We start from the raw sequence: 57,671 nt of genomic DNA, 5'->3' as shown, positions 1-57,671 counted from the left end.
GGCATCTTGATGCCGCGCACGCCGGTGGCAGTACGGCCCATCGAGCGGACCTTGTCCTCACCGAAGCGCACGGTCTTGCCGTTGGAGGCGAACAGCAGGATGTCGCGCTGGCCGTCGGTCAAGCCGACGCCGACCAGCGCATCGCCCTCGTCCAGGTTGATCGCGATCTTGCCGCGGGCCAGGCGGAAGGCGAACTCGCTCAGCGGGGTCTTCTTGACCGTACCGTTCTTCGTGGCGAAGAACACGAACTGGCCATCGGCGTACTCGCGCACCGGCAGCACAGCCTGCACGCGTTCGCCCGGCTCCAGCGGGATCCAGTTGATGATCGGACGGCCGCGGGCGTTGGAACCGGCTTCGGGCAGCTGGTAGACCGGCAGCCAGAACACCTTGCCCGAACTGGTGAAGGTCAGCAGCGTGTCGTGCGTGTTGACCAGCCACAGCTGTTCGATGAAATCCTCTTCCTTGGTCGCCGCCGCGCTGCGGCCACGGCCACCACGGCGCTGTGCGCGGTATACGCTCACCGGCTGCCGCTTCACGTAACCGGCATGCGACACGGTAACCACCACGTCTTCCGGCGCGATCAGGTCGAGGATGTCCAGGTCCTCTTCGCTGTGGCGGATTTCGGTGCGACGTTCGTCGCCGAATTCGGCCTTGACGTTGACCAGCTCCTCGCGGATCACCTGCAGCAGGCGGTCGGGATCTTCCAGGATGTGGATCAGCCCGGCGATCACTTCCAGCAGCTGCTTGTACTCGTCGGTCAGGCGGTCCTGCTCCAGCCCGGTCAGGCGGTGCAGCCGCATTTCCAGGATCTGGGTGGCCTGGATCTCGGTCAGCTGGTAGCCGCCCTCGATCAGGCCCACGCCCTTGGGCAGGTCTTCCGGACGGGAGGCCTCGGCACCGGCCGCACCCAGCATCGCACCGACCAGGCCCGGCTCCCACACGCGGGCCAGCATGCGCTCGCGGGCTTCGTTCGGGTTCGGCGAGGTCTTGATCAGTTCGATCATCTCGTCGATGTTGGCCAACGCAACGGTCAGGCCTTCCAGCACGTGGGCACGGGCGCGCGCCTTGCGCAGCTCGAACACGGTGCGGCGGGTGACCACTTCGCGACGGTGGCGGACGAACGCCTCCAGCATCTGCTTGAGGTTCATCAACTGCGGGCGGCCATCGACCAGCGCCACCATGTTGATGCCGAACACCGATTCCATCTGCGTCTGCTGGTACAGGTTGTTCAGCACAACCTCGGCAGATTCACCGCGCTTGATCTCGATGTAGATGCGCATGCCGTCCTTGTCGGACTCATCGCGCAGCTCGCTGATGCCTTCGATCTTCTTTTCCTTGACCAGCTCGGCGATCTTCTCGATCAGACGCGCCTTGTTCACCTGGTAAGGAATTTCAGTGACGATGATCGATTCGCGGCCGTTGTCGGCCACTTCGATATCGGCCTTGGCACGGATGCGCACGCGGCCACGGCCGGTGCGGTAGCCGGCGACGATGCCGGCAGTGCCGTTGATGATGCCGGCAGTCGGGAAATCCGGGCCCGGGATGTATTCCATCAGGCCGTCGACATCGATGTCCGGGTTGTCGATCAGCGCGATGCAGGCGTTGATCGATTCGCTCAGGTTGTGCGGCGGAATGTTGGTCGCCATGCCCACCGCGATGCCAGCCGAACCATTGACCAGCAGGTTCGGGAACCGGGTCGGCATGACCGTCGGCTCCAGTTCCTTCTCATCGTAGTTGGGCTGGAAATCGACGGTTTCCTTGTCGATGTCCGCCATCAGCTCATGCGCCAGGCGCGACATGCGCGCCTCGGTGTATCGCATTGCTGCAGCGGAGTCGCCGTCGATCGAACCGAAGTTACCCTGGCCGTCGACCAGCATGTAGCGCAGCGAGAACGGCTGTGCCAAGCGCACCAGCGTGTCGTACACCGACTGATCGCCATGCGGGTGGTACTTACCGATGACGTCACCGACGATACGCGCCGACTTGAAGTAGGGCTTGTTGCTGTGCGCGTTGAGTTCGTTCATCGCGTACAGCACGCGGCGATGCACCGGCTTGAGGCCGTCGCGCGCATCCGGCAGCGCGCGGCCCACGATCACGCTCATGGCGTAATCGAGGTAGCTCTTGCGCATCTCGTCTTCCAGGTTGACCTGGATGATTTCCTTGGCGGTTTCTGCCATTCGGGTTCCGTTGTCTGGTAGCGGTCCAGTCCGGCGCAGCCCTCTGCGGGAGGGGGTCGCGCCGGAACCTCGATTCAACCTGTGGATACTACCACAACAGGCCGTTTTCCGCCTCCCTTTACGGGGATTTTACCGGCACAAATCAGGAACTTAGGGCCCCATACCGCCCCTGTAGAGCCGAGCCCATGCTCGGCTGCGCGAAATCAGTAGATCCACGCCGTGCGTGGATGAGGCCTGCCTGGGGTCAGAGCCCTTTCCTGCGAAAAGGGATCCGACCCCGGGACCTTCCTGCCCGCCTCAGCCGCCGAAGGCGGTGCGCATGTTCCCGGCGGTCGGGTTCAGGATGACCCCGCGCTCGGTCACGATGGCGTCGATCAGCTCGCCCGGGGTGACGTCGAACACCGGATTCCAGGCGGCAATGCCCTCGGCGACGGTACGGGTACCCCCCACGCCGTACAGCTCGCCCGGATCACGCTGCTCGATCTCGATCTGGCTGCCGTCCACGGTCTCCATGTCCACGGTCGAGGACGGCGCGACCACCATGAACTTGACCCCGTGGTGGCGGGCGGCGATGGCCAGCTGGTAGGTGCCGATCTTGTTGGCGGTGTCACCATTGGCGCAGATGCGGTCCGCGCCCACGATCACCCACTGCACGGCGCCGGTCTTCATCAGGTGCGAGGCGGCCGAATCGGCGATCAGGGTGGCGTCGATTCCATCCTGCTGCAGCTCCCACACGGTCAGGCGCGCGCCCTGCAGCCACGGCCGGGTCTCGCCGGCGAAGACGCGGGCGATGCGGTGCTGGGCCATGCCGGCACGGATCACGCCCAGCGCGGTACCGAACCCCGCAGTGGCCAGCGAGCCGGTATTGCAGTGGGTCAGCACGCCGCTGCCAGCCTCGATCAGGCCCGCGCCCAGTGCACCCATGTGGCGGTTGGCGGCCAGGTCTTCCTCGGCGATGGCCTGCGCTTCCGATTCCAGCAACGCCTTCCAGTCGGCGCCGGCGGCGTTCAGGCAACGGCGCATGCGCGCCAGCGCCCAGGCCAGGTTGACCGCAGTCGGGCGCGACGCATTGAGGCGCTGCAGGGCCGGTTCCAGCTGCTGCAGGGCGTGCGCACCATCGGCGGCCTGCACCTCGCGTGCAGCCAGCACGACACCCCAGGCAGCGGCAATGCCGATCGCCGGCGCGCCACGCACGGTCAATGCGTGGATCGCGCTGGCAACCTCGTCGCTGTCATGGCAGACCACGTGCTCGACCACGAACGGCAGCTTGCGCTGGTCCAGCAGTTGCAGGGCATCGCCGGTCCACAGGATCGGGCGGATGTGGTCGTAACGGGCGTAGTCGATGTCAGAGGCAGTGTTCATGGGCCCATTGTAGGGCCACGCCCCGCAGGGTTGGAGCCTGCCCGGGCTCAATTCACCGAGAATTCGGCGCGGCAGCCGCCGTCCACCCAGATCCCGTTGCGGCTCCAGCCCCAGGTACTGCCTTCCTCGCAGGGCGTGCTGGACAGCTGCTCGGAGACCACGGCGCCAACCGAGATGCTGGCACCGCAGAAGCGCCGCTTCTTCGACTTCGATTCGCAGGTCAGGCGGCGCGGCATGTCGACGAAGCGGCCATCGTCATCGGCCACTTCGAAGTCACCCTGGCAGCCACGGCTGGTCCAGACTTCATTGCGCTTGTAGCCCCAGCCCTGCCCTTCGCGGCACGGCAACACCGACAACTGGCGCAGCAGGCGCACCGGCGCGCCATCGAGTCGTACCGGGCAACTCTGCGGACGGCCATTGGATTCGCAGCGCACCACACGGCGCACCAGGCGCTTGCCCGAGCTGCCAGCCGGCGGCGCCGCGCCCGCTGCGCGCCGGGCGCGGAACTCCGCACGGCAGCCCAGGGTGACCCACACACCACTGCGGTCAGTGCCCCACTCGCTGCCGCGGATGCAGCTGTTGCTGGACAGCTGGCGCACCAGGTCGACGCCGTTGGCAACCTCGATATCGCAGTGCACCCAACCCATGTCGCGTGATTCGCAGGTCACCACTTCATCGTCGTAGCCCACCTGCTGGGCCGACGCCGGCGACGGCAGCCAGGCACCCCAGAGCGCAATGGAGTACACCGGTGCAGCGACAACCGCGAACCACTTGACCAAAGCCTTCCCCAGCAGGAATGGATGAACTGGATGCCAGTGTCCGGCATTGGCCGTGATAAGAGCATCATCGTGCTTACCGACGCAAGCGCACCGAACCCGCGTTTCGTTCAGCCTGCGATGTTCAGCAACACGCGGGGATCACGCGTGGGCGAAGTCGTAGGCCAGCACATCGGCGATGCGTGGCGTGCGGTTCATCGCCATCAACAGGCGATCGACACCCACCGCCACGCCGGCACAGGCAGGCATCGACGGCAACGCCGACAACAGTGCCTCGTCCACGGCCGGCTGCACCTGTCCACGTTCGTGGCGGCGCTGCTGGTCACGCTGGAACCGGGCGCGCTGCTCGTGGGCGTCGTTCAGTTCGTGATAGCCGTTGGCCAGCTCCACTGCACCCAGGTACAGCTCGAAACGCTCGGCCAGCGGCGGCGTGCCCGGACGGATGCGGGCCAGCGCGGCCTGGCTGGCCGGCCAGTCATGCACCACGGTCATCACCGCGTCATCGAACTGCGGCTGGATGTGGTGGGTCATCAACAGGTCCAGCCAGTCATCACGGGTCAACCCGACCGGGTCGATGTGCACGTCGCCAAGCGCAACACGCAGCGCGGCTTCATCGGCCTCGAACGGATCCAGGCCCACGTGCTGCCGGAACAGCTCGCGGTAACTCAACACACGCAGCGTTGCACGGCGTCCGACCAGGGCCAGCGCCTGGCCGACCAACTCGGCGGTTTCCTCCATCAACCGGTGGTGGTCCCAGCCGACCCGATACCACTCCAGCATGGTGAATTCCGGGTTGTGGCGGCCGCCGGCCTCGCCGTTGCGGAACACCCGGCCCAGTTCGTAGCAGTCGCCCACACCGGCCGCCAGCAGGCGCTTGAGCGGATATTCCGGCGAAGTGCGCAGCCAGCGACGACGGCCACCGGCATCGACATGGCCGGTGAAATCGGTATGGAAGCTGTCGATGTTCGGCTCGGTGTTGCCTGCCACCGACAGGATCGGCGTTTCCACCTCCAGCACATCGCGCTCGGCGAAGAAGCGGCGCACCAGCGCATTGAGCGTGGCGCGCTGCTGCAGCGCGCGCAGCAGGGCCTCGCTCACAGGATGCCCTCCGGGCGCGGATGGTCGAGCGGCAGGGTCAGCAGATCGCGGGTGTCGTCGATGTAGCCGCTGGCCAGGTACAGGCGGCGGGCCAGTTCGTTGTGGTGGTTCACCTCCAGGCGCAGGCGGCTGACACCACGCCCGCGAGCGCGCTGTTCACAGATGGCCAGCGCCTGCTTGCCGCGACCACGACCGCGCGCGCGATGACTCAGGTACAGCTCGTCCAGCAGCATGAAGTGGCCGCCCTGCTCCAGGCTGAAGCCCATCGCGATCACCGCGTAGCCGACCACCTCGCCGGCCTCGTCCAGCCACAGCAGCACTTCGCCATTGCGCGGATCGGCCAGCAGCGCGTCCACGCCGCGACGCACGCGCGCGTCATCGAAGTCGATCCTGTCTTCGGCGTAGAACTCGCGCATCAACGCGATCAACAGTTCTTCGTCGGCACGGGTGGCCAGGCGGAAATCCAGCGGGGCGGTCTGCATCGGTGTTCCTTCGTCTTTCATGCCGGGCGCCGGGCACCCGGCGGGTCATCATTCGTGTTCGGCGAGGTAGGCCAGCAGGCGGTCTTCGTCCCACACCGGCACGCCCAGCGATTGCGCCTTGTCCAGCTTGGAGCCGGCCTCGGTGCCGGCGACCACGAAGCTGGTCTTCTTCGACACGCTGCCGGAAACCTTGGCACCCAGCGCTTCCAGGCGTTCCTTGGCGGCATCGCGGGTGAGCTGGGCCAGGGTGCCGGTCAGCACCACGGTCTGCCCATCCAGCGGGCCGGCCACGATCTCGGCCAGCGCCGGCGCCTTGGCCAGGATCTGCTGCATCGCCTTCTCGGCTGCCAGCAGCATCGCGCCATGGCCATCGGCATCGAGCCAGTCGGCCAGACCGCGCGCAGTGTCGTCCGGCAGGCCGGCGTTGACGAACTGGCCATGCTCGGCATCCAGCACCGCCTGGGCACCCGGCAAGGCAGCCACCAGCTTCTCCGCACGCAGGCGGGTGATGCCGGGGATTTCCGATTCGACCAGCAGTTGCGCCAGATCCAGGCCTTCGCGCAGCTTGGCACTGGGCGCGTGCACATCACTGATGCGCACCTGCCCGACCTGCAGCAGGTCGTCGATGGCCTGCTGGTTGCCCTGCTGCTCGAAGAAATGGCCGAGAGAACGCGCCACTTCGCCACCGATGTCCGGCACGCGCTTGAACAACGGCCATGGCAGGTGGCGGATCAGTTCCAGGTCACCGAACCACTGCGCCAGCGCCTTGGCCGTGCTCTCGCCGACGTGCTCGATGCCAAGCGCGAACAGCAGGCGCTCCAGCGTGGCTGCGCGACTGGCGTCGATTGCCGCGATCAGGTTGTCGGCCCATCTGGTGGCGATCTTCTTCGTGTTCCATTCGAAGCTGGCCGGCTGTGCCAGCGCCTGCGCGCGCCACGCCGGATCGTTGCCATCCAGCTTGAGCACCGCATTGAGCACCGCGCCGCTGCCTTCTGCCGGCAGGTGCAGCTTCAGCGCGGCGGCCAGTGCGGAAGGGTCCTCGGCATCCAGCACCAGCTTCAGGTGCAACAGCTGGTCGCGGTTGAGCCGGTACAGATCGGCCACGCTCCTGACGATGCCGGCGTCGACCAGGGTTTCGATGTACTTGTCGCCGAGGCCGTCGATATCCATCGCACGGCGCGAAGCGAAATGGGCAATGGCCTCCTTGCGCTGCGCAGGGCAGGACAGCTCACCCGAGCAGCGCCATGCGGCCGCGCCTTCCTCGCGCACGATTTCCGAGCCGCACACCGGGCAGCGCGTCGGCATCTGCCAGGGCGAGGTGCCCTGTGGACGGCGGTCGAGGATGACGCTGACCACTTCCGGAATCACGTCGCCAGCACGTCGCACGATCACGCTGTCACCGACACGCACATCCAGGCGCGCGATCTGGTCGGCATTGTGCAACGTGGCATTGGACACGATCACGCCGGCCACAGCCACCGGTGCCAGCCGCGCGACCGGCGTGGCGGCACCGGTGCGGCCGATCTGGATCTCGATCGCCTCCACCGTGGTGCTCTGTTCCTGTGCCGGGAACTTGTGCGCGATGGCCCAGCGTGGCGCACGCGAGACAAACCCCATGGCCTGCTGGCCGGCGCGGTCATCCAGCTTGTAGACCACACCATCGATGTCGAACGGCAGGCCATCGCGACGCTCGCCGATGTCACGGTAGTAGCCGAGCAGGCCGTCGGCGCCTTGCACCACCTTGCACAACCCGCTGACCGGGAAGCCCCAGGCGCCGAGCTGGGCCAGCGTGCCCGAATGGGTGTCCGGCAGCTCGCCGCCCTGCACTTCACCGGTGCCGTAGGCGAAGAAACTCAGCCGGCGCTGCGCACTGATCTTCGGATCGAGCTGGCGCAGTGAACCCGCTGCCGCGTTGCGCGGGTTGGCCAGCACCTTGCCGCCCTGCTGGCGCGCACGTTCGTTGTAGGCCTCGAAGTCGGCGCGGGCCATGTACACCTCGCCACGCACCTCCAGCACATCCGGCCAGTCCTTGCCGTGCAGGCGCTTGGGAACATCGCCGATTTCACGCAGGTTGGCGGTCACGTCCTCGCCGGTACTGCCATCACCGCGGGTTGCGCCGAGTACGAAATGACCGTCCTCGTAGCGCAGGCTGATCGCCAGGCCATCCATCTTCGGTTCGGCCGAGAACTGCAGGCTGCGGCGGCCCAGGCGCTCATCGATGCGGCGCACGAAGTCGGCCACTTCCTCATCGCTGAAGGCATTGGACAGCGACAGCATCGGCACCGCATGGCGCACTTCGGGGAAGCGGCCGGACGGGCGTGCACCAACCTGTTGGGTCGGGCTGTCGGCACGGGCCAGTTCCGGGTGCTCGCGCTCCAACGCTTCCAGCTCGCGCACCATCCGGTCGTAGTCGACGTCGGGGATCTCCGGCGCGTCCAGCTCGTGGTAGGCGCGGTTGGCCTGGGCGATCTGCCGGCGGAGATCTTCGGCGCGTTCGGCGGGGCTGGGGCTCATCGGGATCCGGTGGTTCTGGGATGGCCGGGGATTCTACCGCGCCCGGCCGTCAGGCCCTGTAACGCCCCGCCCTTGCAGCGTCGAGCGTGCTCGACGGGCACTCCCCGCTCCGGTAGGTGCCAACCTTGGTTGGCACGTCTGTGGTCGAGCATGGCTCGACACCACAAAAAGCACCTTGCCGCCCGCCCACGCCGGCGCTAGCGTGCGACGGCCCCCATCGGAATCCTGCCCATGACCCTGCCTGCCTCCCGTAGACGCTTCCTGCAGCTGGCCGGTGCCAGCCTTGCCGTCGCCGGCAGCGGCCTGCCCCTGCGTGGCCAGGCCCAATCCGCGGCCGCCATCGGTGCGGCCCCCGCCGAAGGCGCGGTACTACTGAACTTCAACGAATGCCCCTACGGCCCCTCCCCCGCTGCCCAGCAGGCGGCACGCGACAGCATCGCCAGCTGCGGCCGCTACCGCTTCGCCCTGGCGGCACAGGTACGCGATGCGTTCATCGAGCAGGCCCGTATCCCGGCCGACCATGTGCGCCTCTATCCGGGCTCCAGCGAACCGTTGAACCGCGCCGCCACGTTGTGGACCGGCCCGCAGGCGGGACTGGTGGTGGCCGACCCCACCTTCGAGACCCTGGGCGAGGTCGCTGCCGCACATGGTGCACACGTGCAGAAGGTGCCGCTGCGCAATGACGGCGCACACGACCTGCGTGCGATGGTCGCAGCCGCGCATGCGCGCCCGACCGGGCTGCTGTACGTGTGCAATCCGAACAACCCGACCGGTTCGATCAGCCCACCGGATGAGCTCGCCTGGCTGCTGGCCCACAAGCCTGCTTCCACCCGCGTGCTGGTCGACGAGGCCTACCTGCAATACAGCGAGCAGCCCAGCCTGATCGCGCAGGTGGCGCAGCGCGACGATCTGATCGTACTGCGTACATTCTCCAAGCTGTACGGCATGGCCGGCCTGCGCCTGGGCCTGGCGGCCGCACATCCCGAGCGTCTGCGCGAGCTGGCCAGCCCCGGCGACAACCCGCTACCGGTGCCCGCGCTGGCGGCGGCGCTGGCCAGCCTGCAGGATCCGCAGCTGATTCCGCAGCGTCGCCTGCAGAACGCCAAGGTGCGCCAGGCCACCATCGCATGGCTGGGCAAGCGTGGTTTCAGCTGCCTGCCGTCGGAAGCGAACTGCTTCGTGGTCGACGTGCAACGCGACGGCAGCACGTTCGCCAAGGCGATGGCCGACAACGGTGTGGTGATCGGGCGCAGCTGGCCGATCTGGCCGCAGCACGTGCGCGTGACCGTCGGCAGCGAGGACGAGATGGCCGCGTTCCGCCGCGCGTTTGCCAAGGTGGCCGGCGTACCGGCGTAGACCCCATCCACACAGGGCGTGGATCTACTGTTGTGGGTGCCGACCGTTGGTCGGCACGCCATGGCGCTCACCAGCGCGGGGTCTTGGTCAGCGGCGGCGCCTGGTGCTGGCGGTCGTAGGCGCGCAGCTCGTCACGGATGTGCGCGATGCGCTGGCGACCCAGGGCGTTGCGGCTGTCATCCAGCACCACGCCATCCAGCAGTTCGGCCATGCGCTGCACCGTCGGCAGCATCTTCTCCCAGGCATCCAGCGCGGTCAGCGGCGCCGGCAGGGTCAGGAAGAAGGCGATGGCCGGGGTTTCCATGGCACGGATGTTGGCCATGTCGAAGCTGCCTGGCTTCATGATGCTGGCCATCGAGAAGATCGGCCCGCGCTCGGGATGGCCTTCCACCAGACGGTGGAACACGTTCATGTGGCCGAACACCAGGCCGGTCTTCTCCGCCGCTACCACGATGTCTTCGCCGCGCAACTGCTCGCCGGCCCGGGCGGCCACGAACAGCGAAACGATCTTGTCGAAATCCTGGGTGGCGCGCTTGCCGAGATCGCTGGCGCCCGGGTCGGTATCGCCCAGGCCGAGTTCGGCCTGTTCGCCTTCCGTGCCCATGCCCGGTTCGACGCGGCCATCGGCCACGACAACGCCGTCCTCGCCCAATACCGGTTCGCGGCGCTCGCCGCTGGCCGGTTCCGCGCTTTCCACGCGGCGTCCCTGGGGCTTCTTCTTCGGACGGCCAAACAGGAAGATCGCGGCGATCAACAGCAGGCCGGCGGCCAGGATGCCGATGCGCAACAGTGCCGTGTCGGACATTCGATAGGTTCTCCGGCTAGTTCATTCAGGTAACTAGGATGGCACGTCAGGCCGCGCCCGCCAATCGCGCGGCTTCTTCCAGGTCCACGCTGACCAGGCGGCTGACGCCCGGTTCGCGCATGGTCACGCCCGAGAGCTGGTGCGCGGCCTCCATCGTCGCCTTGTTGTGGCTGACGAACAGGAACTGCACCTTCTCGCTCATTTCCTTGACCATGTTGGCCAGCCGGCCGACGTTGGCTTCGTCCAGCGGCGCGTCCACCTCGTCCAGCAGGCAGAATGGCGCGGGGTTCAGCTGGAAGATGGCGAACACCAGCGCCACTGCCGTCATCGCCTTCTCGCCGCCGGACAGCAGCGAGATGCTGGACACGCGCTTGCCCGGCGGGCGCGCCATGATGGTCACACCGGTGTCGAGCAGGTCTTCACCGGTCAGCTCCAGGTAGGCGTGGCCGCCACCGAACAGGCGCGGGTACAGCGCCTGCACGCCAGCATTGACGCGGTCGAAGGTGTCCTTGAAACGGCCGCGGGTCTCGCGGTCGATCTTGCGGATGGCATCCTCGAGGGTTTCCAGCGCCGTAGTCAGGTCGGTGTGCTGCGAATCCAGGTAATCCGAGCGCTGCGAAGCCTCGCCGTACTCGTGGATGGCCGCAAGGTTGACCGGCTCCAGCCGGCGCATGCGTGCGTCGATCTGATGCACGGCCTGCTCCCAGTCGCCCAGGCGCGCATCCTCGGGCAGTGCGTTGAGCACGTCCTGCAGCACGAAACCGGCCTTCTCCACCGCGCCCTGCAGGGTGTCCGCGCTCAGCACCAGCGCCTGCTGGTCCAGCTTGCGCTGCGAAATACGCTCGCGCTGGGCCAGCGCCTGTTCGTCACGCTGGTGACGGGTCTGCTCGTAATTGCGCAGCTCGGCGTCGATGCCGTCCAGCAACGTACGCGCTTCGGTCAGCACGCGATCGGCCCGCACGCGCTCTTCCAGCGCATTCTGGTGCTCGGCCTGCAACGATTCGACCGGCGAATCACCTTCGTCCAGCTGTGAATGCAGCTCGCCCAGCCGCGAATCCAACTGCCCACGCTGGGTGCCCATGCGCTCAAGCGCCTGGCTCAACGAGGCCAGCTGCGCACGCTGCGATTCCAGGGTCAGGGCCAGCGAATGCGAGCGCTCGCGCACTGCACGGGCAGCATCGCGGGCCAGGTCGCGCGCCTCGGTCAGCTGGCGGCGCTCGCCCTCCAGCCGCTGCCGGGTCGACTCCAGGTCACCCATGCTGCTGACCGCGTTCTCCAACCGCGAGCGCGCTTCGCGCGCCTGCGCGTTGTTGGCTTCAATCGTTTCCTGCAGTTGCTTCAGCTCGCCTTCGATGCGGTCGATGCGCGTGCGTGCAGCCTCTACCTTGCCCTGCTGCCCCTGCAGCTGGCCGGCCAGCTCGGACACCGCGCGGTGGGCCTGGTACAGCGCGCGCTGCGCGTCCTCGCGCTGCTGTTCGGCGGCCTGCAGTTGCTCACGGAAACCGGCCAGCTGTTCTTCCAGCTCGGCCTCGCGGTCCTGCAGCTGCTCGATCTGCTCGCGCAGCTCGTTGATCTCGCGTTCGCGCAGCAGAGCGCCCTGCTGGGCTGCACCGGAGCGCGACACGCGCAGCCAGCCCTGGCCCAGGCGCTCGCCGCTCTGGGTGATGATCGAATCGCCTTCCGGAAGGCTGGCCTGCAGGGCCTCCGCCTCGGACAGGTCCTTGGCACCATGCAGGTGCGCCAGCAGGCGACGGATCGCCGCCGGGCCACGCACGCGTGCGGCCAGCGACGTCGGTGCAGCCTTGACCTCGGCATCCGCGCTGGCGACCAGCGCAATGTGGCCGTCGCCGAGTTCGCCGAGGGCGTTGACCAGGCTGCCCGGGTCATCGACCAGCACGCCTTCGATCAGCTGGCCGAGCGCACTTTCCACCGCGTTTTCCCAACCGGCATCGACGTCCAGGCGTTCGCCGACACGTGCCGCCGAATCCAGCCCGCGCGCCTTCAGCCACGCGACGGCCGCGCCCTGCTCCTGGCCCAGCGCGGCCTGCTGCAGGGTTTCCAGCGAGGCCAGGCGACCGCGCAGGCCGTTGGCCTGCTTGCGCAGTTCGGCCAGTTCGTTCTGGCCATTGCGCTGCTGTTCCTGCACGGCCGCCACGCCCTGCTTGCGCAGCTCGACGTCTTCGCTCAGTTCATCCAGCGCGGCCTTCTGCGTGTCGTGCTGCAGGTGCAGCTGCTCGAAGGCCTCTTCCAGCGCGTCCACGTCCAGCCCGGCGCGCTCGGCGGCCAAGGCCTCGCGACGCCGGTCGGCGTCGAGGATCTGCTTGTCCAGGTAGTCCACGCGCGTGCGCTCGACATCACCGGCGCGCGACGCCTCCGAACTCTGCGAGGTGTGCTGCTCCCAGCGCTGCTGCCAACTGGCCAGCCGGTCTTCGGCCTCGCGCAGGCTTTCCTGCTTGATCTCGTTCTCTTCCTGCAGCGCTTCCAGCTGCGGGGTGGCGGCCTCCACTGCCTCGCGCAGCACCCTCAGTTTGGCCTCGTCGCCGCTGATGTGCTGGCCCAGTTCGGCCAGGGCCTGCTGGGTTTCATCGCGCGCCTTGTGCAGGCGCTGCGACAGCTCGCGCTGGTGCTGGATCTGCTGTTCCAGGCGCGCCAGCGTGCTGCCGACCTGGTAGACCGCGGCCTGCGCGGTGTTGAGCGCGTCGGCGGCCTCTTCGCGCCGCGCGCGCGAGGTCTCGATGCGGGCCTCGGCATCACGCTGGTCGGCGATCAGCTGCTGCAGCTTGGTCTCTTCCTGCGACAGGCCTTCGCGCAGCTTCGACAGGCGACCGTCGAGACCACGGAATTCCAGCGCCTTCCACTCGGCATCCTTGATCCGGCGCTCTTCCTGCAGGGCCTGGTACTGCTCGGCCTGCCTGGCCTGGCGCTTGAGGTGTTCGAGCTGCTTGCTGATCTCGTCGCGCAGGTCGCCCAGCCGGTCCAGGTTCTCGCGGGTGTGGCGGATGCGGGTCTCGGTCTCCTTGCGGCGCTCCTTGTACTTGGAGATGCCGGCTGCCTCTTCCAGGTACACGCGCAGGTCTTCCGGGCGCGCTTCGATGATCTGGCTGATCATGCCCTGCTCGATGATCGAGTAGCTGCGCGGGCCCAGGCCGGTGCCGAGGAACAGGTCGGTGATGTCGCGGCGGCGGCACTTGGTGCCGTTGAGGTAATAGTTGCTGGTGCCGTCGCGGCTGACCGTGCGCTTGACCGAGATTTCGTTGAACGAGGCGTACTCGCCGGAAATCGTGTGGTCGGAGTTGTCGAAGATCAGCTCGACGGTAGCCTGCGAGACCGGCTTGCGGGCATTGGACCCGGAGAAGATCACGTCGGTCAGCGAGTCGCCACGCAGGCGGCTGGCCGAACTCTCGCCCATGACCCAGCGCACGGCATCGATGATGTTCGACTTGCCGCAGCCATTGGGGCCCACCACGCCGGTCATGTTGGTCGGCAGGTGCAGGGTGGTCGGATCGACGAACGACTTGAAGCCGGACAGCTTGATCGTGGAAAGACGCATAGGGGTTCCGGACTGGGGCCGGCAAGCGGCCTGCGTTTACCCTCCAAGTCATTGATCCTGCTGGGATCGATGCCCGTGGAACGGGTGTGACGCCCTGAGTATACCGATGTGGCCGTGTTCTACGAATGGGCGTGGAACATTGTCCAGCCCCACCCCGTCGGCCGGACGTGGCCGCACGCCACGAAACGGAGCCATAAAACAAAACGGGCACCCTTGCGGGCGCCCGTTCTGCGGTGATGCCAGGCCTTGCGGCGTGGGATCAGGCTTCGGCGACGACGACGACCTTGACGGTGGTCTCGACGTCGGCGTGCAGGTGGATCAGCACGTCGTACTCGCCGATGTTGCGGAAGGCGCCTTCGCCCAGGATGACTTCGCTCTTGCTGACCGGCAGGCCGGCAGCGGTGAAGGCATCGGCGATTTCGCGGGCGCCGACCGAGCCGTACAGCTTGCCTTCGGTCGAAGCGTTGGCCGGGATGGTCACGCTCGCGCCGTCCAGCTTGGCCTTGCGGGCGTCAGCGTCGGCGTGGATGGCCTGGGCCTTGGCTTCGTATTCGGCGCGCTTGGCTTCGAACTCGGCCTTGTTGCTCTCGGTGGCCGGAACGGCCTTGCCCTGCGGCACGAGGAAGTTACGGCCGTAGCCCGGCTTCACGTCGACCAGGTCGCCCAGGTTGCCGAGGTTGGTGACTTTCTGCAGGAGGATCAGCTGCATGGTATTGCTCCAGATGAGTTATTCGTTAGCGAGGCGATGCCCCGCAACAAAGGCTGTCCGAATAGCTGGCACAGCGGGGGCGGCACCGGGCCGCCCCGCCGGGCATCAGACGTCGTGGTTGTCGGTGTACGGGATCAGGGCCAGGAAGCGGGCGCGCTTGACGGCGGTCGCCAGCTGGCGCTGGTACTTCGACTTGGTACCGGTGACGCGGCTCGGCACGATCTTGCCGTTCTCGGTCAGGTACTGGCGCAGGGTGTTGAGATCCTTGTAGTCGATCTCCTTCACACCTTCAGCCGTGAACTTGCAGAACTTGCGGCGACGGAAGAACTTGGACATGGGAAGGCTCCTTAGGCGGCGGAAGCGGCGTCGTCGCCGGCTTCGTTGTCAGCGGTGGTGGTGGACTCGCCTTCTTCGTCGTCACGACGACGGCGCTCACCGCGCTCCGGCTTGTCACCCTTCTCGTCCTTGCTCTTCATGATCAGCGACTGCTCGGTGTCAGCCTCGTCACGCTTGATGACCAGGTTGCGCAGAACGGCGTCGTTGAAGCGGAAGCTTTCGGTCAGTTCGTTCAGAACGGCCTGGTCGGCTTCGATGTTCATCAGCACGTAGTGGGCCTTCACCAGGTTCTGGATCGGGTACGCCAGCTGGCGGCGGCCCCAGTCTTCCAGACGGTGGATGGTGCCGTTGCCGTTCTCGACCAGCGACTTGTAGCGCTCGATCATGGCCGGGACCTGCTCGCTCTGGTCCGGGTGGACCATGAACACGATTTCGTAATGACGACTCATGTTTTTTCTACCTTTCGGATGTGGCCTTGCGGCCGGACAGCCCCCCGCCGTTGAGACCGCGGTGGGGCAAGGATTCCCGCCGGGAAGGCAGGAAGCCGCGCATTATGCGGCAAGCGGCGCCACCGGGCAACCGGGCGCAAACCGGGCAACCTGAACGGGAGCGCCGGCCCATGTCCGGCACGTGCTCATTCCAGATCGACGTGAAGACGATGCTGGCCGCATTCCAGGCATTGGAACAGGCAGCCGACCATCATCCCGTCCCGGCTCAGATGCTCCAGCACCCAGTCGGCGTCGCGCGGATTGACCGCCGCCACGTCCGGCCGGACCTGGTCGAGGATCGGCAGCAGATCGTCGCTGCCGGCGTAGCCGAGGAAGGCGCAGGGCCGTTCGCAATGGCTCAACCAGACCGATTGCTGCCAGGAGGAGTAGCCCGGGGTGCGCTCGCAGACCTCCAGCAGCAGCTCACGGGCGATGGTCGGCGGCGGATCAGCCGGATCCGGGGATACCCCCTCGATATCGCTCCAGCCGGTGAACTCGCCCTCGTAACTGGCCGCAGCCCTGCCATCGGCGATACACCAGGGGCACAGGTAATCCGGGCGGAGGCGGGTATAGAACGGTCCGCGATAGCGCAGTGCGCGCGCCTGGCCGCAGCAGTCGCAGATCCCCTCGACCTCTTCGAAGGAGAGGTCGTAGGCGCTGGGGTGATAGGTGAAAAGCGGTCGTTCCATCCGTGGGGTCCCTGCCGAGCCCAGCGTGCCGACCAAGGTCGGCGCCCACCAGAGCACGCCTGGTCAGCGCCGGGCCATGCCCGGTGGCCGGCCCTCAGGCCTTGTCGGCGTCGGTGGTGAAGCTCTCGCCGCAGCCACACTCGGCGGTGGCGTTCGGGTTGCTGAACGTGAAGGTCTCGCTCAGGCCATGCTTGCCGAAGTCGATCACGGTGCCGTCCACCAGCGCCAGGCTCTTGGCGTCGACGTAGATCTTCACGCCCTCCTGCTCGAACACCGTGTCGCCCTCGCGCTCTTCGCGGGCCAGGTCGGTCACGTGGCCCCAGCCGGAGCAGCCGGTCTTGGTCACGCCGAAACGCAGGCCCAGCGCGCCGGGGGTCTGGGCGACGAAGCGCTGCACGCGCTCGAAGGCAATGGGGGTCAGGCTGACGGCCATGGGGCTACTCCAGAGGTACGGGGACATTATAAGGAGCCGTTGCCACGAAAAATGCCTCGCAAGCAGAACGCTGCAACCGGTAAACTCCCGTGTTCACAGATCGAGTCGATCAGCAGAGGATTCAAGTCATGACGGTGGTCAGCGTTGAACATGCGCTTGCCGGGAAGATCCCGGAAGGCGGCGAAGTCACGGTACGCGGATGGGTGCGCACGGTGCGCGGTTCAGCGAATCTGGCCTTCGTGAATGTGAGCGACGGCTCCTGCTTCGCCCCGATCCAGGTCGTGGCCGGCGACAGCCTGGCCAACTTCGATGAGATCAAGCGCCTGACCAGCGGCTGCTCGGTCATCGCCACCGGCACGCTGGTGAAGTCGCAGGGCAAGGGCCAGTCGTTCGAGATCCAGGCCAGCACGCTGGACGTGGTCGGCTGGGTCGAAGACCCGCTCACCTACCCGATCCAGCCCAAGCCGATGTCGCCGGAGTTCCTGCGCGAAGTGGCGCACCTGCGTCCGCGCACCAACCTGTTCGGCGCGGTCACCCGCATCCGCAACTGCCTGGCCCAGGCCGTGCACCGCTTCTTCCACGAGAACGGCTTCAACTGGATCAGCACCCCGATCATCACCACCTCCGACGCCGAAGGCGCCGGGCAGATGTTCCGTGTGTCCACCCTGGACATGGTGAACCTGCCGCGTGACGAGAAGGGCGCGATCGATTTCAGCCGCGACTTCTTCGGCAAGGAAACCTTCCTGACCGTGTCCGGCCAGCTGAACGTCGAGGCTTACTGCCTGGCGCTGAGCAAGGTCTACACCTTCGGCCCGACCTTCCGCGCCGAGAACAGCCACACCACCCGCCACCTGGCGGAGTTCTGGATGATCGAGCCGGAAATCGCCTTCGCCGACCTGGCCGAAGACGCGCGCCTGGCCGAAGAGTTCCTGAAGTACCTGTTCCGCGCAGTGCTGAACGAACGCAGCGACGACCTGGCCTTCATTGCCGAGCGCGTGGACAAGAACGCGATCACCAAGCTGGAAGACTTCATCAACGCACCGTTCGAGCGCATCGACTACACCGACGCGGTCAGCCTGCTGCAGAAGTCCGGCAGGAAGTTCGACTTCCCGGTCGAATGGGGCCTGGACCTGCAGACCGAGCACGAGCGCTGGCTGACCGAGGAACACGTCGGCCGCCCGGTGGTGGTGACCAACTATCCGGAGCACATCAAGGCCTTCTACATGCGCCTGAACGACGACGGCAGGACCGTTGCCGCGATGGACGTGCTGGCCCCGGGCATCGGCGAGATCATCGGCGGCAGCCAGCGCGAGGAGCGCCTGGACGTGCTGGACGCGCGCATGGCCCAGTTCGGCCTGGATCGCGAGCACTACAGCTGGTACCGCGATTTCCGCCGCTATGGTTCGGTGCCGCACGCCGGCTTCGGCCTGGGCTTCGAACGCCTGGTGGTGTACGTCTGCGGGCTGTCCAACATCCGCGATGCGATCCCGTACCCGCGTGCGCCGGGCAGCGCGGACTTCTAAGCCCCACACGACCACGGAGGTACCGCCCCCATGACCCTGTTCTTCGCCCTCTGTTTCGTCGGCGTTGCAGTGGCCGGGTTCAGTGCCTTCGTGATCTTCTGGCCGCTGACCCTGGTGCACGTGCGCGACCGCCATCCGGCGCTCGCCGCGCGCTTCGGCAGCGGCGCCTTCCTCAAGCCCGATGCCCTGGCCTGGCTGCTGCGACGCGACTATCGGCAGCAACCGGACCGCTCGCTGTCCGGGCTGGCGACACCGGCCTGGGTATCGCTGCTGACCCTGCTGGCCGGACTGGGCATGGCCGCCCTGCTCTGGCTGGCCTCGCTCTGGTAATACGCTCATGAATGACATCACCGCCTCGCGCGACAGCTGGTGGCTGGCCAGCCTCGGCAACACCCTCATCTGGGCGCGCCTGCGCGTTCGCCCGGCAGGCACCGCCGAAGTGCTCGACAGCGATGGCAACACGCTGAGCTACGACAGCGAAGACACCGCCCGTTCGCAGTTGTTCGACGCCGAGTTCGTCGAGTACGACGGCCTGGACGAGGAGGACGCACTGGTGCGCGGCTTCAGCCTGCACGAAGTGCAGCCGCCGCAGGCCGACAGCGACGAGGGCCTGCGTGGCCGCATGATCCAGTCACTTGGCGGGCGCGCCTGACCCCTGCATGTTCACCCCGCGCGCCTTCGCCGAGACCGACCTGCACTGGCTGGACCGCCTGCTGGCGCGCGACCCGTTCGTTACCGTGCTCACCCCCGGCAGCGATGGCCTGCCGGAGCTGACCCGGATGCCGGTGCTGTACCGGCGTGACGGCGACCAGATCGAACTGCGCGGCCACTGGGCCCGCGCCAACCCGCAGTCGCGCCACAGCGGCGCGGCCAAGGTGCTGGTCGATGGACCGCACGGTTACGTCTCCGCCAGCTGGTATCCGGACAAGGAGCCCGCCGCGCGGGTACCGACCTGGAACTACGCGGCTGCCGAGCTGCGTGGCCAGCTGCAGACCTTCGACGATGCCGGCGCGCTGGCGGAGCTGGTCGGCGCGATCAGCGACCGCTTCGAAGCCAGCGTCGGCCAGGCCTGGCAGTTCGATGCCACGCGTGCCGAACATGGCCCGGAGCTGCGCGCCATCGTCGGCTTCCGTTTCCAGGTCGAACATGTGCAGATGAAGCTCAAGCTGAGCCAGAACCATCCCGACGCCAACCAGCGTGCGGTGATCGCCGAACTGGAACAGCTGGGCACCCCCTCTTCCACCGAGTTGGCGCAGTGGATGCGCTGGCACCGCGAACAGGCCGCCCGCAGCGACTGAACGCCGCAGATTCCCGCGACGACGCAGCCGGACGGCTGCGGCGCGCCCCCACCCGACGCCAGGGACCCGAACATGAAAGACATCCACAAGCTGCTGCAGAACAACCGCGACTGGGCCGACCGGATCGAGAAGGAAGACCCCGAGTTCTTCCACCAGCTGGCCAAGCAGCAGCACCCGGAATACCTGTGGATCGGCTGCTCCGATTCGCGCGTGCCGGCCAACCAGATCATCGGCATGGCCCCGGGCGAAGTGTTCGTGCACCGCAACGTCGCCAACGTGGTCGCGCACACCGACCTGAACTGCCTGAGCGTGGTGCAGTACGCGGTGGACCAGCTGAAGGTGAAGCACATCCTGATCGTTGGCCACTACGGCTGCGGCGGTGTGCATGCCTGCCTGCACAACACCCGCGTCGGCCTGGCCGACAACTGGCTGCGCCACGTCGGTGACGTGATGCAGAAGCACACTGGCATCCTCGATGCGATCGAGACCGATGAGCTCAAGCACGCGCGCCTGTGCGAACTGAACGTGATCGAGCAGGTGGCCAACCTGTGCCGCTCGACCATCGTGCAGGATGCGTGGGCCCGCGGCCAGAAGCTGATGGTGCATGGCTGGGTCTACAGCCTGAAGGACGGACGCGTGCGCGAGATGGGCATCGACGTCGGTTCGCAGGAAGAGCTGCAGCCTGCATATGAAAAGGCCCTGTCCTACATCCCGCGCAAGGGCAAGCGCGACTGATCCCTTACGGATGACCATCATGCTCGCTTCGCCGATCAACCTGCACGCCTGGATCGAAGAGAACCGCCACCTGCTGAAGCCGCCGGTGGGCAACAAGATGATCGACAACGGCGATTTCATCGTGATGGTGGTCGGCGGGCCGAATTCGCGCACCGACTATCACTACGACGAAGGCCCCGAGTGGTTCTACCAGCTCGAAGGCGAGATGGTGCTGAAGGTGCAGGAAGACGGCGCGGTGCGCGACATCCCGATCCGCGCCGGCGAGATCTTCCTGCTGCCGGCAAAGGTTCCGCACTCGCCGCGGCGCCCGCCCGGTGGCATCGGCCTGGTGGTCGAGCGCAAGCGCCTGCCGCACGAGATGGACGGCGTGATCTGGCACTGCGAGCGCTGCAACCACAAGCTGCACGAAGAGTTCTTCCCGCTGCAGAACATCGAGACCGACCTGCCCAAGGTGTTTGCGCGCTATCACGCCAGCCTGGAGCTGCGCACCTGCAGCCAGTGCGGGCACGTGGATCCGCTGCCGGCGCCGGCGGTGGGCTGAGCCCCTCGAACGGTAGTCGCCCACCTTGGTGGGCGCTTGCTCGCTCCCGCCCTGGTAGATGCCCACCTTGGTGGGCGCTTTCTTGTACGTGCGCCAACCAAGGTTGGCGACTACCGGATCACACGGCGCTGGTGCCGGGCCGGCTGCTACCGGGCCATGCCCCAGGCGCTACACTGGCGGTCCCGTTGCAGCCTGTTGCCCGACCATGTCCGACCTGCTCAGCCGCACCCACGCCATCGCCCTGGACGCCGCCGATCCGCTGCGCCCGCTGCGCAGTGAATTCCTGATTCCGCGCCATGAGGGCGGCGAGCAGACCTACTTCGTGGGCAACTCGCTGGGCCTGCAGCCGCGCGGCGCGCAGGCAGCGGTGCAGGAAGTGATGAAGCAGTGGGGCGAACTGGCGGTGGAAGGCCACTTCACCGGCCCGACGCAGTGGCTGTCCTACCACCGCCTGGTGAGCGCGCAGCTGGCCCGCGTGGTTGGCGCGCTGCCCAGCGAAGTGGTGGCGATGAACACGCTGAGCGTAAACCTGCACCTGATGATGGTCAGCTTCTACCGGCCGACCACGCAGCGCCCGGTGATCCTGATGGAAGCCGGCGCGTTCCCGACCGATCGCCACGCGGTGGAAGCCCAGATCCGCTTCCATGGCTTCGACCCGGCCGAGTGCCTGGTGGAAGTGCAGCCGGACGAAGCCAACGGCACGATTTCACTGAACGCCATCGAGCGCGCCATGACCGAACACGGCCCGCGCCTGGCGCTGGTGCTGTGGCCTGGCGTGCAGTACCGCACCGGCCAGGCCTTCGACCTCGATGCGATCACCCGCGCCGCCCGCCTGCAGGGCGCACGCATCGGCTTCGACCTGGCGCACTCGGTCGGCAACCTGCCGCTGCGCCTGCATGACGTGGCCCCCGATTTCGCCGTGTGGTGCCATTACAAGTACCTCAACAGCGGCCCGGGCGCAGTGGCTGGCGCCTTCGTGCACGAGCGCCACCACCGCGATACCACCCTGCCGCGCTTTGCTGGCTGGTGGGGCCATGAGGAAGCCACCCGCTTCCAGATGGCGCCGCAGTTCACCCCGGCCATCGGCGCCGAGGGTTGGCAGCTGAGCAATCCACCGATTCTCGGCCTGGCACCGCTGCGCGCCTCTCTGGACCTGTTCGAACGTGCCGGCATGGAGGCGCTGCGCAGCAAATCGCTGGCGTTGACCGGGATGCTCGAGGCGCTGGTGCGCGCACGCCTGCCGCAGGTGCTGGACATCATCACCCCGGCCGATCCGCAGCGCCGCGGCTGCCAGTTGTCGCTGCGCGTGATCGGTGGCCGCGAGCGTGGCCGCGCACTGTTCGAGCACCTGCGCGGCATCGGTGTGCTCGGCGACTGGCGCGAACCCGACGTGATCCGCATCTCGCCCACCCCGCTCTACAACCGCTACCTGGACGTGCACCACTTCGTCGAGGAAGTGGAAGCCTGGGCCGGCCTTTGAGCCGGTCCCTCCCCTGCTGCTGGACAGTTCGTTGATCGCACATGCTTCCCGCTCGTTGAGCATTATCGGTGCCGGCCTGGCCGGGTCCCTGCTGGCCATCCTGCTGTCGCGGCAAGGCTGGCGCATCACCCTGTACGAACGCCGCGGTGATCCGCGCGTGGCTGATTACGAGAGTGGCCGCTCGATCAACCTGGCATTGGCCGAGCGTGGGCGCAATGCGCTGCGCCAGGCGGGTGTGGAGGACGAAGTGATGGCACGCGCGGTGATGATGCGCGGCCGCATGGTGCACCCCCGCGACGGCGAACCGCAGCTGCAGCGCTATGGCCGTGATGACAGCGAAGTGATCTGGTCGATCCACCGCAGCGATCTGAACACCACGTTGCTGGAACTGGCCGAGCAGGCCGGCGCCACCGTGCACTTCCATCGGCGCCTGCACACCGTTGATTTCGACGCCGGTTACGCGCGTTTCATCGATGACCGCGACGACAGCCCGCACGACATCCGCTTCGACACCCTGATCGGTGCCGACGGCGCCGGTTCGGCCCTGCGCGCAGCGATGAACCGCCGTGCCCCGCTGGGCGAGGACATCGCCTTCCTCGACCACTCCTACAAGGAGCTGGAGATCCCTCCGGCCGCCGACGGCGGCTTCCGCATCGAGCGCAATGCGCTGCACATCTGGCCACGCGGCCATTACATGTGCATCGCCCTGCCCAACCACGAAGGCACCTTCACCGTCACCCTGTTCCTGCCCAACCAGGGCGATCCCAGCTTCGCCACGGTCAACACCGGCGCGCAGGCCGAGGCGCTGTTCGCGCGGGAGTTCGCCGACACCCTGCCGTTGATCCCGAACCTGCGCGCGGACTGGGAACAGCACCCGCCGGGGCTGCTCGGCACGCTCACCCTGGAGCGCTGGCACCAGCACGGTCGCGCCGTACTGATCGGCGATGCCGCGCATGCGATGGTGCCGTTCCACGGCCAGGGCATGAACTGCGCGTTCGAGGACTGCGTTGCGCTGGCCCGCCACCTGATGGAAGCGGATGACCTGGAAGGCGCGTTCGCCGCGTTCGAAGCCGAGCGCAAGCCGAATGCACGTGCCATCCAGCAGATGGCGCTGGAGAACTACCTGGAGATGCGCGACCGTGTCGCCGATCCTGCGTTCCTGCTGCAGCGCGAACTGGAGCAGGAACTGCAGCGGCGCTGGCCGACCCGCTTCGTGCCGCACTACACGATGGTCACCTTCCTGCACACACCTTACGCCGAGGCGCTGCGCCGCACCGAACTGCAACGCGACATGCTGGTGGCCGCCACCACCGGTCACGATTCACTGGACAACATCGACTGGGCCGCGCTGGAAGCGCAGATCCACGCGCAGCTGCCGGTCCTGGAGGGCGCGCACTGATGGCCGACAGCTTCCTGTTCTACGACCTGGAAACCTTCGGCCAGGACCCGCGGCGCACGCGCATATCGCAGTACGCCGCGATCCGTACCGATGCCGACCTCAACGAGATCGATACGCCGGTCAGCTTCTTCGTGCGCCCGGCCGATGACCTGCTGCCCTCACCGATGGCGACCCTGGTTACCGGCATCACCCCGCAGCAGGCCCTGGCCGAGGGCATCAGCGAGGCCGAGGCCTTCGACCGCATCAACGAACAGCTGTCGCGCCCCGGCACCTGTGCGCTGGGCTACAACACGCTGCGCTTCGACGATGAATTCGTCCGCTACGGGCTGTTCCGCAATTTCCACGACCCGTACGAGCGCGAGTGGCGCAACGGCAATTCGCGCTGGGACCTGCTGGACATGCTGCGCCTGATGCGCGCGATGCGCCCGGACGGCATCCAGTGGCCGCTGCGCGAGGACGGCGCCACCTCGTTCAAGCTTGAGCACCTGGCCGAGGCCAACAACGTGCGCGAGGGCGATGCGCACGAAGCGCTGTCCGACGTACGTGCCACCATCGGCATGGCACGCCTGTTCAAGCAGTCGCAGCCGCGCCTGTGGGAGTACGCGCTGAAGCTGCGTGACAAGCGCTTCGTCGGCGGCCTGCTGGACGTGGCCGCGATGAAGCCGGTACTGCACATTTCCATGCGCTACCCGGCCAGTCGCCTGTGCGCGGCGCCAGTACTGCCGCTGGCCGTGCACCCCACCATCAACAACCGGGTGATCGTGTTCGACCTGGAAGGCGAGATCGACGACCTGCTGGAACTGCCGGCGGAGGTGATCGCACAGCGCCTTTACCTGCGCGCCAGCGAGCTGCCCGAAGGCGTGGCGCGGGTGCCGCTGAAGGAAGTGCATCTGAACAAGGTGCCAGCGCTGATCGCCTGGAACCACCTGCGCGCCGATGACCACGCGCGCCTCGGCCTGGACGTGGCCGCGATCGAGGCCAAAGTGGAACGGCTGCGCGCGTTCGCCCCGCAGCTGGCCGAGAAGGCGCGCCAGGTCTACAACCAGCCCCGCGTCGCCACCGTGGCCGACGTCGATGCCTCGCTGTACGACGGTTTCCTCGGCAACGGCGACAAACCGCTGCTTGCGCTGGCACGCACCACCGCGCCCGAGCAGCTGGCCGCGCTGGAAGGCCGTTTCCGCGACCCGCGCCTGCCGGAGCTGCTGTTCCGCTACCGCGCGCGCAACCATCCCGGCAGCCTCGCGCCGGCGGAACGCCAGCGCTGGCAGGATTACCGCCGCCAGCGCCTGCTCGGCGACGGCGGGCTGGGCGAACTCAACCTGCCCCAGTACCAGCAGCAGCTCGATGCACTGGCCGCCGAAGCGCCCGACGATGCGCGGCGCCAGGCCCTGCTGCAATCGCTGCGCGACTGGGGCCAGCACCTGCAGGAGACACTGTGAGCGCCTACTTCTCGGACGCCAGTTTCAGGTTCCTGCGCAGCCTGGCGCGGCACAACGACAAGGCCTGGTTCAACGACCACCGCCAGCAGTATGAAGACCACGTACGGCAGCCGTTCCTGCGCCTGCTGGGCGACCTGCAGCCGGCACTGGCCGAGGTCAGCGACCATTTCCGCGCCGATACGCGCGGCGTCGGCGGCTCGCTGTTCCGCATCCACCGCGACGCGCGCTTCTCCAACGACAAGTCACCGTACAAGACCTGGCAGGGCGCACGCCTGTTCCATGAGCGCCGCCGTGAAGTAGCCGCGCCTTCGTTCTACGTGCACCTGCAGCCGGGCGAGAGCTTCGTCGGTGCCGGCCTGTGGCATCCGGAACCGGAAACCCAGCGCCGCGTGCGCCACTTCATCCTCGACAACCCGGGCAGCTGGAAGGCCGCCGCGCACGCACCGGGCCTGCGCAAGCGCTTCGATTTCGAGGAGAGCGAAAAGCTGGTGCGTCCGCCGCGTGGCTTCCCCGCCGACTTCGAGTTCATCGACGACCTCAAGCACCGCAACTGGGTGATGTGGCGCTCGCTGGACGACGCCACCATGACCGGTCCGCGCCTGCTGTCCACGCTGGGCAAGGATCTGGCCGCGCTCGGCCCGTTCGTCGACTACCTGTGCGCGGCGCTGGACCTGGAATTCTGATGCCATTGGCACAGCAACGCCGCACGCTGGGCCGCACCGGCCTGGCGGTTTCGCCGGTGGGCCTGGGCTGTTCCGGCTTCTGGGGGCATCGCCGATTCCCGGAACAATCGGCCGCGAACGTGGTCGAGCATGCACTGGCACAGGGCGTGAACCTGTTGGACACCGGCCACAACTACTCCGGTTTCCACGCCGAGCCGCGGCTGGGCCGCATCCTGCGCCCGTTGCTGAAACAATACCCGCGCGACGCACTGGTGATTTCCAGCAAGGGCGGCACGCTGACCGGCCAGGCCGGCGTCAGCGGCGCCGAGCAACGCAACTTCTCGCCGGCAGCCATCACCGCCAGCTGCGAGGCTTCGCTGCGCAATCTCGGCCTGGATCACCTGGACATCTACCAGTTGCATGGCGCCAGCGAGCACGACATCAACGACGACCTGCTGGCGGCGCTGCAGCGCCTGCGCGAACGCGGGTTGATCCGGCACACCGGCATCAACACCCACTCGGCCTCGACCCTGCGCTGGATGATCGCCCATCCCGACGCCTTCGATGTGGTGCTGCTGGACTACAACGCCCTGCAGCAGGACCGCGAACCGCTGATCGACCAGTTGCAGGCGGTGGGCATCGGCGTGCTGGCCGGGACCGTGCTGGCGCAGGGCCACCTGCTGCCCGCGCGCCCGCGCCTGCCACGGCTGGCCGATGGCTGGTACCTGGCGCGCGCCTGGCTGAAGCCCAGCAGCCGCCAGCTGATGCGCAGTGCCCGCCAGATGCGCCGGGCAGTGGCCGCGATCCGCAGCCAACGCCCGGCCCAGACCGCCTTCGCCTATGCGCTGGGCCATCCCGGCGTGGCCAGCGGCATCCTTGGCACCACCCGCACCCGCAGCCTCGACGAGGTGCTGGCGACGCGGCTGGAAGCGCTGACCCCGGCCGAACGGCAACAGCTGGTCGATGCCTTCGGTGACGGCCGTGGCTCGCCCAGTCATTGAGTCTTCACCCGGCACTGCCGCCATTGCGGCAGTCTGGTCGGCATGAAGAAACTCACCGCACTCATTGTGCTGCTGGTCCTGGCCGTCGCGGCCTGGTGGTTCGGCGGCCCCTACATGACCATCAATGGCCTGTCCAAGGCCATCGAGCAGCGCGACACCGCCCGCCTGGAGCGTTACGTCGACTTCCCGCGCGTGCGCAGCAGCCTGCGTGCGCAGCTCAACGACTACCTGGTGCGCCAGGCCGGCCCCGACATGGCATCCAGCCCGTTCGGCGCCCTGCTCTATGGGCTGGGCGACCAGCTTGGCGGTGCCGCAGTGGAGACCATGGTGACCCCGACCGGGATCGGCGCGATGCTGCAGGGCCACGTGCTGTGGAAGCGTGGCCGCAATGAACTGCAGGGCGGCGATGCCTTCGGTGCGACCGAACCGGCGCGGCCGCTGAAGCATGCCGAGCATCATTTCGAGGCACTGGACCGATTCGTGATCGACGTCGATCGCGGCCCCGGCCAGCCACCGTTGAAGGTGGTGCTGGAGCCGCAGGGCCTGCGCTGGAAGGTGGTGGACCTGCAGCTGGGAATGTCGGGCAGCCCTTCATCGGACCCGTGGCCTGACGGCAGCGCCAACCAAGGTTGGCAACTACCGGGGCATGTGGCTCTGGTAGATGCCCACCTTGGTGGGCATGGGTCCTAGGCAGTGCAAACCAACGGTTGGCACGTACCGGTCGAGTCCGCCCTACCCCTCGTTGGCGACGCCGTGCGGCACGTGGCCGGCGGCCACATGCTCGCGGGCGCTGTCGATGTTGTGCTGCGAATCGTCGAAGAAGATGTCGGCACCGAAGGCCTGCAGGAACGGGCCCTTGTGACGGCCGCCCAGGAACAGTGCCTCGTCCAGGCGCACGCCCCACTCGCGCAGGGTGCGGATCACCCGCTCATGCGCCGGTGCCGAACGCGCGGTCACGAGCGCGGTACGGATCGGCGCGCTCTCGCCGGCCGGGAACACTTCCTGCAGCGTATGCAGGGCCGACAGGAAGCCACGGAAGGGACCGCCGCTGAGCGGCTCGCGGGCGCGCTCGCGCTCGTGGCGGCCAAACGCTTCCACGCCCTGCTCGCGCGAGATGCGCTCGCTCTCGTCACCGAAGATCACCGCGTCACCATCGAAGGCGATGCGCAGCTGGCCGGCCGGGCGACCAGTATCGATCTGGTCGGCGGCTGCCGCAGCGGTCTCGCCCGGCGGCTTGGGCAGGATGGTTGCCGCCGCGATGCCATGACGCAGCGCGCTGCGCACCGATTCGGGGTTGGCCGACAGGAACAGGTCGGTACCGAACGGCTTCACGTACGGCCAGGTCGGCTCGCCGGCGGTGAAGGTCGCGCGGATGATGCCCAGCCCATAGTGCTGGATCGAATTGAAGATGCGCAGGCCGGTATCGGCCGAGTTGCGCGACAGCAGGATCACCTCGACCCGCGGGTTCTCCGGGCTGGCGCCCTGGTTCAGCGCCAGCAGCTTGCGCACCACCGGGAAGGCCACGCCGGGGCCGAGGATATCGTCCTCGTGCTGGCGCTGGAATTCGGCGTAGGCCGCCACGCCATCACTTTCGAACAGCGCATGGCTTTCCTCGAGGTCGAACAGCGCGCGCGAGGTCACCGCGACGGTCAGCAAACGGGGGGAGTTGTCGCCCATCGGTGGGGGTCCTTCAAGCGGTCGGCGGGGCCGGCCGCCCATTGTCCTCAAAAAACGAACTGTTCGCTCAGGATCCTGTCTTCCAGGTTGTGCTCCGGGTCGAACAGCAGGGTCACGCGGCGGTCCTTCGACTCGCGGATGGTCACCTCGACCACGTCGCGGGTCTCGTGCGAATCCGCCGTGACGCTGACCGGGCGCTTGTACGGATCGAGCACGCGGAAGCGCACCTCGGTATCGGCCTTGAGGATCGCCCCGCGCCAGCGACGCGGCCGGTACGGGGCCAACGGCGTCAGCGCGATGGTGTGCGAGCCCAGCGGCAATACCGGGCCATGCGCGGAATAGTTGTAGGCGGTGCTGCCCGCCGGGGTGGCCACCAGCACGCCGTCACCGATCAGCTCGGCCACGCGTTCCTGGCCGTTGAGGTCGATGCCGATATGCGCGGCCTGCCGGGTCTGGCGCAGCAGCGAGACATCGTTGTAGGCCAGCGAACCGGTACTGGTGCCCGACTCGGTCAGCGCCACCATTTCCAGCGGGCGCAGGTTGGCCGGTTCGGCACGCGCAATGCGGGCCTGCACGTCGTCGTCGCCGCGGTACTGGTTCATCAGGAAGCCGACGGTGCCCAGCTTCATGCCGAACACCGGCTTGCCCAGGTGCCCATGCCGATGCAGGGTCTGCAGCATGAAGCCGTCGCCCCCCAGCGGACACAGCACGTCGGCCTGCTCCGGCGCGTGATCGCCATAACGCGAGACCATCGCGGCGCGGGCCATCTGTGCAGGTTCGGTGGCGCTGGCCAGGAAAGCGATGCGGGGGGTGTCGCTCATCGGTGGATCCGGGTGGGTGTGCCAGCAAGAGCATACCCGGTAGTGCCGGCCGCTGGCCGGCAGCTGCACCCGATTGTGGTCCATGCGGTTGCCGGCCAGCGGCCGGCACTACCCGGCAATGCAGAACGGCCCCGCTTTCGCGGGGCCGTTCCTCCAACTGCTGCAGATCAGGAGCCCCCCTGAGTCAGGGGGGCGCGCCAACGGCGCGGGGGGCTGGGAGCATGGTTGGCATGGGGCCCACGGTTTGCAGGGCAAACCGTGGGGCGTCAGCGCGAATGCGCTTACGCACCATGCGCGGCCAGCTGACCCAGGCGCTGCACCGCGACCGAAACGGTCGGGTAGTCCAGGGTCTTCTGCTCGGCCAGTTCGGCCAGCATCGCCAGGGTGAAGCGCAGGCTGCTGTCGTCGCGACCCATCCAGGCCGCCACCTTTGCTTCGGCACTGCTGCCCTTGGTACCCAGCACCTGGCCCGCCAGATTGCGGTGGTTGGCGGCCAGCTCGTCACGCAGCACGCCACGTGCCACCGCGTGCCAACGGCCATTGACCTCCAGCGCATCGACCTGCTCGAACAGCCACGGCAGCTGCAGGGCATCGCCCAGGCGGAAGTGGACCTTGGACACGTCCACCGGCTTCAGCTTGCGGGTACGGGCCAGTTCGATGATGTCGAACGCCGGCTCCAGGAAGTGCAGTTCGGCCAGCTGCTGCGCCAGCGCGGACGGCAGGCCCTTTTCCTTCCACTCGGCCACCAGGGCTTCGTAGGTCGGACGCTGCGAATCCGGCAGCACACCCGAGGCAACGCGGATGTCGTTGAACGGGCCCTGGTAGCGGTTGACCGCTTCGGTGATGCCGGGCATCGCGCCGGGGCGCGACAGCAGCCAGCGCACGAACGAGCGCTGCAGCTTCCAGATCACTTCCAGGGCGTCGATCTGCACCGACTCCGGCACCTTGCCGTCGAGGGCATCGATCTGTGCCCACAGCGCGCGTGCATCCAGCGTTTCACGGCTGATGGTGTAGGCCTTGGCAACCTCGGCGATGGAACGGCCGGTGTCTTCCTGCATGCGCATCAGGAAGGTGGCGCCCATGCGGTTGATGGTCTGGTTGGTCACGGCCGTGGCGATGATTTCGCGCTTCAGGCGGTGACGCTCCATTGCGTCGGCATACTTCTTCTGCAGCGGGGTCGGGAAGTAGCGCTGCAGTTCCTTGGACAGGTACGGATCTTCCGGGATGTCCGAATCCAGCAGCTGGGCGAATGCCACCAGCTTGGAGTAGGACAGCAGCACCGACAGTTCCGGACGGGTCAGGCCCTGGCCGCGCGCCTTGCGCTGCGACAGCTCGGCATCGGACGGCAGGAACTCGATCTGGCGATCAAGCAGGCCCTGCTGTTCCAGGGTACGGATGAAGTGCTGCTTGGAACCCAGGCGCTTGACCGCCATCCGCTCCATCAGGCTCAGCGCCTGGTTCTGGCGGTAGTTGTCGTTGAGCACCAGCTCGGCGACTTCATCGGTCATCGAGGCCAGCAGCTTGTTGCGCTGCTCGACGGTCAGCTTCTTGGCCCGCACCACATCGTTGAGCAGGATCTTGATGTTGACTTCATGGTCGGAGGTGTCGACACCGGCCGAGTTGTCGATGAAGTCGGTGTTGAGCAGCACGCCGGCCTGCGCGGCTTCGATGCGGCCCAGCTGGGTCATGCCCAGGTTGCCGCCCTCGCCCACCACCTTGCAGCGCAGCTCGCCACCGTTCACGCGCAGCGCGTTGTTGGCACGGTCGCCGACATCGCTGTGCTGCTCGCTGGCGGCCTTGACGTAGGTACCGATGCCGCCGTTCCACAGCAGGTCGACCGGTGCCTTCAGGATCGCGCTCATCAGCTCGTTCGGCGACAGCGCCTTGACGTTCTCGTCCAGGCCCAGCGCTTCACGCACCTGCGGGGTGATCTCGATCGACTTCAGGCTGCGCGGGTACACGCCGCCGCCCTTGCTGATCAGCTTGGCATCGTAGTCCGCCCAGCTCGAACGCGGCACGGTGAACAGGCGCTCACGTTCGACGAACGTGGTGGCCGCGTCCGGGTTCGGGTCCAGGAAGATGTGGCGGTGATCGAACGCAGCCACCAGGCGGATGTGGCGCGACAGCAGCATGCCGTTGCCGAACACGTCGCCGGACATGTCGCCGACGCCGACCGCGGTGAAGTCCTGGCTCTGGCTGTCACGGCCCAGCGCACGGAAGTGGCGCTTGACCGACTCCCACGCACCGCGTGCGGTGATGCCCATGCCCTTGTGGTCGTAACCGACCGAACCACCGGAGGCGAACGCATCGCCCATCCAGAAGCCGTGCGCGATGGCCAGGCCGTTGGCGATGTCGGAGAACGTCGCAGTGCCCTTGTCGGCGGCCACCACCAGGTACGGATCGTCCATGTCGTGGCGCACGACATCCACCGGCGGCACGATCTTGTTGTTGACGATGTTGTCGGTGATGTCCAGCAGGCCCTGGATGAACAGCTTGTAGCAGGCCACGCCGTTGGCGAAGATCGCATCACGGTCGCCGTTCACCGGCGGGGTCTTGGCGAAGAAGCCGCCCTTCGCGCCGACCGGCACGATGACGGTGTTCTTGACCATCTGTGCCTTGACCAGGCCCAGCACTTCGGTACGGAAGTCTTCGCGACGGTCCGACCAGCGCAGGCCACCACGGGCGACCGCGCCGAAGCGCAGGTGGGTACCTTCCACGCGCGGGCCGTAGACGAAGATCTCGCGGTACGGGCGCGGCTTCGGCAGGTCCGGCACCAGCGCCGAATCGAACTTGAAGCTGATGACATGGCCGTGCTGGCCGTTGGCATCGGTCTGGTAGTAGCTGGTACGCAGGGTCGCGTCGATCACGCCCATGAACGAGCGCAGGATGCGGTCCTCGTCCAGGCTGGACACGCGGTCCATCAGCTTCAGCAGCGCATCGCGCGCGGCCTGCATCTGCGCGTCGCGGTCACCCTTGCGGGCGTCGACCACGGTCTTGAGCACCTTCAGGGTGGCATCGTCACCGGCAGCCAGCACGTCGAAGTGGGCCTTCAGCTGGGCCTGGCCGGCGGCGATGTCGTCCTTGCTTTCGTGGCCGGTGGCCGGATCGAAGCGGGCCTCGAACAGCTCGACCAGCAGGCGGGCCAGCAGCGGGTAGCGCGCGAAGGTGCCTTCCACGTAGGCCTGGGAGAACGGCACGCCGGTCTGCAGCAGGTACTTGCAGTAGCCGCGCAGCATGGCGACCTGGCGCCAGTGCAGGCCGGCAGCCAGCACCAAGCGGTTGAAGCCGTCGTTCTCGGCATCGCCGTGCCAGACGCGGGCGAAGGTCTCGCCGAAGGCTTCATCGACACTGGCGGCATCGATCGCGCCGGCGGTCGACTCGACCTCGAAGTCCTGCACGTACACCGGGGCGTTGTCGACCGACAGGCGGTACGGACGCTCGGCGATCACGCGCAGGCCCATGTTTTCCATCATCGGCAGCGCGTCCGACAGCGGAATGTCGTCCAGCTGGCGATACAGCTTCAGGCGCAGGCCATCACCGCTTTCGCGCGGCACGGCCTGCAGGCTCAGGCGCAGGTCGTCCGGGCCGGTCAGGGCGTCGAGCTGGCTGACATCGTTGGCGGCAACCGCGGTGCTGTTGTCTTCGATGTAGCCGGCCGGCAGCGCCTTGCCGATACGAGCGGCGATGCGCAGGCCTTCGGTCTCGCCGTGGCGGGCCACCAGCGCTTCGCGCAGGTCGTCCTGCCAGTTGCGCAGCACCTGGGCCAGCTTCTGCTCCAGTTCGGCGGTATCGACGTCGAGCATCTCACCCGGCTTCGGGCGCACGATCAGGTGCACCTGGGCCAGCGGCGATTCGCCCAGCACCACCGAGCTGTCGACGTACTCGCCGTGCAGCGCGTCCTTCAGCATCGCTTCGATGCGCAGGCGCACGTCGGTGTTGAAGCGCTCACGCGGCAGGTAGACCAGCGCGGAGATGAAACGGCTGTACTTGTCGCGGCGCAGGAACAGGCGGCTGCGCACGCGCTCCTGCAGGCCCAGCACGCCCATCGCGGTGCGGAACAGTTCGTCCTCGCTGGACTGGAACAGTTCTTCGCGCGGCAGGGTTTCCAGGATGTGGCGCAGGGCCTTGCCACTGTGGCTGGCCGGGGCCAGGCCCGACTGCTTCATCACGTGCTCGTGGCGCTGGCGCACCAGCGGGATTTCCCACGGGCGGCGGTTGTAGGCGCTGGAGGTGAACAGGCCGAGGAAGCGCTGCTCGCCGATGATCTTGCCCTTGGCGTCGAATTCCAGCACGCCGATGTAATCCATGTAGCCAGCGCGATGCACGCGCGAACGGGCATTGGTCTTGGTCAGGATCAGCGCATCCTTCAGACCGGACGTGGTGTTCAGGCCCTGCGCGGCCAGGGTCTTGACCGGACGGGCGGCGGACTTGTCCTTGCCGCGCATCAGGCCCAGGCCGGTGTCGTTCAGCGGCGCCAGCACCTCTTCCTTGCCCTGCTTCTCGACGCGGTATTCGCGGTAGCCGAAGAAGGTGAAGTGGTTGTCGGCGGCCCAGCGCAGGAACTCCTGTGCTTCCTTGCGCGATGCGTCGTCGACCGGCAGCTGGCGGCTGCCGAGGTCGTCGGCCAGCGCCAGCGCCTTGTCCTTCATCGGCTGCCAGTCGCGCACGATCGCACGCACTTCGTCCAGCGCCTTGTTGATGGCCTGTTCGATGGCAGCCATGGCGTCGGCCGGCTGGCGGTCGATCTCCAGCAGCATCACCGACTCGGCATCGCCCTCGCCGACCTTGACCAGCTTGCCGGCCTTGTCGCGGGTGAAGCGCAGCACCGGGTGGCCCAGCACGTGGACACCCACGCCCTGCTCGGCCAGCGACATGGTGACGGTATCGACCAGGAACGGCATGTCGTCGTTGACGATCTGCAGCACGGTGTGCGGCGATTCCCAACCGTTGGCCTTCGCAGTCGGATTGAACACGCGGACGTTGGCCTTGCCGGCCTTGCGGGCACGGGCGAATTCCAGCGTCTCAGCCGCGAGCGCGGCCCACTCTTCAGCGCTGTGGTGCGGGAACTCGTCCGATTCCATGCGCTTGTAGAAGTCAGTGGCGAAGGCCACCGCTTCGGCCTGTGCGGCCGCGGGGTAGCGCTTGCGCAAGGCCGTGTACACCGGCTCCAGGGAGAAACCAGCGGTCACTGCGACCTCCGACTCTGCTGGTTTCGTCTTGTTTTTCACGGTCTTGGCTGCGGTTTTTTGCGGTTTCATGGCAGAGCGATGCGCTTGCTCAGTTGGGAAAATGAAATTGTAGCCCTACCGCACGAAAAGGCCTTGCTGCAGGACGGAATAAGCAGATTCGGGTTTGCTGCGGTTTAGACGCCTATTCAGTTCGCTCCGGTATGGAGCTGGCGCCTGCTTCAGCACTGCCGACAGGATCGGCAAAGCGTGTTACCGGAAGACACACGCGGCGACGCCGATTCGATTCCACAATCCTGAACTGGACGGTATAGTCCACCGCGTGAACCCGGCCTACCTCCCCGTTGCCCTCGACGCGCGCGATGAGCGCGTGTTCGATGCTGTGCGCAGACTGCTGGCCGAGCAGGGCATGCAGATGAGCATGGACGCGGTGGCCCAGCATGCCGGCTGCTCCAAGCAGACCCTGTACTCGCGCTACGGCAGCAAGCAGGAACTGCTGCGCCGGGTGATGCAGCGCCACGTCGGCCACGCCACCGGGGCCATGCTGCGTGCACTCCGCAGTGACGACCTGCGTGCCAGCCTTCTCCAGTTCGCCACCGACTTCCTGGAGCATTTCAACCAACCGCACGTAGGACAGGCCTGCCGGCTGATTGCAGCCGAGGCAGCCCAGTTTCCCGAAGAGGCGCGTACGCTGTACCGGCACGGTGCCGGCGCGCTGACGCTTCATCTTGCTGAATGGATTGAAACCGTTTGCATGCAAGGCCAGCTCCGGCATGACGACCCGCACTTCATGGCCGAACTGCTGCTGAGCATGATCGCCGGTCAGGATTTCGACAAACAGCGCTTCCATACCCCCCATCGTGATGACGCGCTCCTGCGTCGGCGCTGGGCAGAGTTCTCCGTCGACAGCTTCCTGCGCGCGTTCGCGCCACAGCCGTCGCCGGCCCCGTCTACAAACCAACCCCGGAGTTCCTCCTGATGACCGCCCCACTCCGCACCCTTGCCTTGACGTGCGCCGTTGCTGTCGCGCTGGCTGCCTGCAAGAAGCCGGAACAGCAGACGCCCCCGCCGCCGGAGGTGGGCGTGATCGACGCCAAGCCGCAGACCCTGCCGCTGCAGCGCGAGCTGGTCGGCCGCCTGTCGCCGTTCCGCAGCGCCGACGTCCGCGCACGCGTACCCGGCGTGCTGCTCAAGCGCGTTTACCAGGAAGGCTCGCAGGTCAAGCAGGGCCAGACCCTGTTCCTGATCGACCCGGCGCCGTTGCGTGCCTCGCTCAACGCCTCCGAGGCCCAGCTGGCTTCGGCCCGCGCCACCTACGCCAATGCCAAGGTCGCCGCCGATCGCGCGCGCTCGCTGGCGCCGCAGCAGTTCGTCTCCAAGTCCGACCTGGACAACGCCGAATCGGCCGAGCGCACCGCCCTGGCCGCCGTCAAGCAGGCCGAAGCGGCAGTGACCTCTTCGCGGATCAACCTGGGCTACGCCGAAGTGACCGCGCCGATCAGTGGCGTGGCCAACAAGCAGCAGGTCACCGAGGGCGCGCTGGTCGGCCAGGGCGATGTGACCCTGCTGACCACCGTTGACCAGCTCGACCCGCTGTATGTGAACTTCTCGCTGAGCGTGGATGAGCTGACCCAGCTTCGCGCGCAGCAGGCCAAGGGCTCGCTGGCGCTGTCCGGCGACGGCAAGGCCACGGTCAACGTCAAGCTGGCCGACGGCAGCACCTATGGTGAGCCGGGCACGCTGGACTTCTCCTCGACCACGGTCGACCCGGCCACCGGTGCGGTGTCGCTGCGTGCGCTGCTGCCGAACCCCCAGCAGATCCTGCTGCCGGGCGCCTTCGTCAGCTTCCAGGCCAACCTGGGCGAGCGCAACAATGCCTACCTGGTGCCGCAGCAGGCGCTGCTGCGTGACACCACCGGCGGCTACGTGATGGTGGTCGGTGCCGACGGCAAGGTGGTGCGCAAGAACGTGAAGACCGATGGCGCGCAGAACGGCAACTGGCTGGTCAGCGACGGTCTGGCCGCCGGTGACAAGGTGATCGTGGCCGGCGTGCAGAAGGTCAAGGAAGGTGCACCGGCGGTGGCCAAGCCGTGGACCCCGGGGCAGGACGCCAACGGCAAGCCTGCCGCAGGCGGCGCCGCTCCGGCGGGCGCAGCACCGGCGGCAGGCAAGGCACCGGCCGACGCGGCCAAGCCGGAACAGGCCGATGCGGCCAAGCCGGCCGCCACCGATTCGAACAAGCAGTAACGGGAACCTTCCGTCATGCCTAAATTTTTCATCGAACATCCAGTCTTCGCCTGGGTGGTTGCGATCCTGATCTCGCTCAGCGGCGTGATCGCGATCCTCAACCTGGGCGTGGAGTCCTATCCCAACATCGCCCCGCCGCAGGTCACCGTCTCGGCGACCTACCCGGGCGCCAGCGCGGACACCACCGAGAAATCGGTCACCCAGGTGATCGAGCAGCAGCTGACCGGTATCGATCACCTGCTGTACTTCAGCTCCTCGTCGGCCTCCAACGGCCGCGCGCAGATCACCCTGACCTTCGAGACCGGCACCGATCCGGACATCGCCCAGGTGCAGGTGCAGAACAAGGTGTCGCTGGCCACGCCACGACTGCCTTCGGAAGTGACCCAGCAGGGCGTGGTGGTGGCCAAGGCCAATGCCGGCTTCCTGATGGTGGTGGCGCTGCAGTCCGATACCCCGACCATCAACCGTGACGCCCTGAACGACATCGTCGGCTCGCGCGTGCTCGACCAGGTCTCGCGTATCCCCGGCGTCGGCAGCACCCAGCAGTTCGGTTCCGAGTACGCCATGAACATCTGGCTGAACCCGGAGAAGATGCAGGGCTATGGCCTGTCGGCCAGCCAGGTACTGGCCGCGGTACGTGCGCAGAACGTACAGTTCGCCGCCGGTGCGCTGGGTTCGGACCCGTCGCCGGAAGGCCAGCACTTCACCGCCACGGTCTCGGCCGAAGGCCGCTTCAGCTCGCCGCAGGAATTCGAGAACATCATCCTGCGCGCCAACGCCGATGGCTCGCGCGTGCTGCTCAAGGACATCGCCCGCGTCGCCTTCGGTGCCAACAACTACGGCTTCGACACCCAGTACAACGGCAAGCCGACCGGCGCCTTCGCCATCCAGCTGCTGCCGGGCGCCAACGCCCTGAACGTGGCCGAAGCGGTGCGCGCCAAGATGGACGAGCTGCAGCCCAGTTTCCCGTCCGGGGTGACCTGGTTCTCGCCGTACGACAGCACCACCTTCGTCAAGATCTCGATCCAGGAAGTGGTCAAGACCCTGTTTGAAGCGGTCCTGCTGGTGTTCCTGGTGATGCTGATCTTCCTGCAGAACTTCCGCGCCACACTGATCCCGACCCTGGTCATCCCCGTCGCCCTGCTCGGTACCTTCCTGGGCATGTGGATGATCGGCTTCACGATCAACCAGCTGACCCTGTTCGCGATGGTGCTGGCGATCGGCATCGTGGTCGACGATGCGATCGTGGTGATCGAGAACGTCGAACGCATCATGAGCGAGGAAGGCCTGGCGCCGAAGCCGGCCACGCAGAAGGCGATGACCCAGATCACCGGCGCGGTGGTGGCGATCACCGTCGTGCTGGCGGCGGTGTTCATCCCGTCCGCCCTGCAGGGCGGCGCCGCCGGTGAGATCTACAAGCAGTTCGCTCTGACCATCGCCATCTCGATGGCGTTCTCGGCGTTCCTGGCACTGGGCTTCACCCCGGCGCTGTGCGCGACCTTCCTCAAGCCGACGCACAACGACAACCCGAACATCGTTTACCGCACCTTCAACAAGTACTACGACAAGATCAGCCACACCTACGTGGGCCACATCACCTCAGCGGTGCGCCATGCGCCGCGCTGGATGATCCTGTTCGTGGTGCTGACCGCGCTGTGCGGCTTCCTGTTCACCCGCATGCCGGGCAGCTTCCTGCCGGAAGAAGACCAGGGCTATGCGCTGGCGATCGTGCAGCTGCCGCCGGGCTCGACCAAGGGCCAGACCAACGAAGTGTTCGCGCAGATGCGTGGCATCCTGGAAAAGCAGGATGGCTATGAAGGCATGCTGCAGGTGGCCGGCTTCAGCTTCGTCGGTTCCGGCGAGAACGTGGGCATGGGCTTCATCCGCCTGAAGCCGTGGGAGGAACGCAAGTTCACCGCGCCCGAGTTCATCCAGAACATGAACGGCGCGTTCTACGGCATCAAGGAAGCGCAGATCTTCGTGGTCAACCTGCCCACCGTGCAGGGCCTCGGCCAGTTCGGCGGCTTCGACATGTGGCTGCAGGACCGCAGTGGTGCCGGCTACGAACAGCTGACCCAGGCGCGCAACATCCTGCTGGGCAAGGCCGCGCAGAAGCCCGAAGCCCTGGTCGGCGTGCGTCCGAACGGGCTGGAGAACGCCCCGCAGCTGCAGCTGCACGTGGACCGCGTGCAGGCGCAGTCGATGGGCATGTCGGTGTCGGACGTGTACAGCACCATCCAGCTGATGCTGGCCCCGGTCTATGTCAACGACTTCTTCTACGAAGGCCGCATCAAGCGCGTGACCATGCAGGCCGATGGCCCGTACCGCACCGGCCAGGAGTCGCTGAAGAGCTTCTACAGCCCCTCCACCCTGACCCAGAACGCCGATGGCACCAACGCGATGATCCCGCTCAACACGGTGGTCAAGTCCGAATGGGTGTCGGCACCGCCGTCGCTGAGCCGCTACAACGGCTACTCGGCGATCAACATCGTCGGCTCGCAGGCCCCGGGCACAAGCTCGGGCGAAGCGATGCAGACCATGGAGAGCATCGTCAACGACGACCTGCCGGCCGGCTTCGGCTACGACTGGTCCGGCATGTCCTACCAGGAAATCCTGGCCGGCAATGCCGCCACGCTGCTGCTGGTGCTGTCCATCGTGGTGGTGTTCCTGTGCCTGGCCGCCCTGTATGAAAGCTGGTCGATCCCGGTGGCGGTGCTGCTGGTGGTGCCGCTGGGCGTGCTGGGCGCACTGGGCCTGTCGATGCTGCGCGGCCTGCCCAACGATCTGTTCTTCAAGATCGGCCTGATCACCGTGATCGGCCTGGCCGCGAAGAACGCGATCCTGATCGTGGAGTTCGCGGTGGAGCAGCGCGCAGCCGGCAAGAACCTGCGCGATGCCACCATCGAAGCGGCCCGCCTGCGCTTCCGCCCGATCCTGATGACCTCGTTCGCGTTCATCATGGGCGTGATCCCGATGGCGATCTCCACCGGCGCCGGCGCCAATTCCCGCCACGCCATCGGTACCGGCGTGATCGGCGGCATGCTGTTCGCCACCCTGCTCGGCCTGCTGATGATCCCGGTGTTCTTCGTGGTCGTGCGCCGCATGCTGGGCGACAAGCTGGATGAACCGTCCAAGGAGTTCATGGAACGCCAGCGCGACGCGGATGCTGCACACCGCCCGGATCGTTGATCCGGCAGTGCGCTGAAACGAAAAGGCCCCGGAGCGATCCGGGGCCTTTTTCTTGCCGCCTTTGAATTCATGCCCACCAAGGTTGGCATCTACCAGGGCAACGGCATGCCCGGTAGCCGCCAACCTTGGTGGGCTCCGTTCGAGTCACGTCTCAGCGCAACAGCGCGACCACCACGCACACTGCCACGATTACCAGTGCAGCCCACTGCATCGGCACGAAAAAGAAATGATGGGGCGCCACTTCGCCCTTCTGCCGGGGTGCCCGGTTGAGCCACAGGCCCAGCAGCACGTTCACCGCCGCGCCAATGCTGGCACCCAGCAACACCTGCGAGAGTGGGGTGTTGCCCTTGGGGCCTGCGTGCGGGAAGAAATACGCCAGCAGCAGGATCGCTGCGATCGGCGTGATCAGTGTCAGGATTCCCCAACCACGATAGATCATCTGTGCAGACCGTATGGAAACGGCCTGCATTGGAACAGATCCGGCATCGTTCGGCCAAGAGCACAGCGCATCCACGCGTGGCGCGGATCGACCGGCCGCGCCGCCCTTGCAGCGGCGCCGCCGTTGCGTCTCAGCGCAGCCCGGTTTCGTTGCGGGCGATCACCAGGCGCTGGATTTCCGAGGTGCCTTCATAGATCTCGGTGATCTTGGCATCACGGAAGTAACGCTCCAGCGGCATCTCCTTCGAGTACCCCATGCCGCCGTGGATCTGCACCGCCTGGTGGGTGATCCACATCGCCGCTTCCGAGGCGGTGAGCTTGGCGATGGCGGCTTCGTTGCTGAAGCGCTTGCCCTGGCCCTTCACCCAAGCCGCGCGCAACGTCAGCAGCAGCGCTGCATCCAGCTTGCACTTCATGTCGGCAATCTTGGCCTGGGTCATCTGGAAGGTGCCGATGGCGGCACCGAAGGCCTTGCGCTCCTTCACGTACTCCAGGGTCGCTTCATAGGCGGCACGGGCGATGCCGATGGCCTGCGAGGCGATACCGATGCGGCCGGCATCGAGCACGCTCATGGCGATCTTGAAGCCCTCGCCTTCCTGGCCCAGAACGTCCTCGGCCTGGGCCACGTAATCGTTGAACTCGATCTCGCAGGTGGCCGAGGCGCGGATGCCCAGCTTGGGCTCGGTCTTGCCACGACCGAAACCGGCCTTGTCGGTATCGATGATGAAGGCGGTGATGCCGCGCGCGCCCTTGTCCGGCTCGCTCATCGCGAACAGCACGATGTACTTGGCCACCGGGCCGGAGGTGATCCAGCTCTTCTTGCCATTGATGACGAAAGTGCCGTCGGCCTGTTTCACCGCGCGGCAGCGCATGGCAGTGGCATCGGAACCGGACTGCGGCTCGGTCAGCGCGAACGCGCCGATGGCGGTGCCTTCGGCGATGGCACGCACGTAGGTCTGCTTCTGCTGCTCGGTACCGTGGGTGAGGATGCCGTTGCAGAACAGCGAGTTGTTGACCGACATGATGGTCGAGTGAGCGGCGTCGGCGGCGGCGACCTCCACCATCGCCAGCACGTACGCAACCGGGTCCATGCCCGCACCGCCGTACTCGGTCGGCACTTCGATGCCCATCAGGCCGTTCTCGCCCAGCAGGCGGATGTTGTCCAGCGGGAACTCGCCGGTGCGGTCATGGTGCTCCGCGCTGGGGGCGATCTTTTCCTGCGCGATGCGCCGCGCCACGTCCTGCAGCATCAACTGCTCTTCGGTAAAGCTGAAATCCACAACACCCTCCCGGGTACATGAAGTTATGGGCCGCATACGGCGCGCCCAGGTGCTCCGATTGTACCGGGGGCCGGCTGTTTCCGTACGCTGGCGACTTGACCGCGGCAGGCCTTCTCGGCGAATATATCTCTATATCGCGATAGGTAGATATTTATGGATCTGGAAGACTGGTCGACCCGCCTGAAGGTGTTCGCCGATGCCACCCGCGTGCGCCTGCTGGCGCTGCTGGAGCAGGAGGAGCTGACCGTGGCCGAACTGTCGGCAATCACCCGGCTGGCGCAGCCGCGCGTGTCCACCCACCTGGCGCGCCTGAAGGAAGCCGGCCTGGTCCGCGACCGCCGTGCCGGCGTGTCGGCCTACTACCGTTTCGACGAAGCCCAGCTGGACCCGGCGCAGCGTGCATTGTGGCATGCCTTGAGCAACGGAAGCGACGACCCGTTGCTGCGCCAGGATGCCGAGCGCGTGGCTGCAGTGCTGGCCCATCGCGCCTCTGACCAGAACTGGGCCGACAGCGTGGCCGGCGACATGGAGCGCCACTACTCTCCGGGCCGTACCTGGGAGGCGCTGGCGCGCACCGCCTTGCCGTTGCTGGAGACCGGCGACGTGCTGGACATCGCCTCCGGTGACGGCGTGCTGGCCGAACTGGTCGCCCCCCACGCCAAGCGCTACATCTGCATCGATACCAGCGCGCGCGTGGTCGCCGCTGCCAGCGAGCGCCTGCGCCGGCTGCCCAATGTGGAAGTCCGCGAGGGTGACATGCATGCCCTGCCGTTCAAGGACGGCAGCTTCGACCTGGTGGTGCTGATGCACGCGCTGACCTACGCCAGCAAGCCGGCGCAGGCCGTAACCGAAGCCGCACGCGTGCTGCGCCCGGGCGGCCGCCTGCTGTTGTGCAGCCTGGCCCGTCACGAGCACAAGGCAGCGGTGGAGGCCTATGGTCACGTCAACCTCGGCTTCAGCGACAAGGAGCTGCGCAAGTTCGTCGACAAGGCCGGCCTGCAGGTGTCCAGCCTGGAAACGGTCACCCGCGAGAAGCGTCCGCCCCACTTCGAAGTGATTTCGCTGATCGCCAACAAGCCCTGAGCCCGAGACCACCATGCCCGCCCTGCCCTGGTTGCATCCTGATCGTGCCAACGCCCTGCTCGACGCCCTGCGCGAGCGGATCCTGATCATCGACGGCGCGATGGGCACGATGATCCAGCGCCATGGCCTGCAGGAAGACGACTACCGCGGCGAGCGATTCGCCGGTGGCTATGACCATGCGCACGGTCCCGGCTGCGACCACGGCACGCCTGAAGGCCATGACCTGAAGGGCAACAACGACCTGCTGCTGCTGACCCGGCCGCAGGTCATCGCCGACATCCATACCGCATACCTGGATGCCGGGGCGGATCTGGTCGAGACCAACACCTTCAACGCCACTTCGGTCAGCCAGGCCGACTACCACCTCGAACACCTGGTGTACGAGCTGAACAAGGCCGGCGCCGCCGTTGCACGCGCCTGCTGCGATGCGGTGGCTGCGGCCACGCCGGGCAAGCCGCGCTTCGTGATCGGGGTGATCGGTCCCACCAGCCGCACCGCTTCGATCAGTCCCGACGTCAACGATCCGGGCTTCCGCAACACCAGCTTCGACGAGTTGCGCGACACCTATCGCGAAGCCATCGAGGGCCTGATCGATGGCGGCGCCGACACCCTCATGGTCGAGACCATCTTCGACACGCTCAATGCCAAGGCCGCGCTGTATGCGCTGGAGGAGGCCTTCGACGCGCGTGGTGCACGCCTGCCGGTGATGATCTCCGGCACCATCACCGACGCCTCCGGGCGCACCCTGTCTGGGCAGACCGCCGAGGCCTTCCATGCGTCACTGGCGCATGCGCGCCCGCTGTCGATCGGCTTGAACTGCGCGCTGGGCGCCGAGGCGATGCGCCCGCACGTGGAAACCCTCTCGCAGGTCGCCGACTGTTACGTCAGCGCACATCCCAACGCGGGCCTGCCCAACGCCTTCGGCGAGTACGACGAAACGCCTGAAGAGATGGCCACCACCCTGCGCGGCTTCGCCGAGGATGGCCTGTTGAACCTGGTCGGCGGCTGCTGCGGCTCCACCCCCGACCACATCCGTGCGATCGCCCGCGCCGTGGCCGGGCTGCCGCCGCGCGCCCTGCCCGGTGTCCAGGAGCAGGCCGCATGAATGTCGCCGCCACCGTTCCACACTTCCCGCCCTCCTGCTGTTGAGCCGACGCCTGCCATGACGCCTGTCCGCCCTACCCGCCTGTCCGGCCTGGAACCCCTGGTCATCACTCCGGACCTGCTGTTCATCAACGTCGGCGAACGCACCAACGTCACCGGCAGTGCGCAGTTCCGCAAGCTCATCAAGGAAGGCCGCTACGAAGAAGCGGTGGACGTGGCCCGCCAGCAGGTCGCCAGCGGCGCGCAGATCCTCGACGTCAACATGGACGAGGGCCTGATCGATTCGGAAGCGGCGATGACCCGCTACCTCAACCTGATCATGTCCGAGCCGGACATCGCCCGCATCCCGGTCATGGTCGACTCCTCCAAGTGGAGCGTGATCGAGGCCGGGCTGAAGTGCCTGCAGGGCAAGAGCGTGGTCAATTCGATCTCGTTGAAGGAAGGCGAGGCGCTGTTCCGCGAACACGCGCGCAAGGTCCTGCGCTATGGCGCCGCCGCGGTGGTCATGGCCTTCGATGAAAGTGGGCAGGCCGATACCTGCGCGCGCAAGGTCGAGATCTGCACCCGCGCCTACCGCATCCTGGTCGACGAGATCGGCTTCCCGCCGCAGGACATCATCTTCGACCCGAACATCTTCGCCGTCGCCACCGGCATCGAAGAGCACGACAACTATGCGGTGGACTTCATCGAAGCCACCCGCATCATCAAGCAGACCCTGCCGCACTGCCACGTCTCCGGCGGCGTCTCCAACGTCTCGTTCTCGTTCCGCGGCAACGAAACGGTGCGCCAGGCCATCCACTCGGTGTTCCTCTACCACGCCATCGCCGCCGGCATGGACATGGGCATCGTCAACGCCGGCGCCATGCCGATCTACGACGAGCTGGAGCCTGAGCTGCGCGAGCGCGTCGAGGACGTGATCCTCAACCGCCGCAGCGATGCCACCGAGCGCCTGCTGGAGATCGCCGAGCGCTACAAGGGCAGCAAGGGCGCGGCGAAGACCGAGGACCTGGCCTGGCGCGGGAAGCCGGTGGCGCAGCGCCTGGCACATGCGCTGGTGCACGGCCTGGATGCCTTTGTCGAGGAAGACACCGAGCTGGCCCGGCAGGCCTCCAGCCGCCCGCTGGACGTGATCGAGGGCCCGCTGATGGACGGCATGAACATCGTGGGCGACCTGTTCGGTGCCGGCAAGATGTTCCTGCCGCAGGTGGTGAAATCCGCACGCGTGATGAAGAAGGCGGTGGCCTACCTGCTGCCGTACATCGAGGCGGAGAAGGCACGCAGCGGTGATACCGCCAAGAGCAATGGCAAGATCATCATGGCCACGGTGAAGGGCGATGTGCATGACATCGGCAAGAACATCGTCGGCGTGGTCCTGGCCTGCAACAACTTCGAGGTGGTCGACCTGGGCGTGATGGTGCCGGCGCAGAATATCCTCGATGCCGCCCGCGAGCACAACGCCGACCTGGTCGGCCTGTCCGGACTGATCACCCCGTCGCTGGAGGAGATGAGCCACGTCGCCCGCGAGATGGAGCGCCAGGGCTTCGACCTGCCGCTGCTGATCGGCGGCGCCACCACCTCGCGCGCGCACACCGCGCTGAAGATCGACCCGCACTACAAAGCGCCTACGGTGTGGGTGAAGGACGCCTCGCGCGCGGTGGGCGTGGCCCAGTCGCTGATCTCACGCGACCTGCGCGAAGCCTTCGTCGCGGCCAACGAGGCCGACTATGCCGAGATCCGCGCCCGCCACCGCAACCGTGGCGACGCCAAGCGCCTGGTGACGCTGGAACATGCGCGCGCGCAGAAATTCCAGGGCGGCTGGGACAGCTACACGCCACCGGCACCGGAACAACCCGGCCTGCACGTGTTCGATGACTACCCGCTGGACGAACTGGTCGACTACATCGACTGGACACCGTTCTTCCAGGCCTGGGAGCTGGCCGGCAAGTTCCCGGCCATCCTCACCGACGAGATCGTCGGCACCCAGGCCAGCGAGCTGTACCGCGATGCGCGCGCGATGCTCGAGCGCATCGTCGGCGAGAAGTGGCTGACGGCCAAGGCCGTGTTCGGCCTGTGGCCGGCCAACAGCATCGGCGACGACGTCCGCGTGCAGCACCCGCAGGGCGAAACCACCCTGCACTTCCTGCGCCAGCAGGTAGACAAGCCGGCCGAGCGCCCGGACTTCTGCCTGGCCGATTTCATCGCGCCCCTCGACAGTGGCAAGCAGGACTGGATCGGCGCGTTCGCAGTCACTGCCGGTATCGGCATCGACGCGCACGTCGCGCGCTTCGAGGCCGAGCATGACGACTACAACGCGATCCTGCTGAAGGCACTGGCCGACCGCCTCGCCGAGGCGCTGGCCGAGCGCCTGCACCAGCGCGTGCGTACCGAATTCTGGGGCCATGAGCGCGCCGAGGCGCTGGACAACGACGCCCTGATCGACGAGCAGTATCGCGGCATCCGGCCGGCGCCTGGCTATCCGGCCTGCCCGGAACACAGCGAGAAACGGCGCCTGTTCGACCTGCTGCAGGCCGAAGCAAACGCCGGCATGGAATTGACCGAGAGCTTCGCGATGCTGCCCACGGCCGCTGTCTCGGGCTACTACTTCAGCCATCCGCAGAGCCAGTACTTCGTGGTCGGCCGGCTCAGCCGCGAACAGGTCAGCGACTACGCCCGCCGCAAGGGCGTGGACCGCGCCCAGGCCGAACGCTGGCTGGCCTCCAACCTCGACTACGACCCCGAATGACACAAAAAGGGGACGGAGGGGATTAAGTCGTTTATGCATTCGCGACTTAATTCCCTCCGTCCCCTTTTTTGCCCGTCCCCTTTTTTGCCTCATCATTCCGCGATGACCGTTCCCGTTGCACGCCTCTCCAGCTTCTACCTGTTCTACTACGCGGCGCTGGGCGCGTTCACGCCGTACTGGAGCCTGTTCCTGACCGCGCGCGGCATGAGCGTGACGGCCATCAGCGTGATGATGGGCCTGTGGTACGCCACCCGCGTGATCGCGCCCAGCACCTGGACCTCGCTGGCGGCCGCATCGCCACGACCGATCCGCCTGCTGCGCGCGGGCTGCGTGCTGACCCTGCTCAGCTTCGCGGTATTCCTGCTGCCGCTGCCACAGGCGTGGATGTACCCCGCGATGGTGGTGTTCTGCTTCTTCTACAACGCGGTGATGCCGCAGTTCGAGTCGATCACCCTCACCCATCTGGGCAACGACAGCCATCGCTACGGGTTGATCCGGGTCTGGGGCTCGCTCGGTTTCATCGCCGTCGTGACCCTGTTCGGCTGGCTGATCGAAGGTGACGGCACGGCCAGCCACGCCGGGCTGCTGCCGTGGATGATGCTGCCACTGTTCGCGCTGCTGGTCGCCTCGGCCTTCAGCAACCACTACGCGCGCGGCGTCGGCAAGACCGGCGGCGACGCCAGCGGCTTCTGGCAGATCGTGCGCCGACCGCCGGTGCTGGCGTTCTTCCTGGCCGCCTTCATGGAGCAACTGTCTTTCGGCCCGTACTACACGTTCTTTTCGGTCTACATGGACCATCACGGCTACCGCACCTCCACCCTGGGCCTGTTGTGGACCATCGGTGTGGTCTTCGAAGTGGGCGTGTTCTTCACCATCGGCCGCTTCTTCCGCCGCTATGACGCCAGCTGGATGCTGTTGATCGCGCTGGTCAGTTCCTGCCTGCGCTGGGCCGTGACCGCACTGTTCCCGGAAAACCTGCCGGTGATGCTGCTGGCGCAGAGCGCGCACGCGCTGGGCTTTGCGGCGTTCTTCGCAGCAGCGATGCAGATGCTGGCGACCTACTTCCCCGGTCGCCTCAATGGGCATGGCCAGGGGCTGCTGTACGGATTCTCGTCCGGTGTCGGCGGTGTGCTCGGCGCACTCATTGCCGGCCAACTGTGGAAGATCGATGATGGTCGCACCGCGTTCCTGGCCGGCAGCGGCTTCGCCCTGATTGGCGCCCTGCTCTGTTTCTTCGCACTGAGCCTGCCGCTCATACGTGCGCGACGGAACAACCACGCGCGCTGACCCCTGCCCGGCTCAGCGCTGCAACAGAACCTGTTGCAGCGAGGGCAGCAGCACCCGGTTGCCATGCGCACTGAGATGATCGCCATCGAAGAACAGCGGCCGCCCATCGCGCTGGGCTGGACATAACGCGTCGTCGCACAGCACCGGCATCGGGTCCCACAGCACGCCACCTGGCAGTCCATCGACCACCTGCTGCAGGCTGCCCAGCATGGGTGCCCGCAACGTTTCCATCGCGACGCGCGTGCTGTCCAGGCCGTTGCGGCAGACCTCGTTGCGGGCATTGAAGCGGTCCGAGCAGCGATAGGGCGGCGCTGGCAGCACTGGCTTGGGCGCCTCCAGCACGATGCGTACGCCACGCTCGGCCAGGGGTCTCCACTGCGCGACCGCCTCGGCCACTTCGGCGTCGCGTCCTGCCGCGGCCTCTGCCGTCAGTTCGCCCGCCAGCTGCGCCTGCGCATCGAACAGCACGAACTGATCGGAAAGGCGTGGCACGCGCAACGACACCAGCACCACGGCATCCCCCGGCTGCGCACGCCGCGCGATATCGGCGAACACCGCGGCGTCGAAATCAGCGCAACCGGCACCGGCACCGCGCCACTTCTGCAGGCTCACCTGCGGGCATCCGCCGCGGCCATAGAGGGAGACCGCCGAGCCGGTTTCCAGGGCCAGTCGCTGCAGCAGCTCGATGTAGGCCATCGCATGCGAATCACCAGCAACGAACACCCGCTTCGGCGCGCCAACCGGTAGCGGGCGGTCGCAGTCTCCACGGGCAAAGGTGCGCGCACTACCGCCTTCGAAACGATGCTTGGCGACCACCAGCGCGCACTCGGGATAGTCACCGGCCACGCTCTTGCCATTGGGGTACCAATCGGTCGGATGCCGGCTGACCGTACTCAACGACAGCCGCGGCGCCTGCAGGTAGAGCACTGTCTGGATGCCGGCGGCGCACAGCAGTACGACCGCGCCGGCCAGCACCCAACGCCCGGGACGCAGACGCTGCGCCAACGTGCCGCGGAACGGCTGTTCCACCCAGCGCCACGACAGCCATGACAGCAGCAGCACCAACGCCATCGCGGCGGTCATCTGCAAGGGTGTCTGCAGGCCCACGGTCCAGCGCATCAGCACGAACACCGGCCAGTGCCACAGGTACAGCGAGTACGACAGCAGGCCGATACGGCGCATCGGGGCGCTGGCCAACAGGCGCGCCACCCATGCCTGCGGATGATGATGCAGCGCCCACAGCAGGCCCGCGGTGGCGAAGGCCGGCAGCACGCCGTCAGGCCACGGTGACCGCCCGGCACGCGCGGACCACAACGCCCACCCCAGCAGGCCCAGCGCCACCATGGCCAGCAGGGAGAACACCGGCGCGGCGCGCTTCAGTGCCTGGCCGGTTGCCGGGTCCAGCGATTCGCGCACATGCAGCAGCTGGAACAGCAGCACGCCCACCCCCAGTTGCCAGAGGCGGGTGCTGGTGGCATAGAACGCCCACGATGGCGGCGCCTCGCGCAGACCCAGCACCGCCGCATGCAGCAGCGACGCCATGCTGACCAGGCCGAACAGGCCCAGGCTGATCCAGCGCCCGCGTGCACCGCGCGCCCAAGCCAGGAACAGCAGCGGGAACAGCAGGTAGAACTGCTCTTCCACGCCCAGCGACCAGGTGTGGGTGTAGGGATTGAATTCGGCCCTGGGTGCGAAATAGTCGTTGCCGATCGCTGCCAGCACCCAGTTGCTGAAGCCGAAGAACGCCATCAGTCCGGTCCTGTCACTGGCTTCGCTGAGCCAGGACTCGGGAATGAACAGCACGCTTGCCACGGCAGTCAGCAACAGGCAGGCCAACAGCGCCGGCGCGATGCGACGGATGCGGCGCGCATAGAAGCGCAGCATCGACTGCCCCAGCGACAGCGGCGGCAGCCGGTGTACCGACGCGCTGACCACGAAACCGGAGATGACGAAGAACACATCCACGCCGGTGAACCCGCCTGGCAACCAGGCCGGGTCCAGGTGGAACACGATGACGGCCAGCACGGCGATCGCGCGCAGGCCGTCAATGTGCGGCACGTAGCCACGGCTTGGATCAGCGGTCATCCCTACCCCCACGGCCGCGACGGCAGCGCGCCCGCGGCGGTCACGCGTTTACCAGACCAGGTCGTCCGGCACCTGGTACTGCGGGTCCGCGTACGGATCTTCCTCGGCCGGCGCATTCGGATCGACCTTCAGCGCCACCGATGCGGCGAACACCGCCTCGCACTGCGCCAGCACCTCGGCGGTCACCAGCAGGTAGCGGCCATTGAGCTGGACCACACCCAGCTCACCGGCGTTGAGCGCGGTCAGCTGTTCGGCGGTCACATAGATGCGCTTGATCTTGCCGCCGTAGGGGAAGTGGCGGGCAATGTCCGCCGCTTCGGCATTCAGGCCCTTGTCCTTCAGCAGTTCTTCCAGCTTGGCCTTGGCCTCGCGGCGCACACGCGCCTCTTCCTGCTTCAGGCGCTCGGTTTCGATGCGCTCTTCCTTTTCCTTCTGCGCGCGGATGGCGTAGGCCTTGGCCAGGTCCATCTCTTCTGCGCTGCGCGGCTTGCGCGGGCCCTGCTGGCCCGGGCCACGCGACTGGCCGGGCTTGCCCGGGCCGCCATGGCCAGGACCGCGACGCTGGCCGGGCTTGTGCTCGCCCTTGCCAGCGCCCTGCGGCTTTCCATTGCCGTTGCCACCCTTGCCCTGCGGGCGGCCATCACGGCGGGGGCCATCATTCTTGCGCTCTGGCTTGGGCGCAGGCTTGAAGCCCAGGCCCATCAGCTGGTCGCGGAGGGTATCGCTCATAGGATTCGGATCAGTAGTGCGGCGGCGGCGGTTCGCTCGCCGGATCGGAAGAATTCAGCGCGTTGCGGACCTTGCCCAGATCTTCCAGCAGCACGCGCAGCACGTCGGCGTTGCGCATGCCCTGCATGCGGGCATCGGCCAGCGCATCGCTCAGTTCGGCCAGCGCCTGTTCCTGGAAGGACACGCGCATTTCCAGTTCGACCAGGCGCGCTTCCAGCGCCTGCTCGCGTTCGGTTGGCAGCAGATCAGACATGCAGCGAGCGCCCCCGGCCAATGCCGTAATACGCCAGGCCCGCTGCTTCCACGTCCGCCGGCTCGTACAGGTTGCGGCCGTCGAACACCACCGCGTCCTTCAACTGCTCGCGCAACGTCTGGAAATCGGGGCTGCGGAACTGCTTCCACTCGGTCACCACGACCAGTGCATCGGCGCCCTGCAGCGCCTCGCTGGCATTGCTGCAGAACACCAGGTCATCGCGTTCACCGAAGATGCGCTGCGCCTCATGCATCGCTTCCGGATCGTAGGCACGCACCGTCGCACCGCCTTCCCACAGTTGCGCCAGCAGGCGTCGGCTGGAGGCTTCGCGCATATCGTCGGTGTTTGGCTTGAATGCCAGGCCCCACACGGCAAAGGTCTTGCCACGCACGCCTTCGTCCTCGCCCTTGTCGTAATGGCGCTGGACCAGGGCGAACAGATGGCCCTTCTGCGCATCGTTGACCGCTTCCACGGCGTTCAGCAGTTTAGGCTCCAGGCCGGCCTGCTGCGCGGTGCGGGCCAGCGCCTGCACATCCTTGGGGAAGCACGAGCCACCGTAGCCGGCGCCCGGGTAGATGAAATGCCAGCCGATGCGCGGATCCGAGCCGATGCCCTGGCGGACCTGCTCCACATCGGCGCCGACACGTTCGGCGATGTTGGCGATTTCGTTCATGAACGAGATCTTGGTCGCCAGCATCGCGTTGGCGGCGTACTTGGTCAGCTCGGCCGAACGCACGTCCATTTCCACCACGCGGTCGTGGTTGCGGTTGAACGGTGCATACAGGCGCCGCATCACCGCCACCGACTCGGCGCTGGTCGCACCGATGATGATGCGATCCGGACGCATGCAGTCGGCAACGGCGTCGCCTTCCTTCAGGAATTCCGGGTTGGACACCACGTCGAAGGCGATGTCGGCGCCACGTGCCGCCAGCTCTGCGGCAATGGCGGCACGGACCTTGTCGGCGGTGCCCACCGGCACCGTCGACTTGTTGACCACCACGGTCGGCACGCTCATGTGCTGGCCGATGGTGCGGGCCACGGCCAGCACGTACTGCAGATCAGCGCTGCCATCCTCGTCCGGCGGCGTGCCGACGGCGATGAACACGACCTGGCCGTGGCCGATCGCGGCTGCGGCATCGGTGGTGAACGTCAGCCGCGACGCGGCGTGATTGGCCTTCACCATCGGTTCCAGGCCCGGCTCATAGATCGGGATGATGCCCTGGTTGAGGCCATCGACCTTGGCCTGGTCGATATCGACGCAGACCACCTGGTGGCCGACATCGGCCAAGCAGGTACCGGTCACCAGCCCTACGTAACCGGTACCGAAAATCGCAACGCGCATGTCCGTGCTGGCTCCGTGGTCGCTTACGGCAGGACGCCCAGCAGCTCGACGTCGAACGTCAGAGTCGCGTTCGGGCCGATCGGGCCACCCGGGGTGCCGTTCTCACCGTAGGCGAGCTCGCCCGGGATCCAGAAGCGGTACTTCGAACCGACCGGCATCAGCGCGACGCCTTCGGTCCAGCCCTTGATCACCTGGTCCAGGCCGAACTCGGCCGGCTGGCGACCATAGGAGCTGTCGAACACGGTGCCGTTGAGCAGCTTGCCTTCGTAGTTCACGCGCACCTTGCTGCTCGGCAGCGGACGCTCGCCGCTGCCCGGGCGGATGACCTGGTACTGCAGGCCCGACGGGGTGGTTACCACGCCCGGCTGGGTCTTGTTCTTGGCCAGGAACGCATTGCCTTCCTCGCGGTTGGTCTGCGCGGCAGCGGCGGCCTTGGCCTGCATTTCGGCCTGCTTGCTGCCCATGAACGCCTGGATGGTGGCGGTCGCGTCAGCTTCCGTCATCTTCGGCTGACCCTTGCTCAGGCCGGTGCTGATCGCGTCAAACAGCGAGGCGACATCGATGTCGTCCTTCAGCTGTGCCAGCGACGGGCCGACCGAGTAGGAACCGATCATCTGCGACACCTTGACGCGGTCGACCTTCGGCGGCTGCGAACCCGGCGCCATGCCCGGCACCTGCTGCCCGCTGCGGGCCATCACGACCTGGCGCAGTGCGGCATCGGTGGCCTTGGCCTGTTCCTGGGTGATCTGCGGCTGCAGGCCTTCGAACGAACGTTCCACGGCGGTGCGCAGCGCGGCCACATCGATCTCATCGGCGATCGGGGTGAACGACTTGGCGACGTCCAGGCCGATGGCGTAGCCGAGCTTCTGCTTGGGGGAATTCAAGGTTGCGGTCTCCTTGGCGGCTGCGGGGGCAGCCGGTTGTTGCGACAGAGCGACACCCGAAGTGCCCATCGCCAGAATCAGAACCGACGCCGCGGCGCCGCGCATTCCCATCTTCATTCGCTGCATTCCTGGAAGTGTCTGGGCGCCGACGTCGGCGCGAAAAGAAGCATTGTCGCACGCATGCCGTCGATGTCGAGGCATCCGTGCCGGATATCAATGCGTAGGAGCGACGGCCAGCGCCTTGTCGATGGCGGCGGTCAGCTGTGGATCGTCCGGCGTCACCTTGCTGGCGAACTGGGCGATGACCTTGCCATCGCGGCCGACCAGATATTTGTGGAAGTTCCAGCCCGGCGCCACGCCGGTGGCTGCGGTCAACCGCTGGTACAGCGGCGTGGCCGCCGCACCGACGACGTGCACCTTCTCGAACATCGGGAACTTGACGCCATAGGTAAGCGTGCAGAAATCCTGGATCTGCTTCTCGTCACCCGGTTCCTGGCCCTTGAAATCGTTGGACGGGAAACCCAGCACGGCAAAGCCGCGGCCGGCATAACGCTTCTGCAGCGCCTCCAGGCCTTCGTACTGGGGGGTATAGCCGCACTTGCTTGCGGTATTGACCACCAGCAGCACCTGCCCGTGGTAGCGCTGCTGCAGGTTGACCTGCTGCTTGCTGGCCAGCGGGCGATAGTCCAGGTCCAGCAGATCGGCCGCCAGCACATGGGCGGAACCGGCCAGGCCGGCCACCAGCAGGGTCAACAGGGACAGGCCGCGCAGTCGGCGCGGAACAACGGTCGGCAGGGGCATCGAGAGCAGTCCGCGGTAGCCATTCACAGGGCCGGCCGATAGCGGCCGGGAATCGGCCGAACTATAGCACCGGGCTCCGTTGCCCCTTGTTGCGGCGGGCGCCGGCGGCTTTGCGCGGCGTGGCCTTTCCCGGGAGGACCCACCCTCAACGGCGCAGGGATGACATAGCATGGACAACGCTGAATGGAAGGCAGGGCGTGATCGGCCCGCACGACAATTCCGTTTCCCTTTTCAATCAAGGGGATAAGGGGATATTTCAGCGGTTTGACCACCCCTGCCATCAGTTGGGCACGGCAAGGGGTTGCACGTGGGCGTGCCGGTGTTATAGTTGCATACAACACCAGTCACCTGAGACAGGGGGAGCCATGAACGCCCGGATCCGTCGCAACCTCACCGCACCCGCGGCCGCTGCCGTTTCGACCCTGATCGTGCTGGCCTGGCTGGCCATGCCAACCGCTCCCGCCTCCGCCGACAGTGCGCAGGATGCATCCGTTTCGCCGGCCGGGAACGCCGATCCCTCCCCCTCTCCCCCGCGTCGGCTGCACAGCTCCCTGTCCATGCCGTATTTCTCGTTCGCACAGCCGCTGACCCCACGGAGCTGAATATGAGCGACATCCAGTGGAGCGACGGCGCTCCCATCTACCGTCAGTTGAAGGAGCGCGTGATCGCCATGATGCTCGACGGAATCCTCAAGCCGGGCGATGCCCTGCCTTCGGTGCGCCAGGTGGCCGCCGACTACCAGCTCAACCCCATCACCGTTTCGCGCGCTTACCAGGAACTGGCCGATGAAGGCCTGGTCGAGAAGCGCCGCGGCCTGGGCATGTTCATGACCGAGCAGGCGGCCACGCAGCTGCGCAGCAGCGAGCGCGAGCGCTTTCTCAACGAAGAATGGCCGGCGGTGCTGGAGCGCATCCAGCGCCTGGGCCTGAGCCTCGACGAATTGCTGCCCCAGGGGAAAGTCTGATGAATAGCACTGCAAGTGAACCGGTCATCACCGCCCGAGGCCTGCGCAAGGCCTACAAGACCACCGTGGCCCTCGACAATGCCAGCTTCAGCATTCCGAGCGGGCGCATCGTCGGCCTGATCGGGCCCAACGGCGCCGGCAAGACCACCGCGCTGAAGGCCATCCTCGGCCTGACCTCGGTGGAAGGTGAGTTGAGCGTGCTCGGCCGCGACCCGCGGCAGCACCGCGACGCGCTGATGAACGACATCTGCTTCATTGCCGACGTCGCCGTGCTGCCGCGCTGGCTGAAGGTCCGTGAAGCGATCGATTTCGTCGCCGGTGTCCATCCGCGCTTCGACCGTGCCCGCTGCGAGCGTTTCCTGGCCAACACCAAGCTGCAGCCGAAGCAGCGCGTGCGCGAACTGTCCAAGGGCATGATCGTGCAGCTGCACCTGGCGCTGGTGATGGCCATCGATGCGCGCATCCTGGTGCTGGACGAGCCCACCCTGGGCCTGGACATCCTGTACCGCAAGGAGTTCTACCAGCGCCTGCTGGAAGATTATTTCGACGAACAGAAGACCATCATCGTCACCACCCACCAGGTGGAGGAGATCGAGCGCATCCTCAGCGACGTCATGTTCATCCGTGATGGTCGCATCGTGCTCGATGCAGAAATGGACGATGTCGGCCAGCGCTACACCGAGCTTCTGGTCAACGCCGACCAGCTGGAGACCGCGCGTGCGCTGAAGCCGATCGACGAGCGCAGCCTGACGTTCGGCAAGACCGTAATGCTGTTCGACGGTGTGCCGCGCACCCAGCTCTCCACCCTTGGCGAGACCCGCAGCCCGGGCCTGGCCGATCTGTTCGTCGCCATCATGAAGGGGACCTACGCATGACTGCCGTCAACCACCCCGTCAGCCCGATGGGCACCCTGCGCTGGCTGCTCAAGCGCGAGTACTGGGAGAACCGTGGCGGTTTCCTGTATGCGCCGCTGATCGCCGGCCTGATCTCGCTGGTGATGAGCACCGTCGGCATCGCCTTCGGCCTGTTTGCACTGAACCGTGCAGCACGCAACGGCGCACTGCATGTCGACGGCGAGAGCGTGAACATCAACGGCCTGGACCTGGCCCTGCTGACCCGGGACATCAGCGCCAAGGACCTGGCCGACCTCGGCAACGGCCTCGACCTGACCCTGGTGCTCAGCTCGGCCTGGCCGTTCCTGGTGCTGGCCTTCGTGGTGTTCTTCTACTGTCTGGGCGCCCTGTACGACGACCGTCGCGACCGCAGCATCCTGTTCTGGAAGTCGCTGCCGCTGTCGGACACCCAGACCGTGCTGTCCAAGGTGATCAGCGCACTGGTCGTGGCCCCGCTGATCGCGGTGATCGCCGGCATCATCACCATGTTCGGCTTCATGCTGGTGATCAGCATCGTCGCGCTGATGCACGGTGGCAGCCCGATGACCCTGATCTGGGGTCCGGCCAGCCCGTTGACCCTGGCCGCCGGTCACCTGGCCTGGATTCCGGTCTACGCCCTGTGGGCCCTGCCCACCGCCGGCTGGCTGCTGCTGTGCTCGGCCTGGGCCCGTACCAAACCGTTCCTGTGGGCGGTGATGCTGCCGCTGTTCGCCGGCGTCATTGTCAGCACCACCAAGGTGATGCCGTTGATCGGCCTGACCACCGGCTGGTTCTGGCAGAACATCGTTGGCCGACTGCTGCTGGGCGGCGTGCCGGGCACCGACCTGGTGTATCGCCTCAGCGCCGAGGAAGGCACGCGTCGCGATCTCGAATCGGTGGTCAGCCTGATGTCCCCGGCCTCGCAGCTGAAGTCGCTGGCGATGCCGGAACTATGGATCGGTGCCGCCGTCGGTGTCGTGTTCATCGTCCTCGCCATCCGCCTGCGCAAGCGCGCCGGCGAGATCTGATTCCATCCACCCGGAGGCACCACCCATGCGTTCCCTGCTCGCCTGTTCTGCGTTGTTGCTGTTGCCTCTGTCGGCGCTGGCCGCCGATGCTCCGAACTGCAAGTTCACCGCCGCCCGCACGCTGAAGCTGGATGTGGCCGGCGCCAAGGCGGTGGTGCTGGAGGTGAACCAGCATGACCTGAAGGTCGTCGCCAGCAAGGGCGGTGGCCAGCTCGATGGCCGCGCCTGCGCCTCCAGCCAGGAATGGCTGGACCAGCTGGTACTGGAGCAGCGCAGGGAAGGCGACAAGCTGGTCGTCAGCCTGCGCCGCGACGGCCGCCACAGCGGCATCAGCCTGGGCAACAGCTATGCGTGGCTCGACATCCGCGGCAGCGTGCCCGACAACCTGCCCCTGCAGCTCAAGGTCGGCTCCGGCGATGCCAGCGTGGACAACGCCCAATCGCTGAGCGTGGACGTCGGCTCGGGCGACGCGATCGTTCGCGGCACCCGCGGCAGCATCCACGCAGCGGTGGGTTCGGGTGACCTGGACATCGACGGTGGCGGCTCGCTGAACCTGCTGTCGCTCGGCTCCGGCGACGTCAAGGCGCGCAACATTGGCGGCGATGCGGTCACCGGCACCGTCGGCTCCGGTGACCTGAAGATCAGCGATGTCCGCGGCAACGCCCGGCTGGACACGGTCGGTTCCGGCGACATCGGGTTCAAGCGCGTGCAAGGCAACGTCGAGGTCGGCGTGGTCGGCTCGGGCGATGTCGATCTGTCCGACATCGGCGGCAACGTGCACGTGCGCAGCCATGGTTCGGGCGAC

Annotated in this window: 49 protein-coding genes (2 of these 49 cut by a window edge); 25 read left to right on the top strand and 24 right to left on the bottom strand. The window is 66.8% G+C overall.

Annotated features, from left to right (window positions below; translation table 11 throughout):
- The 6 genes from gyrA to ligA form a co-directional block, all read right to left on the bottom strand.
- A protein-coding gene (gene gyrA / locus AC5P5W_RS07840; protein ID WP_049442467.1) for a DNA gyrase subunit A crosses the window boundary here: on the bottom strand, positions 1–2,177 show its 5' portion. The gene continues 550 nt to the left of window position 1, outside the view; the window shows 2,177 of its 2,727 coding nt (coding positions 1–2,177); the start codon lies at positions 2,175–2,177; its stop codon lies beyond the left edge, outside the window.
- Positions 2,178–2,474: 297 nt separating this feature from the next.
- On the bottom strand, positions 2,475–3,539 hold the full coding sequence (mtnA, locus tag AC5P5W_RS07835; protein WP_014647652.1) for an S-methyl-5-thioribose-1-phosphate isomerase: 1,065 nt from the start codon (positions 3,537–3,539) through the stop codon (positions 2,475–2,477).
- A gap of 47 nt (positions 3,540–3,586) precedes the next feature.
- Entirely contained in the window at positions 3,587–4,318 is a 732-nt protein-coding gene (locus AC5P5W_RS07830; RefSeq protein ID WP_032962032.1) for a DUF3011 domain-containing protein, read from the bottom strand.
- Between the two features lie 138 nt (positions 4,319–4,456).
- Entirely contained in the window at positions 4,457–5,413 is a 957-nt protein-coding gene (gene epmA / locus AC5P5W_RS07825; protein ID WP_069118338.1) for an EF-P lysine aminoacylase EpmA, read from the bottom strand.
- On the bottom strand, positions 5,410–5,895 hold the full coding sequence (locus tag AC5P5W_RS07820; protein ID WP_010480482.1) for a GNAT family N-acetyltransferase: 486 nt from the start codon (positions 5,893–5,895) through the stop codon (positions 5,410–5,412). Before AC5P5W_RS07820 ends, epmA begins: the two co-directional genes overlap by 4 nt.
- 48 nt (positions 5,896–5,943) lie before the next feature.
- The gene (gene ligA, locus AC5P5W_RS07815) at positions 5,944–8,415 is read right to left on the bottom strand and encodes an NAD-dependent DNA ligase LigA (protein ID WP_185741890.1); all 2,472 of its coding nucleotides are present in this window, start codon (positions 8,413–8,415) and stop codon (positions 5,944–5,946) included.
- A 225-nt stretch (positions 8,416–8,640) separates the two neighbouring features.
- Here ligA and AC5P5W_RS07810 point away from each other — a divergent pair, with 225 nt between their 5' ends.
- Entirely contained in the window at positions 8,641–9,765 is a 1,125-nt protein-coding gene (locus AC5P5W_RS07810) for a pyridoxal phosphate-dependent aminotransferase (protein ID WP_032962036.1), read from the top strand.
- Positions 9,766–9,832: 67 nt separating this feature from the next.
- On the opposite strand, the gene zipA is transcribed toward AC5P5W_RS07810, so the two are convergent.
- From zipA to AC5P5W_RS07775, 7 genes are all read right to left on the bottom strand, one after another.
- The gene (zipA, locus tag AC5P5W_RS07805; RefSeq protein ID WP_014647658.1) at positions 9,833–10,570 is read right to left on the bottom strand and encodes a cell division protein ZipA; all 738 of its coding nucleotides are present in this window, start codon (positions 10,568–10,570) and stop codon (positions 9,833–9,835) included.
- Positions 10,571–10,616: 46 nt separating this feature from the next.
- Positions 10,617–14,120 (bottom strand): chromosome segregation protein SMC, encoded by a 3,504-nt coding sequence (gene smc, locus AC5P5W_RS07800; RefSeq protein ID WP_197574777.1) that lies wholly within the window; start codon positions 14,118–14,120, stop codon positions 10,617–10,619.
- 259 nt (positions 14,121–14,379) lie between these two features.
- On the bottom strand, positions 14,380–14,829 hold the full coding sequence (rplI, locus tag AC5P5W_RS07795; RefSeq protein WP_014647660.1) for a 50S ribosomal protein L9: 450 nt from the start codon (positions 14,827–14,829) through the stop codon (positions 14,380–14,382).
- Positions 14,830–14,934: 105 nt separating this feature from the next.
- Positions 14,935–15,165, bottom strand: a complete 231-nt coding sequence (gene rpsR / locus AC5P5W_RS07790) for a 30S ribosomal protein S18 (RefSeq protein ID WP_002804494.1) — start codon at positions 15,163–15,165, stop codon at positions 14,935–14,937.
- Between the two features lie 11 nt (positions 15,166–15,176).
- Positions 15,177–15,614 carry a 30S ribosomal protein S6 gene (rpsF, locus tag AC5P5W_RS07785; protein WP_006452997.1) on the bottom strand — a complete coding sequence of 146 codons (438 nt, stop codon included), beginning with the start codon at positions 15,612–15,614 and terminating at the stop codon, positions 15,177–15,179.
- Between the two features lie 185 nt (positions 15,615–15,799).
- The gene (locus tag AC5P5W_RS07780) at positions 15,800–16,342 is read right to left on the bottom strand and encodes a CbrC family protein (RefSeq protein WP_197574779.1); all 543 of its coding nucleotides are present in this window, start codon (positions 16,340–16,342) and stop codon (positions 15,800–15,802) included.
- Between the two features lie 94 nt (positions 16,343–16,436).
- Entirely contained in the window at positions 16,437–16,775 is a 339-nt protein-coding gene (locus AC5P5W_RS07775) for a HesB/IscA family protein (RefSeq protein WP_046431542.1), read from the bottom strand.
- A gap of 128 nt (positions 16,776–16,903) precedes the next feature.
- On the opposite strand from AC5P5W_RS07775, the gene asnS reads away from it, so the two are divergent.
- The 12 genes from asnS to AC5P5W_RS07715 all read left to right on the top strand — a co-directional run bounded on the left by asnS (position 16,904) and on the right by AC5P5W_RS07715 (position 27,543).
- On the top strand, positions 16,904–18,298 hold the full coding sequence (gene asnS / locus AC5P5W_RS07770) for an asparagine--tRNA ligase (protein ID WP_014647663.1): 1,395 nt from the start codon (positions 16,904–16,906) through the stop codon (positions 18,296–18,298).
- Between the two features lie 30 nt (positions 18,299–18,328).
- Complete coding sequence (locus tag AC5P5W_RS07765) at positions 18,329–18,628, top strand: hypothetical protein (RefSeq protein WP_005410232.1); 300 nt, start codon at positions 18,329–18,331, stop codon at positions 18,626–18,628.
- 7 nt (positions 18,629–18,635) lie between these two features.
- The gene (locus tag AC5P5W_RS07760) at positions 18,636–18,950 is read left to right on the top strand and encodes a hypothetical protein (protein WP_006453002.1); all 315 of its coding nucleotides are present in this window, start codon (positions 18,636–18,638) and stop codon (positions 18,948–18,950) included.
- A 7-nt stretch (positions 18,951–18,957) separates the two neighbouring features.
- Positions 18,958–19,596 (top strand): FMN-binding negative transcriptional regulator, encoded by a 639-nt coding sequence (locus AC5P5W_RS07755; protein ID WP_169411420.1) that lies wholly within the window; start codon positions 18,958–18,960, stop codon positions 19,594–19,596.
- A gap of 72 nt (positions 19,597–19,668) precedes the next feature.
- On the top strand, positions 19,669–20,331 hold the full coding sequence (gene can / locus AC5P5W_RS07750) for a carbonate dehydratase (RefSeq protein ID WP_010480460.1): 663 nt from the start codon (positions 19,669–19,671) through the stop codon (positions 20,329–20,331).
- Positions 20,332–20,350: 19 nt separating this feature from the next.
- Positions 20,351–20,872, top strand: a complete 522-nt coding sequence (locus tag AC5P5W_RS07745) for a 3-hydroxyanthranilate 3,4-dioxygenase (RefSeq protein WP_049442510.1) — start codon at positions 20,351–20,353, stop codon at positions 20,870–20,872.
- Positions 20,873–21,077: 205 nt separating this feature from the next.
- Entirely contained in the window at positions 21,078–22,352 is a 1,275-nt protein-coding gene (gene kynU / locus AC5P5W_RS07740; protein WP_014647667.1) for a kynureninase, read from the top strand.
- A gap of 31 nt (positions 22,353–22,383) precedes the next feature.
- Positions 22,384–23,751, top strand: a complete 1,368-nt coding sequence (locus AC5P5W_RS07735; protein WP_495221012.1) for an FAD-dependent oxidoreductase — start codon at positions 22,384–22,386, stop codon at positions 23,749–23,751.
- Entirely contained in the window at positions 23,751–25,190 is a 1,440-nt protein-coding gene (gene sbcB / locus AC5P5W_RS07730; RefSeq protein WP_197574781.1) for an exodeoxyribonuclease I, read from the top strand. Before AC5P5W_RS07735 ends, sbcB begins: the two co-directional genes overlap by 1 nt.
- A complete protein-coding gene (locus AC5P5W_RS07725; RefSeq protein WP_197574783.1) occupies positions 25,187–25,873 on the top strand; it encodes a TIGR02453 family protein in 687 nt (228 codons plus the stop codon). The genes sbcB and AC5P5W_RS07725 overlap by 4 nt, the downstream gene beginning before the upstream one ends.
- Complete coding sequence (locus AC5P5W_RS07720) at positions 25,873–26,853, top strand: aldo/keto reductase (protein WP_049408572.1); 981 nt, start codon at positions 25,873–25,875, stop codon at positions 26,851–26,853. The genes AC5P5W_RS07725 and AC5P5W_RS07720 overlap by 1 nt, the downstream gene beginning before the upstream one ends.
- 42 nt (positions 26,854–26,895) lie before the next feature.
- Positions 26,896–27,543 carry a DUF2939 domain-containing protein gene (locus AC5P5W_RS07715; protein WP_495221010.1) on the top strand — a complete coding sequence of 216 codons (648 nt, stop codon included), beginning with the start codon at positions 26,896–26,898 and terminating at the stop codon, positions 27,541–27,543.
- Positions 27,544–27,585: 42 nt separating this feature from the next.
- On the opposite strand, the gene AC5P5W_RS07710 is transcribed toward AC5P5W_RS07715, so the two are convergent.
- The 3 genes from AC5P5W_RS07710 to AC5P5W_RS07700 form a co-directional block, all read right to left on the bottom strand.
- Positions 27,586–28,530 carry a 5'-nucleotidase gene (locus AC5P5W_RS07710; protein WP_005410242.1) on the bottom strand — a complete coding sequence of 315 codons (945 nt, stop codon included), beginning with the start codon at positions 28,528–28,530 and terminating at the stop codon, positions 27,586–27,588.
- A 47-nt stretch (positions 28,531–28,577) separates the two neighbouring features.
- Positions 28,578–29,351, bottom strand: coding sequence for an NAD kinase (locus tag AC5P5W_RS07705; RefSeq protein ID WP_032962058.1), 774 nt, complete (start codon positions 29,349–29,351; stop codon positions 28,578–28,580).
- 281 nt (positions 29,352–29,632) lie between these two features.
- Positions 29,633–34,609 carry an NAD-glutamate dehydrogenase gene (locus AC5P5W_RS07700; RefSeq protein WP_046431556.1) on the bottom strand — a complete coding sequence of 1,659 codons (4,977 nt, stop codon included), beginning with the start codon at positions 34,607–34,609 and terminating at the stop codon, positions 29,633–29,635.
- Between the two features lie 250 nt (positions 34,610–34,859).
- On the opposite strand from AC5P5W_RS07700, the gene AC5P5W_RS07695 reads away from it, so the two are divergent.
- From AC5P5W_RS07695 to AC5P5W_RS07685, 3 genes are read left to right on the top strand one after another with little or no spacing between them, the layout of a single operon-like run.
- Positions 34,860–35,516: a TetR/AcrR family transcriptional regulator gene (locus AC5P5W_RS07695; RefSeq protein WP_111207029.1), complete on the top strand. Its 657-nt coding sequence runs from the start codon at positions 34,860–34,862 to the stop codon at positions 35,514–35,516.
- Positions 35,516–36,784, top strand: coding sequence for an efflux RND transporter periplasmic adaptor subunit (locus tag AC5P5W_RS07690; RefSeq protein WP_032962064.1), 1,269 nt, complete (start codon positions 35,516–35,518; stop codon positions 36,782–36,784). Before AC5P5W_RS07695 ends, AC5P5W_RS07690 begins: the two co-directional genes overlap by 1 nt.
- Before the next feature lie 15 nt (positions 36,785–36,799).
- Positions 36,800–39,973: a multidrug efflux RND transporter permease subunit gene (locus tag AC5P5W_RS07685; RefSeq protein ID WP_046431562.1), complete on the top strand. Its 3,174-nt coding sequence runs from the start codon at positions 36,800–36,802 to the stop codon at positions 39,971–39,973.
- Positions 39,974–40,124: 151 nt separating this feature from the next.
- Here the strand turns inward: AC5P5W_RS07685 and AC5P5W_RS07680 are convergent, their stop codons facing one another.
- Both AC5P5W_RS07680 and AC5P5W_RS07675 read right to left on the bottom strand, forming a co-directional pair.
- The gene (locus AC5P5W_RS07680) at positions 40,125–40,412 is read right to left on the bottom strand and encodes a hypothetical protein (RefSeq protein WP_046431564.1); all 288 of its coding nucleotides are present in this window, start codon (positions 40,410–40,412) and stop codon (positions 40,125–40,127) included.
- Between the two features lie 130 nt (positions 40,413–40,542).
- A complete protein-coding gene (locus AC5P5W_RS07675) occupies positions 40,543–41,691 on the bottom strand; it encodes an acyl-CoA dehydrogenase family protein (protein WP_014647680.1) in 1,149 nt (382 codons plus the stop codon).
- Between the two features lie 153 nt (positions 41,692–41,844).
- Here AC5P5W_RS07675 and AC5P5W_RS07670 point away from each other — a divergent pair, with 153 nt between their 5' ends.
- The 4 genes from AC5P5W_RS07670 (at position 41,845) to AC5P5W_RS07655 (ending at position 47,908) form a co-directional block, all read left to right on the top strand.
- Positions 41,845–42,774 (top strand): ArsR/SmtB family transcription factor, encoded by a 930-nt coding sequence (locus AC5P5W_RS07670; protein WP_014037755.1) that lies wholly within the window; start codon positions 41,845–41,847, stop codon positions 42,772–42,774.
- 13 nt (positions 42,775–42,787) lie between these two features.
- Complete coding sequence (locus tag AC5P5W_RS07665) at positions 42,788–43,879, top strand: homocysteine S-methyltransferase family protein (RefSeq protein ID WP_014647681.1); 1,092 nt, start codon at positions 42,788–42,790, stop codon at positions 43,877–43,879.
- A gap of 57 nt (positions 43,880–43,936) precedes the next feature.
- Entirely contained in the window at positions 43,937–46,621 is a 2,685-nt protein-coding gene (gene metH / locus AC5P5W_RS07660) for a methionine synthase (protein WP_197574743.1), read from the top strand.
- Positions 46,622–46,723: 102 nt separating this feature from the next.
- Positions 46,724–47,908 (top strand): MFS transporter, encoded by a 1,185-nt coding sequence (locus tag AC5P5W_RS07655; RefSeq protein ID WP_197574744.1) that lies wholly within the window; start codon positions 46,724–46,726, stop codon positions 47,906–47,908.
- A 12-nt stretch (positions 47,909–47,920) separates the two neighbouring features.
- Here AC5P5W_RS07655 and AC5P5W_RS07650 read toward each other — a convergent pair whose 3' ends face one another.
- From AC5P5W_RS07650 to AC5P5W_RS07625, 6 genes are all read right to left on the bottom strand, one after another.
- The gene (locus tag AC5P5W_RS07650) at positions 47,921–49,993 is read right to left on the bottom strand and encodes an acyltransferase family protein (RefSeq protein WP_197574745.1); all 2,073 of its coding nucleotides are present in this window, start codon (positions 49,991–49,993) and stop codon (positions 47,921–47,923) included.
- A 48-nt stretch (positions 49,994–50,041) separates the two neighbouring features.
- On the bottom strand, positions 50,042–50,722 hold the full coding sequence (locus AC5P5W_RS07645) for a DUF2058 domain-containing protein (RefSeq protein WP_049408561.1): 681 nt from the start codon (positions 50,720–50,722) through the stop codon (positions 50,042–50,044).
- A gap of 10 nt (positions 50,723–50,732) precedes the next feature.
- Complete coding sequence (locus tag AC5P5W_RS07640; protein ID WP_005410256.1) at positions 50,733–50,975, bottom strand: SlyX family protein; 243 nt, start codon at positions 50,973–50,975, stop codon at positions 50,733–50,735.
- Entirely contained in the window at positions 50,968–52,317 is a 1,350-nt protein-coding gene (locus tag AC5P5W_RS07635) for a UDP-glucose dehydrogenase family protein (RefSeq protein ID WP_014647687.1), read from the bottom strand. The genes AC5P5W_RS07640 and AC5P5W_RS07635 overlap by 8 nt, the downstream gene beginning before the upstream one ends.
- 23 nt (positions 52,318–52,340) lie before the next feature.
- A complete protein-coding gene (locus AC5P5W_RS07630; RefSeq protein WP_032962085.1) occupies positions 52,341–53,318 on the bottom strand; it encodes an FKBP-type peptidyl-prolyl cis-trans isomerase in 978 nt (325 codons plus the stop codon).
- Positions 53,319–53,414: 96 nt separating this feature from the next.
- Positions 53,415–54,002, bottom strand: a complete 588-nt coding sequence (locus AC5P5W_RS07625; RefSeq protein WP_049442452.1) for a glutathione peroxidase — start codon at positions 54,000–54,002, stop codon at positions 53,415–53,417.
- Positions 54,003–54,367: 365 nt separating this feature from the next.
- On the opposite strand from AC5P5W_RS07625, the gene AC5P5W_RS07620 reads away from it, so the two are divergent.
- The 5 genes in view from AC5P5W_RS07620 to AC5P5W_RS07600 are tightly spaced (at most 25 nt apart) and all read left to right on the top strand, a layout consistent with a single transcriptional unit that may run on beyond the window.
- Positions 54,368–54,604, top strand: a complete 237-nt coding sequence (locus AC5P5W_RS07620) for a hypothetical protein (RefSeq protein WP_014647690.1) — start codon at positions 54,368–54,370, stop codon at positions 54,602–54,604.
- Between the two features lie 2 nt (positions 54,605–54,606).
- Complete coding sequence (locus tag AC5P5W_RS07615) at positions 54,607–54,966, top strand: GntR family transcriptional regulator (RefSeq protein WP_005410261.1); 360 nt, start codon at positions 54,607–54,609, stop codon at positions 54,964–54,966.
- Entirely contained in the window at positions 54,966–55,841 is an 876-nt protein-coding gene (locus tag AC5P5W_RS07610) for an ABC transporter ATP-binding protein (protein ID WP_495221009.1), read from the top strand. The genes AC5P5W_RS07615 and AC5P5W_RS07610 overlap by 1 nt, the downstream gene beginning before the upstream one ends.
- Positions 55,838–56,866 carry an ABC-2 transporter permease gene (locus AC5P5W_RS07605; RefSeq protein WP_046431579.1) on the top strand — a complete coding sequence of 343 codons (1,029 nt, stop codon included), beginning with the start codon at positions 55,838–55,840 and terminating at the stop codon, positions 56,864–56,866. Before AC5P5W_RS07610 ends, AC5P5W_RS07605 begins: the two co-directional genes overlap by 4 nt.
- A gap of 25 nt (positions 56,867–56,891) precedes the next feature.
- Positions 56,892–57,671, top strand: the 5' portion of a protein-coding gene (locus AC5P5W_RS07600; RefSeq protein ID WP_014647693.1) for a GIN domain-containing protein. Its footprint extends 108 nt past the window's final position; the window shows 780 of its 888 coding nt (coding positions 1–780); it begins with the start codon at positions 56,892–56,894; the stop codon falls past the right edge of the window.

It is taken from the genome of Stenotrophomonas sp. YJH_SMC_123, assembly GCF_059368215.1.
The sequence above is the reverse complement of the archived record's forward strand: the minus strand, read 5'-3'. Positions and strand labels throughout refer to the sequence as shown.

Bases quoted from the DNA above. Each gene is read 5' to 3' on its own strand.
- AC5P5W_RS07820 (WP_010480482.1), bottom strand. From the start codon at position 5,895: ATGCAGACCGCCCCGCTGGATTTCCGCCTGGCCACCCGTGCCGACGAA.
- AC5P5W_RS07670 (WP_014037755.1), top strand. From the start codon at position 41,845: ATGGATCTGGAAGACTGGTCGACCCGCCTGAAGGTGTTCGCCGATGCC.
- rpsF (WP_006452997.1), bottom strand. From the start codon at position 15,614: ATGAGTCGTCATTACGAAATCGTGTTCATGGTCCACCCGGACCAGAGC.
- AC5P5W_RS07745 (WP_049442510.1), top strand. From the start codon at position 20,351: ATGCTCGCTTCGCCGATCAACCTGCACGCCTGGATCGAAGAGAACCGC.
- AC5P5W_RS07650 (WP_197574745.1), bottom strand. From the start codon at position 49,993: ATGACCGCTGATCCAAGCCGTGGCTACGTGCCGCACATTGACGGCCTG.
- AC5P5W_RS07620 (WP_014647690.1), top strand. From the start codon at position 54,368: ATGAACGCCCGGATCCGTCGCAACCTCACCGCACCCGCGGCCGCTGCC.
- AC5P5W_RS07760 (WP_006453002.1), top strand. From the start codon at position 18,636: ATGAATGACATCACCGCCTCGCGCGACAGCTGGTGGCTGGCCAGCCTC.
- rplI (WP_014647660.1), bottom strand. From the start codon at position 14,829: ATGCAGCTGATCCTCCTGCAGAAAGTCACCAACCTCGGCAACCTGGGC.
- AC5P5W_RS07645 (WP_049408561.1), bottom strand. From the start codon at position 50,722: ATGAGCGATACCCTCCGCGACCAGCTGATGGGCCTGGGCTTCAAGCCT.
- AC5P5W_RS07690 (WP_032962064.1), top strand. From the start codon at position 35,516: ATGACCGCCCCACTCCGCACCCTTGCCTTGACGTGCGCCGTTGCTGTC.
- metH (WP_197574743.1), top strand. From the start codon at position 43,937: ATGACGCCTGTCCGCCCTACCCGCCTGTCCGGCCTGGAACCCCTGGTC.
- AC5P5W_RS07615 (WP_005410261.1), top strand. From the start codon at position 54,607: ATGAGCGACATCCAGTGGAGCGACGGCGCTCCCATCTACCGTCAGTTG.
- AC5P5W_RS07605 (WP_046431579.1), top strand. From the start codon at position 55,838: ATGACTGCCGTCAACCACCCCGTCAGCCCGATGGGCACCCTGCGCTGG.
- AC5P5W_RS07630 (WP_032962085.1), bottom strand. From the start codon at position 53,318: ATGAAGATGGGAATGCGCGGCGCCGCGGCGTCGGTTCTGATTCTGGCG.
- smc (WP_197574777.1), bottom strand. From the start codon at position 14,120: ATGCGTCTTTCCACGATCAAGCTGTCCGGCTTCAAGTCGTTCGTCGAT.
- can (WP_010480460.1), top strand. From the start codon at position 19,669: ATGAAAGACATCCACAAGCTGCTGCAGAACAACCGCGACTGGGCCGAC.
- AC5P5W_RS07655 (WP_197574744.1), top strand. From the start codon at position 46,724: ATGACCGTTCCCGTTGCACGCCTCTCCAGCTTCTACCTGTTCTACTAC.
- AC5P5W_RS07610 (WP_495221009.1), top strand. From the start codon at position 54,966: ATGAATAGCACTGCAAGTGAACCGGTCATCACCGCCCGAGGCCTGCGC.
- AC5P5W_RS07635 (WP_014647687.1), bottom strand. From the start codon at position 52,317: ATGCGCGTTGCGATTTTCGGTACCGGTTACGTAGGGCTGGTGACCGGT.
- AC5P5W_RS07625 (WP_049442452.1), bottom strand. From the start codon at position 54,002: ATGCCCCTGCCGACCGTTGTTCCGCGCCGACTGCGCGGCCTGTCCCTG.
- zipA (WP_014647658.1), bottom strand. From the start codon at position 10,570: ATGTCCGACACGGCACTGTTGCGCATCGGCATCCTGGCCGCCGGCCTG.
- AC5P5W_RS07710 (WP_005410242.1), bottom strand. From the start codon at position 28,530: ATGGGCGACAACTCCCCCCGTTTGCTGACCGTCGCGGTGACCTCGCGC.
- AC5P5W_RS07685 (WP_046431562.1), top strand. From the start codon at position 36,800: ATGCCTAAATTTTTCATCGAACATCCAGTCTTCGCCTGGGTGGTTGCG.
- AC5P5W_RS07780 (WP_197574779.1), bottom strand. From the start codon at position 16,342: ATGGAACGACCGCTTTTCACCTATCACCCCAGCGCCTACGACCTCTCC.
- AC5P5W_RS07755 (WP_169411420.1), top strand. From the start codon at position 18,958: ATGTTCACCCCGCGCGCCTTCGCCGAGACCGACCTGCACTGGCTGGAC.
- AC5P5W_RS07665 (WP_014647681.1), top strand. From the start codon at position 42,788: ATGCCCGCCCTGCCCTGGTTGCATCCTGATCGTGCCAACGCCCTGCTC.
- mtnA (WP_014647652.1), bottom strand. From the start codon at position 3,539: ATGAACACTGCCTCTGACATCGACTACGCCCGTTACGACCACATCCGC.
- asnS (WP_014647663.1), top strand. From the start codon at position 16,904: ATGACGGTGGTCAGCGTTGAACATGCGCTTGCCGGGAAGATCCCGGAA.
- AC5P5W_RS07705 (WP_032962058.1), bottom strand. From the start codon at position 29,351: ATGAGCGACACCCCCCGCATCGCTTTCCTGGCCAGCGCCACCGAACCT.
- AC5P5W_RS07640 (WP_005410256.1), bottom strand. From the start codon at position 50,975: ATGTCTGATCTGCTGCCAACCGAACGCGAGCAGGCGCTGGAAGCGCGC.
- sbcB (WP_197574781.1), top strand. From the start codon at position 23,751: ATGGCCGACAGCTTCCTGTTCTACGACCTGGAAACCTTCGGCCAGGAC.
- AC5P5W_RS07810 (WP_032962036.1), top strand. From the start codon at position 8,641: ATGACCCTGCCTGCCTCCCGTAGACGCTTCCTGCAGCTGGCCGGTGCC.
- AC5P5W_RS07700 (WP_046431556.1), bottom strand. From the start codon at position 34,609: ATGAAACCGCAAAAAACCGCAGCCAAGACCGTGAAAAACAAGACGAAA.
- kynU (WP_014647667.1), top strand. From the start codon at position 21,078: ATGTCCGACCTGCTCAGCCGCACCCACGCCATCGCCCTGGACGCCGCC.
- AC5P5W_RS07765 (WP_005410232.1), top strand. From the start codon at position 18,329: ATGACCCTGTTCTTCGCCCTCTGTTTCGTCGGCGTTGCAGTGGCCGGG.
- rpsR (WP_002804494.1), bottom strand. From the start codon at position 15,165: ATGTCCAAGTTCTTCCGTCGCCGCAAGTTCTGCAAGTTCACGGCTGAA.
- AC5P5W_RS07720 (WP_049408572.1), top strand. From the start codon at position 25,873: ATGCCATTGGCACAGCAACGCCGCACGCTGGGCCGCACCGGCCTGGCG.
- AC5P5W_RS07715 (WP_495221010.1), top strand. From the start codon at position 26,896: ATGAAGAAACTCACCGCACTCATTGTGCTGCTGGTCCTGGCCGTCGCG.
- AC5P5W_RS07680 (WP_046431564.1), bottom strand. From the start codon at position 40,412: ATGATCTATCGTGGTTGGGGAATCCTGACACTGATCACGCCGATCGCA.
- AC5P5W_RS07775 (WP_046431542.1), bottom strand. From the start codon at position 16,775: ATGGCCGTCAGCCTGACCCCCATTGCCTTCGAGCGCGTGCAGCGCTTC.